This is a genomic window from Rheinheimera soli, from assembly GCF_031457405.1.
In the GTDB taxonomy this organism is placed as follows: Bacteria; Pseudomonadota; Gammaproteobacteria; order Enterobacterales; family Alteromonadaceae; genus Pararheinheimera; species Pararheinheimera soli_A.
The window spans coordinates 57,672-115,342 of the sequence record NZ_JAVDWR010000011.1; the positions used below are offsets into that span (position 1 = coordinate 57,672).

Here is a 57,671-nt window from a genome sequence, read left to right on the forward strand (position 1 = left end):
TAGAGTTTGTTCCACCACTTCAGATAAACGGGTGACTGCAACTTTAAAGACTTCATTGCCTTTCATTGCGCCCCAGGAGCTGTGCACTGAAGCTTCTACACCACGGATTGGATTGTCGACATACAATAATTCGGAGTGTTTACCGTCAGCATGAATATGAGTGGATAAAATACCTGGCTCGGAAGATGCTTCTAAAACCACAGCGCCTGCAGCATCACCAAATAAAATCACCATGCTGCGATCTTCAGGGCTCATTAAACGCGATAAACAATCTGCCCCTATCACCAGTATTCGTTTTGCCATGCCACTTTTTACATACTGATCGGCAATACTTAAAGCATAACAAAAACCAGCACAGGCGGCGGCTACGTCAAAAGCCGGAATGCCCGGAATATCCAGCTCACGCTGCACTTCACAGGCTGCACTTGGCAGAGCACGGGAAGCGCTGGTGGTAGCCATGATGATCATATCGATGGAGTTTTTTTCAATGCCAGCCGCTTCAATAGCTTTGAGTGCAGCCTGAGCCCCCATAGTAGCGACAGTTTCGTTGTCAGCTATAATGCGGCGTTCTTTGATACCAGTACGTTCGATGATCCACTCGTCTGTGGTTTCAACCATGGTTTCGAGATCAGCATTGGTTCTGACCTGAGACGGAAAGTAACTTCCGGTTCCAATAATGCGTGAATACATTGAGCCCTACGCTTTGTCAATTAATACGTGTTCCAGCCTGTCTTTGATCTTCACCGGCACCTGGCGTTCAACCTCGCGCACGGCCTGACGGATGGCACTAAGAAATGCTTCTTTTGTCGCATTTCCATGACTTTTCACTACAATTCCGCGCAATCCTATCAGACTTGCCCCGTTATACTGGTCGGGGTTCACGCCTAAAGAGATACTTTTCAGGAAAGGTTTGATTAACCAGCCGAAAAGTTGAGCAGACATGGAGTTTTTCAGTGCAGTTTCTAAGCGTTTTAAGATAAGTTTCGCCACACCTTCACAGGTTTTCAGCGCTACATTGCCAACAAAACCATCACAAACAATGACGTCAGCTTTGCCGGAAAAAATGTCATTGCCTTCGATATAGCCAATGTAATTGATATCCGCACATTCAGATAAGAGTAAGGAGGTGCGTTTGATTTGGTCCGAGCCTTTGATTTCTTCTTCACCCATGTTCAGCAAAGCTACTTTGGGTTTGACTATGCCTTCCACCTCTTCAGCCATTACAGCGCCCATCACGGCAAACTGGAATAAGGTGTCTGAATCACAATTAACCGTTGCGCCTAAATCCAGCATAAAGACCGGACTGCCGACAGTAGAAGGTAAAGCACTGATGAGAGCAGGACGTTCAACGCCATTGAGCATCTTCAGCACAAAATGCGCCATAGCAATCAAAGCCCCGGTATTACCGGCACTGACACAAGCAGCCACTTTGTTTTGTTCGACTAAATCCAGAGCAATACGCATCGACGACTGGCGCTTATTGCGCAAAGCCACAGAAGGTTTGTCGGTCATCAGAACAGTTTGGGAAGCATGCTGAACAGAAAGCTGAGGATGATTTAAATATCCGGCCTGTTCTAAGTCATGGGTAAGAATGTCAGAATCGCCGCAGAGGACTAAATCTACATGGGGAAGTTCGCACAGCGCTTCTATAGCTGCAGGAATAGTTGATTGGGGGCCATGGTCGCCCCCCATCATGTCTAAAGCTATTTTAAGTCGTAGTGGTTGCAACGAGTGCATCCAACCTTACTTAATTACTTTACGACCTTTGTAGTAACCATCTTCAGTGATGTGGTGACGACGGTGCGTCTCACCTGAAGTTGCGTCTACAGACAGCGTTGGCCCAGTCAACGCATCATGAGAACGACGCATGTCACGTCTTGCACGAGATTTTTTGTTTTGCTGTACAGCCATTGCCTTTCTCCTAAAAAAACTATTTTTTCTTCAATTCTTGCAATATTGCAAATGGGTTCGGTTTTTCTGGTTCTGGTTCTATTACTCCCCAGCTCATCTGCACTTTGGTTGGATCACAAGATCCTTCGTCGTGCATCGGAAACAAGGGTAAAGCCAGAATTAATTCGTCCTCAACCAATTGCCTCAAGTTAACTTCGCCGTGTTCGTTTTTTTCGACCACTTCGTAGCGCTCTGGAATATCGTCATGAGCCGAATCTTTGTCACTCCTTATCGGAGTGTATGCAAAACTGGTGTTCAGTTCCAGGTTCATGTGTTCGCTACAGCGTTCACACTTCACTTGTACCTGACAACGAGCCTGAGCTTCAATGAAGACCAAACCCTGTTCATCAGTTCCGCAATTTACTACTACCTCTACATCACCCTCAGAACTTACTAACGAGTCAGTTAATCTGGTTAAAGTAACCAGAGGAACTATACCATCAAAGGTTGCACGTTTCTGCGCAGCTCGGGTTGGATCAAGGGTAATTGGAATTTTTACCTTTTGCATAAGGCGCGCATCATATAGATCGAGGCTAAAGCTGTCAAAGGATTCCTGCCTCTTTTTTGTTAATTATTCCCACCTAAACCGCTGTTCTGACGGCCGTTCTGGCTTAATCTACCCAAAGTAACTGATGTTGCAGCGCGACGACAAGCTTTTGAGACCCCATGAGCATAGATAAACTATGTGATTGGGGCGAAAAAGTGCAGTCAACAAAGTTGCAACTTCAGGTAGGAAGGGTATAGTGCGGCGCATTGTCCCAACGAGGTGCTTTTATGTCAACCAAAGCTTTATATTTAGCCTCTACATCTGTGTATCGTAAGGCTTTATTGGAAAAACTTACACCGAACTTTTCTACCGCAAAACCTGAAGTGGACGAAACCGCCCTGCCAGGCGAAACACCGAAGCAACTGGTCAGCCGCTTAGCTGTATTAAAAGCGCAAGCTGTGGCAAACAGCTTAACTGAAGGGTTAGTCATAGGCTCAGACCAGGTGGCAGTATTTAACGGTCAAATCCTCGGTAAACCTCATACCGCGGAAAATGCCTATAAACAATTAAAAAGCTTCAGCGGCCATTGTGTCACCTTTTTAACCGGCCTAGCTCTGGTCAATGCACAGACAAAACAGCATCAGCTTTGTGTTGAGCCTTTTAAAGTGCATTTTCGTCAACTGACGGATGCAGACATTCTTGCTTATATAGAGAGAGAGCAGCCACTGAACTGTGCCGGTAGTTTTAAAAGCGAAGGTCTGGGCATCAGTTTATTCGAAAAGCTCGAAGGCGATGACCCAAACAGCTTAATAGGCCTGCCGTTGATTCGTTTGCTTGAGATGCTTAGAAATGAAGGCAGGGATTTGCTGACCCAGCCCTGACTTGAACCTGTGACGGGCAGGGATAAACCCTGCCCCTCCATAAAACGTAAGATCAAAGCGCTTTTAACAGCTCTGGCAGCGAATCAATAATAGCCTTGGGCTGATAACGGCTTAGCTCTTCCCTGCCATGCACGCCATAAGTGACCCCAATACGTGGCATCTCTATGGCTTGCGCCATTGCCATGTCGTGAATAGTGTCCCCCACCATAATAGCGCGGTGAGCGGGTAACTTAAGTTCTGCCAGAATTTGCTTCAGCATATCAGGGCTGGGCTTAGACTCTGCTTCATCGGCGCAGCGGCTGGTGCTGAAGTAAGACTCTAAACCTGTTTCTTCAAACATACGCTTTAAGCCTTTACGGGCTTTGCCTGTCGCCACCGCCAACAAAACGCCTTGTTGCTGTAGCTCCCGCATCACCTGCTCTGCACCTGCAAATAAAGGGGTGGGCGGATGCTCATGCGATAAATACTGGTCACGGTAATGCTCAAATACGGTCTGGCGCTCTGTCGCATTGATACCCGGAAATAAAATATCAAACACAGGGTCCAGGCTCAGACCAATAATTTGTTTCACCTGATGTTCTGTTGGCACCACTAAACCAGACAATTCTGCAGCAGAACGCATTGAGGAGACAATACGGCCCACTGAGTCCATCACTGTGCCGTCCCAGTCAAATACTACTAAAGCGATGTCCGAACTCATTACTTTCTCTTCAGTTTTTCAAGCACGCTGCTTAATGCTTTATCCAAAGGCGCTTCACAAGTTAAGGTCTCGCCTGTGCCCGGATGGGTAAAAGACAAAGTTTTGGCATGTAAATACAAACGGTTTAAACCCAGTTTCTGCATTTGTGAGGTAAATTCGTTATCACCGTATTTATCATCACAAGCAATAGCATGACCTTTACAGGCGGTATGCACCCGAATTTGGTGAGTACGGCCTGTCACAGGGAAAGCTTCCACTAAGGTGCCTTCTTCATAACGCTGCAGAATTTTAAAGCGGGTTTCCGAAGGCTTACCTAAAGCTTCATCAACACGCACCACTCGTTCACCACTTTGTAAGGTGTTTTTGCGTAGCGGCTCTGTCACCTTTTTGATTTTGCTGTCCCACTGCCCTGCCACTAAAGCCCAGTATTTTTTCTCTACTGTTTTTAAGCGCAGCTGTTCATGCAGATTGGTCAGCACAGAACGTTTTTTTGCGATCAGTAAACAACCTGAGGTATCACGGTCTAAACGATGCACCAATTCCAGATGACGGGCTGTCGGACGTAAGGCCCTTAATGCTTCAATCACTCCAAAAGATAAACCGCTGCCACCATGCACTGCCATGCCTGTGGGTTTATTCAGAACTATTAAGTCGTTGTCTTCAAAAATAATATGGCTTTCGAGGTTTTTCACCATAGAAAGACCTGTCGACACAGGCTCTTTTTCCGGCTCGTCGTGAACAATAAGCGGAGGCACCCGCACCTGATCACCGGCTTGCAGTTTGTATTCAGGTTTTATTCTTTTTTTATTAACCCGCACTTCACCTTTGCGCAAAACCCTATAAATCACACTCTTTGGTACGGTCTTCAGCCGTGCCATTAAGAAGTTATCTATGCGTTGACCGGAATAATCTTCTTCTACATCAATATATTGCACCGGAGTTTTGATATTTTCAGTCATGCGTTTCAGTTACTCTGCTAAGCTTAAATTAAGTTGCTATTGTTCGCTAATTAGTGGGATAATTACCGGGCTAATTATGCCAAAAATGGCAATTAGGGCGCTCAAAGTGACGTAAGAGAAAATGTGAGGCACCGTTCGGGAGGCAGATCATACCGAATTCGTTGGGAAAACCAACGTATTTATACTCTGCGGGCGAGAATAACGCTATTTGTCTGAAGTAATGCTGCGTAATTTATTGCTGACAGAGACAAAACACAGCTTCCGGTCACTTAGGCAAAAAAAAATTGCGACAACGCAGCGCGGTATCGCGCGATCTCTGTGTCAGATCACAGCAAAAAACATTTAAGTGCGGCCCTGACAAAGCGGCACAAAATATACTGAAGCAGGTTTAAGTTAAATTAAGTCGACAAGCACGCAAACCAGGTTGGGCTCATAACCCACTAAACAGGCAGAGCAAAAGCAGTCAACTCCAGGTAACAGTAGCCCGCAAAAGTATAAAATGAGTTAGCTCAAGCATTCCCAGTCGAGAGACTGCAGCATTGATATGTTTGACCATCTGAAACGCGGACGCAGGATGTCGTTGCGTTGTGGCCTATGTAACAGAGTCACAAAACAATGAAAAGAATGTTAATTAACGCCACGCAGGAAGAAGAAATCCGCGTAGCACTTGTCGATGGACAGAAATTATACGACCTGGATATTGAAAGCCCGGGACACGAACAGAAAAAAGCAAATATCTACAAAGGAAAAATCACCCGGGTTGAGCCCAGTCTGGAAGCTGCTTTTGTTGATTATGGTGCTGAACGCCATGGCTTTTTACCTCTGAAAGAAATCTCCCGCGAATATTTCCCAGCCGGTTATACCTTTGACGGTCGCCCCAATATTAAAGAAGTAGTTAAAGAAGGTCAGGAAGTTATTATCCAGATCGATAAAGAAGAACGTGGCCAAAAAGGCGCAGCCTTAACCACATTTATCTCTTTAGCTGGTTCTTATTTAGTGCTGATGCCTAACAATCCTCGTGCCGGTGGTATTTCCCGTCGTATTGAAGGTGACGAGCGTCAGGATTTAAAAGACTCGCTAGACCAATTACAACTGCCAGACGGCATGGGTTTAATTGTTCGTACCGCTGGTGTGGGTAAATCGCACGAAGAGCTGGATTACGACTTAAAAGCCTTATTAAAACACTGGTCTGCTATTACTCACGAAGCCCAAAACCGCCCTGCTCCATTTCTGATCCATCAGGAAAGCAACGTGGTCTTCCGTGCTATCCGTGATTATCTGCGCCGTGATGTCGGCGAAATACTGATCGACAATCCACGCATTTTCGAAGAAGCCAAAGTTTATATTCAGCAGTTCCGTCCTGATTTTGCCCACCGTGTCAAAATGTATCAGGGCGAAGTGCCACTCTTTATGCACTTCCAGATTGAAACTCAGATTGAATCCGCTTTCCGTCGTGAAGTGCGTTTACCTTCTGGTGGATCAATTGTTATCGACAGTACTGAAGCTTTAACTGCCATTGACATCAACTCGTCAAAAGCAACTAAAGGCGGTGATATCGAAGAAACAGCCTTTAATACCAACTTAGAAGCAGCCGATGAAATTGCCCGTCAGTTACGTTTACGTGACTTAGGTGGTTTGATTGTGATCGACTTCATCGACATGACGCCGGTGCGTCATCAACGTGAAGTAGAAAACCGCTTAAAAGACGCCGTAAAACAAGACCGTGCCCGCGTGCAGATTGGCCGCATTTCACGTTTTGGTTTACTGGAAATGTCACGTCAGCGTTTACGTCCGTCACTGGGCGAATCTGCAACTCATGTTTGTCCACGTTGTCATGGCCGCGGTACTATTCGCAGCACTGAGTCTTCCGCTCTGTCGATTTTACGTTTAATCGAAGAAGAAGCTATTAAAGACAACACCAGTCAAATTCATGCTCAGGTGCCGGTCTCTGTTGCTACTTACCTGATGAATGAAAAACGTGATTCAGTGCGTCGTATTGAAAGCCGTCACGGTATCCGGATTTACATCATTCCTAACGAACATATGGAAACGCCAAACTATGAAGTGACGCGCATCCGTATCGACGAAGAAATTGAAGAGTCCAGCTACAACATGGTGAAAGCTCCTGCTATTGGCAGTGCTGTCTATCACCCTATCGGCGAAAACGTCAAAGAAAAGCCAGCCGTATCTGCTATTAATATGGCTGAAGCTTCGGCCTCAGCAGCTGCTGCACCAGCTGTAGCTACTGCTCGTAAAGTTGAAGTGGCTGAAGTAAAAGATGCAGGCCCAGGCCTGGTTGATTCTGTAGTGGGTTGGTTTAAATCTTTATTCGCTGCAGCACCTGCTCCGGAGAAAAAAGTAGAAGAAGCACCACGCCGCACGAATAACCGTGATAACAACAGACGTCGTAACAACAAAAATCGCCGCCGTCAGGAAGGGGATGAAAAAGTTGCAAAAGACGACAACGCTACTCCAGCGAAAGCTGAGCGCACTGCTGAACGTACTACGGAACAACGAGCGCCAAGACAGGATAAACCTCGTCAGGAACGTGGTGAACGCCCGGAACGTGGAGAGCGTACAGAACGAACTGAGCGACCAGAGCGCGCCGAAAGACCAGAACGTACTGAACGTCCGGAACAGAAAAAACCTGTATCAGAACGTCCAGCTCCGGTCAAAGCCGTAGAAAATGACGAAGAGCACAGCACTAAAATTGTTGAGCGCCGTCAACGCCGTCAGATGCGCAAGTCTGTGCGTCATGAAAAAGAAGGCGTTGCAGCAGGTGCAGTGGCCGTTGAAACCGCAGCAGTTGCAGCCACTCCTGTTGTTGAAACTGCGGTAGTTGCACCTGTAGCCATCGACACTGCGGTAGCGGAAATTGCAGTAGCAGCGCCAGTTAACGAAACTGTTGCAGTGACTGAAGTACCTGTTCAGGCAGATGCTGTTGAAGCTGAAACTGTTGATACTGATGCTGTTGAAAGCACTGATGCGGAAAAAGAAGCCGCTGAAGGTCGCAGCCGCAGCCGTCGTTCTCCTCGTCATTTACGTGCTGCTGGTCAGAAACGTAAAAAAGAGCAACAGGATCAGGAAGCTGAAGAAGCTTTAGCTGCCCGTTACCCTGAAGATCAGGACGCTACCCTAAGCACTGAACAGCAATTGGACCTGCCTATTACTGAAACAGTCACTGAAACTGCTGCTGTTGAACCTACTCCTGTAGTTGAAGCAACACCAGTTGCTGCTGAACCAGCTGTTGTAGTAGAAGCTACACCAGTCACTGCTGAACCTGCAGCTGTCGCTGAAGCAACACCAGTTGCTGCTGAACCAGCTCCTGTCGTTGAAGCAACTCCAGTTGCTGCTGAACCAGCTGTTGTAGTTGAAGCAACTCCAGTTGCTGTTGAACCTGCGGCTATCGTTGAAGCAACACCTGTTGCTGTTGAACCTGCGGCTGTCGTTGAAGCAACACCTGTTGCTGTTGAACCTGCGGCTGTCGTTGAAGCAACACCTGTTGCTGTTGAACCTGCGGCTGTCGTTGAAGCAACACCAGTTGCTGCTGAACCTGCGCCAGTCGTTGAAGAAGCACCAAAAGCCCGTACACGCAAAGCGCCTGTGAAAAAGGTAGTTGCTGAAGTGAAAGCTCCGGTTGTTGCTGGTAACAGATACGCCAAAATGGTGACTGCTGATATGACCAAACCAGTAGCCAAAACTGAAACTGTGGCAACTGTAGAAACTACAGCTCAAACCGCAGCTATGGATAACAGTGAACGACCACTGGTCATCAGCTCAGAACGTCCAGGCGGCTCAGCCTCTGCCCGTCAGATGAGTGTTGCTCCTATGACAAAACCTGGTTCAGCTGAATAAGCTGATAGAAAGCCAAAAGAGAGGCCACCGCAAGGTGGCCTTTTTGTTTGCTTTATGCTGGCTCTATATCAGCCGCCAAGCGTTTTATTCTGATGCAAAGTGCGTCAGTACTTTATCAAGCACTTGCTTACGAATGTCATCCTGTTCAAACAGCAACTCATGTTTAGCGCCTTTGATCAGCTGCAAACCACCGACACAACCTGAATTTGGGTTCTCTGCTAATACAGTGCAAAACTCTTGCTGTGCAGCTGCTGAGACTATAGTGTCCAGCTCTGCCTGCATAACCAGCAAAGGAATGTTGATCTTATCCGCCTGCTGTTGCATTTGGGGTAACACAGCACAAGCTTGCTCCAGCCAACCCCAGGTGGCTCCACCTAACTGGATCTGTGGATAATCCTGATACAACCTTTGCATCCACTGATAACGCTCTTTTGAACCTGTTAACTCATTGCCTTCAAAAGGTGCTGCGGCATAAGCTTTATCAGCAAAGCCTGCATAACCTTCTGTCGAAAACAGCGTGACTGTGGAAGCCAGACGACAGGCATCCCACTCGTCATAAGCCAGCTTGCCATTGATACCGTGCATAGGCGCTGACAAAGCTGCTTTTTGAAATAGTTCAGGGTACTGCTGCAAATACAAAGTGCTGATAGCTCCCCCCATGGAGTGGCCTAACAAATACAGAGGCAATTGCTGTTCAGTCTGAGCAACCTGACTGATAAGCTGGTGCATATCATCAATATACTGCTGAAAATCTTCGATATGACCCTTGTGTGGGTTGTCGGTTAAACGAGCCGATAAACCCTGTCCTCTGTGATCAAACATCAATACCTGATAACCTTGCTCTGTCAACTGATAAGCCAGTTCCTGATACTTCAGATAAGACTCAGTGCGGCCATTCACCACCACTACTGTAGCTTTCACCTGTTCCGGTCTAATCAATACGTAATGTAAGCCAGTGCCATCAGACAACTTCAGCTGTTGTGGCGTCACAGTCTGCCAAAAGGGTTGGACTTGCTGCTGATACAGAACTGCAAAATTATCCGCAGCTTTGACCTCTGTGGTACTGAAGCCTGATAGCAGTGCTGCGGCTATTAATGAGTAATAAAATTTCATGCCTTGTCCTTATTTACTCTGGCTCAGGATCTGAATGACTGAGCCTCTTAACTTGTCATGATAATAAGCAGCTCTGGCTAAATCTGCTGAGTTCAGCGCTTGATTTTCCAGCACCACTAAGCTCAGTTGATGTTGAGGAAAATAATTAAATACCGAGACAAAACCCGGAATATAACCGCCATGGCTCCATTCAACACCTGCCACAGTTTGTGTGATTTGCACTCCATAACCGTAATGCACTTCTCCCCACCTGTGCTGGCGTACTACCCGCGGGGTGGTCATTTGCTGCAGACTGGTTTTGTTCAGCTGTTGCTGCATACACAAAGGCAATACGGCAATATCAGCGGCGGATGCAATCAGGCCACCACTGGGCTCTGCTTCAACCGGCATAAAAGCTGTGATGGCTTTTAACTGCCCCTGCTCTTCATACCAGCCCTGACTGACCCTGTCTGCCTTGTCCGCAAAACCCGAGCTGTGCATCTGGCATTGTTGCAACAATTGCGCTGCTAATTCAGCATAAGGACGCTTTGTGACAGCCGTCAGAATTTGTCCCAGCAGTTGAAAATTTAAATTGTTATATCGAAAGGAGCCATAGTTTTGTTGAGTGTCGCTATCAACCAAACCCGAAGTATGACTGAGTAAATCAGCAACCCGCACTGACGCAGCCCATGGTTGTTTCAGTTCAGGCAAATAGCGTTTTACCGGTGCCTGCAAATCGATAGCACCAGATTGTACTTGTTGCATCACTAACATGGCGGCCAGAGTTTTACTGATGGAGCCAACAAAAAATGTGCTCTGTTGATCAAAAGACGGGCCTTGTGACAGCTCTTGTGTATTCTTTTGTGTAAAGCGCCCCTGCTGATACTGCCACAGTACTTCGTTGCCACGCATTAACAAAGCAGCCCCCTGAAAAGCAGGTCGGCCTGCAACTTTCTGCTGGATTTGAGCGGTTAAAATACCAAAATCTCTGTCAGATAATGCCGATGCAGTGGCCGCTGTACAGCCTGAAAAAACTAAAAAAGGCAAATAGCAAAGCTTAAACATAAGTGACTGAACCTATCACCAGTCTTAAAATAAGGCCCAAGTCTAACCTCTGCTGCTACCTTTGTAACCAGCAGCAGCTTTATTTATTTTGACTGCGACAAGCAAACAAAGATCTGAGCCATTCTTTTGATTTAAAGTGGGTTTCACCGTAGAAAGTGATAGCAAATACAACAGCGAAAGCTATTTTTATGATAAAAAGCTTAGCCTTGGCCAAAGCTTCTTTCCGGACTTTTTCTGATATGCCTGAACAACACACCCAACAGCGATTTTTGATTGGTCAACTGACCTTTGATCCCAACAGCCGTGAGCTAAGCTCGGCGACAGAAACTTTGTACCTGGAGCCTCAGGCCTATCAGCTATTGTCGCTTTTTATTGCAGCAGACCAAGGCCAACTGAGCCGCGATCAAATGATTGAACAGCTATGGGCTGGTCGTGTGGTCAGCGAAAGCGCTATTAACAAGTCAGTGTCTTTATTACGAAAAGCCTTTGCTCAACTTGACCCGGCAAGCCCTTATATTGAAACCCTGCCTAAAGTTGGCTATCGGCTTTGTCAGACTCTGACCGCAGAAACGCCACAACAGCAGAAGGTTGATCCGGTAACGGAACCAGCCATCACAACTCAAACACCAGCACCTGCAGTAGCAGCAGTGAAAAGCTCCGGCTTTAAAACCAAATTGGGATTAGGCTTACTTTGGGCATGCCCTTTGCTATTTTTTGTCTGGTGGTTTTTTATTACTTTAGCGCCTGCGCCAGAGCAACTGACTACACCTTATATGACAGCGCCAGTACCCGTCAGCCATGCTCAGGGGGTTGAGTATGATCTCAGCCTCAGTGCGGATGGCTCTGTGCTGCTTTACTTCTCTTCACAGGCAGAAGAAAAACAGCTGCTGTTACAGCAGGGTAAAGACCAACTACAGCTGTTATCCGAAGACAATGACATTAGCACCGCAGCATTAAGCCCTGATGCTTTGCAAATTTTATGGGTAAAACAAAATCCGCAAGGCTGTGTTGTCGAATGGTTTTTACTAGCCAAGCCAGAGCAGAAAAAAACAGTAGCCCTGTGCAATACAGATGCAGTGGTAAAACTTAGTTGGCAAAACAACAGCAAGGGTTTTTATCTGCGTGACAGAGCAGACAAAACCCAACCTTATGCCTTGAGCCATTATCGTTTGGATACTACAGCCAAACAGCAGATCACCAATCCGCTCAGTTCAGAAAGCCCAACCGGCGAGTTAGCTTTTGCTGAGTCCGATGATGGCAAAAAGCTGGCGGTTTTACGTTATCTGGAAAATCAGCAGACTTTGCTGTTGATCCTCGACAGCAGCAGCTTTGTGGTGTTACAGCAAAAAATTCTGCCGCTGCAAGCCACGCAGATAGACTGGTTAGGCAATCAGTTGTTACTGAGCAAAGGCGCTGAATTACTGCAATACAGTTTCGACACAGACCAGCTGGAGTTTTTATTTTATACGGGCCGCACTGTGCAGTCTCTGGCGGTAGTTCAACAGCAGATCTACTACGCTGACTACGAGCTGGACGCTGATATCTGGCAACATGATTTGAGCACCAATAAAGCCAGGATCCGTATAGGCAGCAGTAAAATTGACCGTATGCCGAGGGTGAATCACAAAGGCGATTTAGCATTTTTAAGCCAGCGTCATGGTAAAGATCAGATCTGGTTGCAGCCTGTTGACCAAAACGAATACCTGTTGGCGGATTTACCTGGCGTCCCCGCTTTTGTGCGCCTGCAGTGGTCACCGGATGGCGAGTCGTTAATTTTCAGCAAAGATGGCGCCTTATGGCAACTTACTGTAGCTTCTGGCCAGCAGCGGGTATTGATAGCGCCTGAACATCAGGTGGAAGTGGCCAACTGGATAGCGGATGGTTCAGGCATTATCTACAGCAGTCAACAAAGTGGTGACTGGCAATTATGGCAACTGGATTTAAACACCGCTGCCACCACTCAACTGACGACTCAGGGTGGCTACAGCGGTTATCTGCTGCAGGGGCAGCTGTATTTCAGCAAGTTTCATCAGGACGGTTTATTTCAGCTGGATTTAACCACTGGAGAAGAACAGGTACTGATCGCCGACTTTAACAAAATCAACTGGCTAAACTGGAGCTTGTCGCAAGGGCAGATTTATTATTACCAGCCGGATCAGGGCATACGGCAGTACCAGCTGCAAAGCACGGAAAACAGCCTGCTGCTGGCAACACCAGAACGTTTTGTCCATCATTACGCTATTGAAAACCAGCAGCTGTTTTATGTCAAAGCAGGCTTGCCCAAAGGCGATATTTATAAGCTGGTGCCTGCTGGCGGTAAAAAGTAAAAACTCTAAGGCAGGCTTATCTTAACCCTGCCTTTCTTCTAACCGCCTTGTTAACTCAAGGTATCTATAGTCATTTTTTAACTCTGGCGCTTTACTCTCGATTAAATCAAGAATTCGCGCTAGATCGTAAGTTGCATAATAACTATCAAATGACAGTACTTTGTAAAGCAGAGACAACAACTTCTCCGGTATAGAAAATATAACTTCCCCACCTTTTAACTCATATAAGCGGATATGTGCCACTTTTGCTTTAACTACATGAGGCAAGACCAAACTAAGCAGTTCGCCAATATTTTCGTCTTTACTTTTAAACACTAACGAGCAAAGCTCCGCTGTGACGGCAGGAGATTTCACAATTTTATGCCGTGGCCAGACATTTTCTATCATATAAGAAAACAGACAAGTCCAATTACTGTTTAGTGCACTTAAATTTCGAAAACGCCTTAATACTTGAACTCGGAAAGTGTCATCGGATAAAACAATACAGGCTCGAAACTTCTCATCTGAGAGCATCTTCCGTTTTGTGAATACGGAACTAGCCCAACTGATAACCAAAAGCCTTGATAATACCTCCTGATGTTGTTTTAAAAGATAACGTTTCGACTGAATAGCTTTCACCAGCCAAGGTTTTAGTAGTTTAAGCAGTCTAACTGGAGGGTTTGTGCCTTTACATTGCTCCAGAAAACCATGCCAAAACAGATCAACATGAAAAAGCTCTGCCGAGTTCAAACATTGGAATACGTGGGATATTAACCATTTAGAATCAGACAAAAATAACTTGTTAGCCTTGCTGCTAAGTATGCACCTGACAAAATCGGCCTGAACGCCCGGCAACTGCAGTAACGACTCCGAATATTCTAGGAAATGTGAGGAAAGGCTCCGGCGTTCTGCTTTATCCTCCATATCCAATAAAATCAAGGTCAATTGACCGCCTCGCGATTTATATGCATCTGCAAAAGTATGTGTTGGTTCTGATACTTGAGAATCCTCCGTGGAATACTCAGACACCAATTCGATCAACCTAGCCATAAGCTTATGAAATTTATCAGGATAATATTTTAGAAGCTGGTTGCTGACTTTTCTTAACCAATACAAAATCGGGTCTAGGAATCCAATCAGAATCTCATTTGAATATCTGACTAAAACCTCAGCAATAAACCCGACAAGCCTATATCTATCTCTTTCTCTGGCTTCGCTGCCTAAATAAGTATTCCAAGCTTCCAATGGGTAAGTATTTCGTTTTGCAGCATTTCTTAACGCCGAAAAAGCTCTTGCTGGACGTTCATTAGACAAGCCAACAAAAGGCCTCATTATTTTCGAAAAATCTTCAGACCAGGCGGTATGCTCTAGTGCAGTTTTAATAATCTCAGAAATAGGAATATTCATTAAAACGTTAGGGCTAAGGTCAGTTTCAACACTACGAATTCCTGATTGTTGAGGGACTGCAATTTTTAAAGCATATTCCTCGCGCCAATGAACTGCCTTATGTTTAAGAACCTGCAGCGTATTTTCAGTATCAGGTAACAGTGCGCAACCACGGTTGTTCAGCCAATGCAAGCGATCCAAAATATCCTCTGTGGATGTTTGAAAAAAATGATCATCGGCCTCGCCATCTCTTTGATTAGGTCCTTTTAGAATACGCCCTTCAATATAAGCCCGCACTTCCGCTGAAAAATGCGGCCATCGGTTCTCTAAACTAAGCATCAAATCAGAGCGTAAATACCTTTCAAACAAAACTTCCTGACTTATACCTTCTAATAACCGAATAACGTCATGATCTTCAACCAATTCGGTAAATCGTAATGCCCAGACTTTTAATAAATAGAAGACACGATTATCAGGCCACTGCGACATTTCGTATTTGGCGTTCTGGGAATCCACGTCGCAAAGCCTTTGAAAATACTCAGTATAATTCAGGACAAAACCTTTGAAATCAAATCCATATCTATCACTGGGCGAATGCTCCCCGATAGATGGAGGCAAGCTATAGGTATTAAACGGGCAATCGACTTCGATTTCTAATTTAAATGAAAATTCGATCAACAAACGAAGTTCAGCTAAAAACGCCGATAATAGCTCTGGCGGTACCACAGGCCAATCCATAGTCTCAGTGGGGTAATCGACCTCAACTGTCACAACGTCATTGAACTCAGTATCTGGATTCTTGTGCAATTTGTTTAATGTAGATGCAGTTGTTGATACTTGTATTTGGGGTTTTAAAAGATCAAAAAACTTACGTAAAGTCCTTTGGTTTAATTGATTTTTCTTCAACTCTTCGCTAAAGCTAAAACGCTCATGCTCGGTTCTAAGAACATTGTTATTCCAAGATTCAATTAGATAATGCCAGTGATCCCTTACTAAAACCTTAACATCATGTTTTATCTGGAGTCTTTGTTTTATTAAACCAACAATATAGGGGTGCAGACACTTTTGTTCCGCAGCCCACCAAAACGCCATTGGTTGCTCAGAAACCTTAGCAAACCATTTGGCTATATACCTAAATCGCTCTAACAATTCAAAACGAGTATCGGCTTGATCTCTAAAATATAGCGACACTTCCCGATCAGCTAGATAGGCTTCTTCAGGTGTTGCTTTGAACAGATCCCATACCGCATTTGGCACATGACTAACAGCAAAAGGCAAAGGATTACATGGTCTTATTGGTGCAGTTTCTGAGTCCAGACCATAAAAATCAAAATAGTCAAAAGACTCAAGGTCTCCTCTAAAAGGATTAAAATAAACATCTTTAAATCTTACTGCAGGATCAAAAACATATAACCAACTTGCTGGTAACGGCGGTATTAGCTCTGACAGTAATTTAGCCCCTTGAACAGAAGAAGCTATATGAGCAACCTGTCCTCTCTGGAAAGGCCTTAAATCTGCTGGGCCTTGCTTGGCTTGCTCTAAAACAGCTTTACACCACAAGTCATAATTTTCTGTCCTCTCGGCCCAGGCAGCTAAAGTGTCCCAGAGCCGTGAGTGGTTCTCTTCACTAGAATAGTGAATTGCATTTACATTTTGATGCTGCCATTTTTCTCGAGCGTCATCTTCGGTCCCCGCATGAAAAGCATACAACCCTTTTGACCTATTATCGCTGCGACTCAGTGCCTCCAATAAATATTTAATAGGAGGGTCATCCGCCGAATAGCCAATAAAAACAACAACATAATGTTCAATGATTTTCTGAACAAAACGAGTAGCCCAAGCTTCAGCCAGATAGGCTAAACCGAACTCCGCACTGGACAACACGAAAGTATTGTTAAACGACGTTGTGTAATTAACATCAACTTTGCCATGCAAATAGACCAAACCATCAAGGTCGTCTGGTTCAGGTAATTCAGGCCCAACGTAGCATTTTAAAGTTGGCTTAGCGTCTTCAAACAATAAATCGAAGTTTGTTGTAACTAATCGGGTTTTGCCCAAAGGACAGGTAGCTAATTTGAGAATGATCTGATGCGCAGACAAATCTAAAGGTGAAATGATAGGCTTTAGTTTTTTACTCACGGAATGCCGGATATCTTCAGTAAGGAATTCTCTTTCCAGCAAAGAAAAAAGACGATCTACAGAAATTAGTCCTGATAGTTCACTCGAATACTTTTTACTACTGGTATGCAATCTCTTTGCACTATTCTTAATTTCAAGCAATAAGCTTTGAACAGCGCTATCTGGCAAAACCCCTAAATCTGTTTTAACTTCTTTGGCTAAGCCCAAAAAATCCGGCAATCTAGCCTTGGCAATCGAAACTCCTGAACCGCAGAAGAAAATTACCTTTCCTTCATCTCTGGCACGAAGAAGCTCATCAGGTAGATTAGGACCATTTTCGATAAATCTCACAAACTTAACCTCAAGAAAAAGTTCCGATTACCATAACTTAAGATCAGTCAAAACAATAGTCTCTCCCCAAACTGAAACAGGGCCTTGACGATAAGGCCCTGTTTCACCTGATAACTGCATAAGAGTTCAACCTGCCCGCGACCTTCGGGGAAATTGCGCTGAATAAGTTCGTGGTCTATCACCCAGTCTCCCATCACTATTCGGCTTAGCAGTTTTGCATGTAAATCAGCTTCAGCAAAACGCTGGCTGATACGCTGCTGCATTTCGTCGTGGCCACGCGCCAACACTGTGCCGTGAAAATCCAGCTGCACTGCATCCGGGTGATAACAAGCCAGCCAGGCGGAGATATTTTTGTGGTTATAAGCCTCCAGTTGCTGCTGTATCAGGTGCTCTGCAGTGGTCTGTATTGTGGTGTTTGTCATCTGAGCTTTACCTTGCAATAAAACTCAGATAATGGCCAAAAGCGCGCTAAAACACCAGTACAGCTGAAAAAGCTTTGAGTTGCTGTACCAGCGCTATTTAAAGTCCGGACCGCCTTAGTCGACTGACAATACGAGCCACCCTTTGCCCCAGATAAAAAGCAGTTTCCAGATCTGGCGCTTCTATAGCACTATCCACAGCTCTGGCAATCAAACCTGCCTGAGCACCAAGCCGATTGGGTGCCTTTACATCACCAGCACCAGCCAAATCCAGTCCTGTCCACAACATGCCGTGCTGCGCCGCCAGAATTTGCAAATAATGCAGGCAATGTAATGTATCGCCACAGTAGCCGGTACCCACAGTAAAACCAGCTGCGATTTTGTCAGCCCAAAGCTGCTCAACCCAATGATCGCCAGCCGTGGCATCAGCAAAAGCTTTAAACTGCGCCGAGACAGAACCCATAAAAGTGGGAGAACCAAAAATAACAGCATCAGAGTGATCAATAACTTCAAGCACGGCAGAATTCTTGTATCGGCCTTGCTGTATATCCACTCCTTCAATGCGAATAAGTTGAGGCTCTGCAGCTGCGACTGAACGACAACCTGCGGCCACTGTTTCAGCCAACTGCGCTGTGGTACCAGTGATTGAATGATAAACAATAACTATCTTCATTGGCTTGCCTCCGCTTTCACTGGTATTACCGGAGCTGCCATTTTATGCTGACCAAGCCAGACACCGGTCAACACGAACAGCATGCCCAGACTTTGCAGCAGCGTCAGATGCTGATCCAGCACTACAATACCAAGCACAGTCGCACTTAAGGGGCTGAGTAAACTAAAACCTGTGACAGCACTGGCTGACATTCGCATCACGCCCCGTAACCAGAAAATATAAGTCAGACCAGTACCTATCAGGCCCAGCCAGAGATAACCCAAAATATGAGTCAGGCTGATGCTTTCTGGCAGGGTTTCGACACTTAAAGCAAGCGGCAATAAAAACAAGCCGCCAACACTTAGCTGCCAACTGGTGAGTACCATAGCACTGACCGGAGGCTGCCATTTTTTCGTTAATAAGGTGCCACAGGCCATTGCCAAAGCACCAGCTGCAGCTGCTATTACACCAATGCCATCCAACTGAGCTGCAGGCCCTAACACCAACAGGGCCACCCCCAACAAACCCAATAAGGCAGCAATCCAGCTTAACCATGAGGTGCGGCCACCCAGTACTGCCCAGCTTAATATCACCACCACCAAAGGCTGAATAGCGCCGACTGTCGCAGCTACACCACCAGGCAAGCGATAAGCAGCAACAAAAAGCAGCGCCTGGAATACACCAATATTTAAAAAACCTAACAGCAGAATTTTGCCCCACCAGCCGGACTCTGGTAACTGACGTAACCACAACAACATCAAAAGGCCGACCGGCAAGGTACGTAAAGCGGCAGACAATAAGGGCACATCGGCAGGTAAAAACTCTGTAGTGACTAAATAGGTGCTGCCCCATATCAGTGGGGCTAAAGCGGTTAACCAGGGATCATACCAACGGGATACAACAGAACTCATAACCAGACTCTCCTTTTACAGTGCGATGTGCACAGACTTAAAATCTGCCGCCACTGTAAAAGCTCAAGCTAACTTGAGGTCAAGAAGAATTTAAATGATTTTTTAATAGCTTAGAGTTTCAGCCACATCAAATAACCAGCAACAGCTTTGCCCTGCACTATGGCCACCTGGGGAATGGTTTCCATTTGTTGAAAACCAGATTTTTTCAGCACCTGCATAGAGGCCTGATTTTCCGTCGCAACACAGGCAAATAAGACCATTAATCCCATTTGCTTTGCATGCTGTATTAATTGACGCAAAGCAAAGCTGGCTACACCTTTACCAGACCAGTTTTCAGCGATGCGGTAGCCAACATAAGCAGATTTTGTCACCGGATCTATGTCTTTGATGTTAGCTCTGCCGATAAGCTCATTTTCTGCATTAAAAATTAGTGTCGGCAAAGCAAACGCCTGCTGTTTTAACAACAAAAACTCAGCTATATGCTGCTGTACTGCTGAGGGCTGATAAAACTCGTCCGGTCTTGCTTCAATACTTTGTTCGAAAAAGCTTTTGTGGGCCAATTCAAACTGAAACAAAACTTCAACATCCTCTGGCTGTAAAGCTCGGATAGAATAATCTGGCATTTAAACAGGTCCACTCGCGGGTAACACTGCTGTGCCCTGATGAAACACCATTTGCCAGCCTAAGCTATTGAGTTGCCATAAAGAGCTGCGTAACGACAACTTGCTTTGCATCTCCCCTGCTTTACGTAATTTGGCTTTATACAATACCTGAGCTAAATCGGCGGATAACAACCTGATCTCAAAATCAAAAGCTTCCACCGAAGGGGCTTGTTCTTCCGGCAGTCGCTGCAACACATGAGCTTTGTTAAAACGCACTCCAGAGGCTGCAATTTCTTCAAAACCATTGGCCAGCAACAGATTTAACTGAGTTTGACTTCGCCTTGTTTCCGGCTGATGCAGCTGTAATTCCAGTGCAATCAACTGCTTTGTTAAGGCTTTATGTTGTTCTGATGTCACGATCACCTGCTTTGTTAGGCTTTGAAGCTAATAGCGTCGTTTTACCTTAGTTACCTGAACTCACGCAAGTTTTTCTGTACACAGCAAGGAACAAGTACGTTAACGCACAGACGGCAAGCCTGCGAAAGGCCAGTATTGATATAACCCAGCCCCCATGCATGGCCCAACGGAGACTTTATTATGAACTTAACTACTGGTTTTACCTTATCTGTATTATTGCTTTCAGCAGTTACGCTGACTGCTTGTGATAAATCCACACCAACCTACCCTGGCGCTGTTAAAACGACGGACGATCAAAGTTCAGTAGTGCCTGTTGCAGGCAGTGCAGTGCCGGTGGCAATTTCAGACGCCAACATCAATAATGATGTAAAAACAGCTTTATTGCGTGATGATGATTTAAAAAACTTTGACATCAATGTTGTGTCCACCAAAGGCGATGTTCGTCTGACGGGTGAGCTGGATAGCCAAAACCAAATTAATCAGGCGATTTTGATTGCCGAAGGTGTTGTTGGCGTTAAAACTGTATACGATGAATTGACGGTAAAACGTTAATGCAACCACCGCCTCTTTGATTGGAGGCGGTGATATCTTGAAAGTGACAAACTACTGATTTCTCAAATGCGATTGACGCCTTGCTCCCCTCTTCACACTCCTCATTCAGAAGTTAAACAACATCACCCCTATGCCCAGACTGTTTTGACGGAAATTGTAGTCCAGCAAGGTTTCGCCGTAGCCGGAAAATACCTGCAAGTGCCAGCGTAAGCCGTCCAGTTTGCTGCTGTCGACCGGATAGGTCAGATCCAACTGCCAGGAGCCACGGCTTATATAGGAAAAATCATTCCGCCAGGTCAACTGAGCTGTTGCATCACCAGGTAACCAGTTGGCGCTGATTTCATGACTGCCTATATAGTCAATTAAATCCGGGTTATCGTCATCATCACCACTTTCAGAAATGCGCTGGTTGTAACGCCAGTTCAGACCAAACTCACCTTTATCCACAGCAAAACCTGCATACACTTTATTCCAGCTGCGTGACAATGGATCGGCTTGTCCGTTTGACTGGTGGGCTATACCAAATTGCAACATGCGTATTTGCCATTCGCCAGGTAAGTTTCCCCACGCATCAGCCACAGGCACTATGTACATCAACTCCGGCTGATAGTCGGTATTACGAAAGGGAGCAGAATCCTGATCATTCCACAATTGCCACATCGATCTCTGGCTAAAAGCGAACCACAAATCAGCACCGGGCAACAGTAACTCAGTCATCAGTTTGGCGCGTAACGACACCTGGATTTTGCTTTCCATTTGTTTGTAGTTTTCGTTGGCTTCGGCTTGCCCACGGGTTGGACTTTGTGGCGCTTTGTTAATGTTGGACGTGATATGAGCAGGTAAAAAGAAGTTAGGCTGGTAAGTGCGAAATACAAAACGATCACGTTTTTCTTCAGGCGTCAGCTCCCAGTATTTTTGCATCACAGTGGCAATTGGGATTTGGGTCGCGCTGACTCCAGGTGCCTGAGCTGTAGTATGTTCTTTTACTTCTACATCCGTTTCTGCCACAGCTGCAGTTTCAGCATCACTGGTGCCAAAAATACGGTCATAACAGGCCAGACGTCGGTCTTTATTTGTGGTTTCACGACAATTTTTCACATCCTGAGCACAAACCCCGGCACTGACTGAACTTATCAGCACAATACCTGTTAGTGTTGATACTTTCTGTAGTTTTTTCACGCTCACTCCCGTAGCCTAAATACTGTCCTGCATGACAAGGGTGAATTACCCTCTGATGGTTAGCTTCCAACATCCACCATTATAAGCCGCCAATCTAAACAAGGACTTAACCACAATAAAAATAGCACTGAAGAGAGGCCGCTTTTGTTTAGTGCAAAGCCTTAGTTAAAGCTTTAAATTGCGCTAAATGCAGCAAAAACTTCAGCTCCTGTCAGTTCAGTGGTTTGGTTGGCCAAACAGTACCATTCTGGTTTTTGCTCTATGAATATCTGATGATCGAGCACCAGATCAGTCAACTGGTCCAATAAACCCACAGGAATAAAATACTGACCATTTTGTTTCAGCCGGTAAAACAAATGCGTACCGCAATTATTGCAAAAGCCCCGCTCTGCCCAGTCAGAAGATTTAAAAGTGGAGACAAAACAAGCCCCATCCAGTTTTACCTCTGTGCCGGCATCCAGAGTAAAAAGCGGTCCACCGCCCCACTTTTGGCAATACTGACAATGGCAAACTCCGGCCTGCAATACCACTGCGCCAGCCTGAATTTTTACTTTGCCACATAAACACTGACCATGAGCTTTTTGCAATGAAGGCTGAACTGTTGAAGGGGAAGCTGACATACACCATTACCCGCTGGAGACCAAACAGAGGTCCAGCCTACTGGATTTTGTTTTAGCTGTTAAGCAGTTGTTGCAACAAGTCGGGTCAGATGCGGTAAATTCACAGCCTGAGTCTGTAAAAGTAGCTGTTGAGTGTTGATGGCGACAGAAAAACTGGCGTCTGTCAGCGATAACTGGCGCACTTTAAATTCTGTACGACCAGTTTTTTTAAACCAATAAGGCGCCAGTGAACATTGAGCAGAGCCTGTAGCTATATCTTCGTTGATGCCAATGCGGGGGGCAAAATAACGTAATACATAAGTGTCTGGTGAGCTAAAGGCGGTAACAATCAATGCATGTTGTTTTAATTGTTGTATCAAAGCGAAGTCGGGTTGAAATTGCTGCACAGCCTGCTCGTCGGCAAGCACCAGCACTAAATCGCGGGTCTGAAAATAATCAATGCTCTGACAAGCCAGCAAAGCCGGGGGTAATTCAGTTTGTGTTTCAGGGCAAGCAAACCACTGCGGCAAAATCATCTGCAAAGCAGCAAAGCTGGCTGTTACTTCTAATTCGCCATGCTGGCTTAAAAACTGATAACAGCCCTCACCTTTAAGCTGACGCACCAAAGCGGCCGCAGCCAAAGTGCCATGACCACATAAGTTGATTTCCTGCACACAGGAAAACCAGCGGATCTGGTATTGAGAAGGAGCATCCGCAATGGGCACTATAAAAGCTGTCACCACCTGCTTGGCTTCAGATGCAATAGCCTGTAACACATCAGGAGCAGGCCAATAACTTAATAAAGCGCAGGCCGCCGGATTACCGCTTTTTGGCTTGTCGGTAAAGACGTTAAAAAAATACAGCTGCGCTTCCATGCGTTCGCCCCTGTTAGCTCTAGCTCTTAGTCTTCAGAGCTTTCGCGGTATTTGATCTGCACAGCTTTTATAAAGTTACGCAGAATTTGATCCTGACACTGACGGAAATGATGATGATCAGCCCGACGGAAAAACGCACTAAGCTCGGGTTTACTGATGCGAAAACCAATATCCGTCATCATTTGCACTATGTCGTCGTCTTTTAAGTCCAGCGCAATTTTTAACTTACGGAAAATAATATTGTTATTTAAACGGCTTTCCGGCACTGGTTGTTCGCCATCTTTACGACCCCGTTTTTCAATGATCAGGCCATTTAAAAAATTGGCTAAAGTGACATCATCACAGGCCTGAAAGGCTTCATCTTCATCTTTTTTCAGCCAGTCACTCACCTGCGCCCGGCTCACCGTTAAGCCAGCATGGGTAAATAAATTCATCATTTGTTGATCGCCAAAGTCAAAGGCGTAACGTAAACGGCGTAAAACATCGTTGTTATTCATAAAAAATTCGCAAAGCGCTCCTGTCAAGTTGCTGACATTTTAACAGACACAAAGCCATGCTTGCTGATTTTCTTTCGCGGTTTCAAACAGATGCCATGTTATAGTCCAGCTAATCTTGTTTTGGGTTCTGCTTGTTATGACTAAAATTGCCGTTTTTGTTGATGTACAAAACATCTACTACACCACTAAGCAGGCTTATGGCCGCTCTTTTAACTACCGCAAATTCTGGCAGCAATTGCAGCTTAGGGGTGACATCAGTTATGCCTATGCCTATGCCATTGATAAAAAAGACGATCAGCAAATTAAATTTCAGGACGCTTTGCGGCATATTGGCTTTGAAGTAAAACTAAAACCTTTTATCCAGCGTGCCGACGGCTCAGCCAAAGGAGACTGGGATGTTGGTATTACCATTGATGTTTTAACCTTAGCCGCAGAAGTGGACACTGTTGTCTTGTTATCTGGTGATGGTGATTTTGATTTGCTATTACAGGCAGTCTACAAACAACATGGTGTTGATACAGTGGTATACAGCGTGCCGGGTTTAACGGCTCAGTCACTGCAACAAAGCTGCGCTTTGTGGCGCCCTATTGAATCGGACTTATTACTGTAAAGCCCTGTAAAAAGTAAGGCCTTTCGGCTACACTACGCGCCCTTTTAAAGCTGTACCGGATGAAATCAGGACCCGTCATGAGCCAATTCCCTGCCTGCCCACAATGTAATTCTGCCTATACCTACGAAGACAACAATCTGTTTATTTGCCCTGAATGTGGCCATGAATGGTCGGCAACGGCCACTGCTGATGCAGCAGAAGGCGAAAAAGTCATTCGGGATTCAGCGGGTAATGTGTTGCAGGATGGTGACACAGTCACAGTGATCAAAGACTTAAAAGTAAAAGGCTCCTCTTTGGTGGTCAAAATTGGCACTAAGGTAAAGGGTATACGTTTAGTGGAAGGCGATCACGATATCGACTGCAAAATTGATGGTTTTGGCGCTATGAAGCTAAAGTCTGAGTTTGTTAAAAAAGCCTGATACCCGTCGTACTAGAAGCTGCCGCTTTGTTGACTGCGCCTCTCGCCCCAGTCACATAGGACAACTATGCTCCTGGGGTCTCGCTTACTTGTCGTCGCGCTGCAACTCCAATTACTTAGGGTATCCACTCTTCGTCGTCATTGACGCTGTAGCTTTGTTGGCTGCTTGCTCTCGCCAGCGCGCGCATTAAAACACGAAACAGGCGGGTCGTAAGGGCCGTGGTGTGTCCCGGCCCTTCCATTGACATCGCGGTATCACAAGACGGACGGGTACAAGACCCTATAGGTTCCGAATTGGATGTTGGACGGGCGGGGATAAACCCGCGCCCCTACTGGCTTTGCTTACCGTCGTATTTATGGATCTCTAACGCATCCAAATCGATCTCCTCTAAACAGCGTACATTGAGAGCTGCGACTTCATGGCCTTCAGGATCCACACCCAGGCCAAAAGGTGCACAACCACAAACGGGGCAAAACTGATGTTTGATTTTATGAGTGTTAAAGGTGTAACTACTTAAGGGCACATCAGTTTTGAACATGGTCAGACTAGCGCCAGGTACAAAAGCCAACAAATAGCCTTTTCTGCTGCAAATTGAACAGTTACAACTTAAAGCAGAGCTGATATCAGCTTCCACCTGATAAGCCACTGCGCCGCAATGACAACTCCCCTGATACATCATACTAACCCCTTGTTTTTGCTTTAATCCCTGTACACTATGACGTAAATCATCTATTTTTCAACCTGCACTGCACCAGGAACTCAAGCCGTATTTGTGCTCAATACAGAGCAGTGCTACCCAGCCTTTATCAACCTCAGGGAAGACCTATGTCAAGCCAACACCAGTTACCCAGATCCATGATGCTCCTGCTTGCTTTACTGCAGGGATTGTCGCTTTATCTGTTACATCAGTCGATCAGCTTTGATTTTTGGCCCTCGAACCAGCCAGAGTGGCTGTTTTTCCTTTACAGCCTGGTTTTTGTTGCACCTTTAACCTTGTTGCTGTCTCTGGAAAAAGGTCAGGAACTGAAGTTAGCGCTGCGCTTAGTGCCTTTTGCTGTGCTTGTTGCCGTTCTTGGTTTTTATGCGGGTTTACAGGTCACGCCACTTGAACACATCAGTTATCAGCCTCTGCTGTTTGGCTTTATTTTTTCCATGCTGATCGCCAGTTTTAAAGCTTTGCTGTATATCCAACAGCAGGCGTCTGGCAGGCCATTAAGTTACAACCTGTTGTTTCTTTACTCCTGGCGCAATTTTTTAACCTTGGGATTGTCTTTGCTTTTTACTTTGGCTGTCTGTGCCGTGTTGATGTTGTGGGCTGCGCTCTTTACTGTGATCCAAATCGACTTTTTCGCCGACTTGTTTGCAAAACCATGGTTTTATTACCCCACTCTGAATCTGGCTTTTGGCGTTGGCGTTATTATTTTTCGTAATCAGGCCAGTGTGATTGACACTATTACCCGCATTCAGCAGGCGCTGATGAAGTTTTTGTTGGTGATTCTGACACTGGTGTCTGTACTTTTTATGCTGGCCTTGCCCTTTACCGGCTTAGAACCCTTATGGAAAACAGGACACGGCAGTGTATTGATTTTATGGCTGCAGGCCTTGATGTTGTTTTTCGTCAATGCAGTGTATCAGGCCGAAGCAGACAGCCGCCCTTACCCTCTCTGGTTACATCGCGCCATTTACTTTGCGATAGCTTTGTTACCTGTCTACAGCCTGATCGCCTGTTATGGTCTGATGCTGAGGATTGAACAATATGGCTGGAGCGTCAGCCGCTGCTGGGGTTTTGTGTTGTGGGCCTTATTGGCTTTATTTTCTGTGGGTTATTTGTTGGGCATACTGAAAAAACGGGATCTGTGGTTACAGCAATTAAGCTGGGTCAATCTGCGGATGGGCCTGGTGGTACTGGCCGTAATGCTGATTGCAAACTCCCCACTGCTGGATTTTCGTAAGATCACGGTAGAAAGCCAGCTGGCCCGGTTACAGGATGGACGTACAAGTTTGGCAGATCTTGATCTTCGTTACTTCCGCTACAACCTGGCAAAACCTGGTTATAACGCTTTGCAGCAGCTAAAGGCTGCGAACACTGATCCTGCCCTGGTGCTGCGTATTGATGCTTTGTATAACCCTCCTCTGCATTCCGGATTGCCTGAAGAAAGCAGCGCAGAGCAGCGGCAACAGTTTTTGGCGGCCTTAAGTCTGCCTCAAGGAGTACAACTGCCTGAAGCATTAACATTAGCTTTGCACCAGTGGCAGCAGGAGAATCGCTGGCAGCTGCAATATATCAGCCAGTACCATCTGCGGCCTTTGGATTTGAATAATGACGGGCAGCAGGACTATGTGCTGTTGACCTACTCTCATCACTCTGTCTCTGCAGTGTTATTTAGTTTAAAAGAAGGGGAATGGCAAAGCACTGCCATGACGTCCAGCACTAAAGCAGAGCCTGAGAAAACACCGCCAGAGCCAGAACTTGAAGCTTTAGAATTAAAAACAATCCCGCCACAATGGCCATTATTGCAAGTGGGCGACAGGACATTCCAGGTAATACAGAATTAATCTGCCTGAACAATGCAGAGGTTATTGCGTTGCCAGCAGTTCAGAGACTGTGACCATACGATAACCTTTTGCTTTTAAGCCTTTGATGATCAATGGCAAAGCTGCGCGGGACGCCTCGCGGCTTTTGTACATAAGATGCAGTAAAACAATGGAACCAGGCTGAACATTCTCCAGTACATAACTGGCAATGGCTTGTGGATCGTCAGCTATATCGCCATAGCTTTCAGGCTCCAGATCCCACATCACAGTGGTTCTGTTGGTCTGTGCCAGATACCAGGGCAGCATCAGCAGTTTTTTGCCATAAGGTGGACGGAACAAAATTTCGCCTTGAAAACCAGCCTCGCGAATTTGATGATCCGTACCTTCAATTTCACGGCTGATGTCATCCAACGACATAAACAGCATGCGGTTATGAAACCAGCTGTGATTGCCAAGCTGATGACCAGCAGCCACTATTTGTTTGGCCTGCGTCATATAACGCTGAGTTTGTGCACCTGTGACAAAAAAGGTCGCTTTCACTTGATACAACTCTAACAGCTGCAAAATACCGGCAGTGTAATGGGGTGTTGGGCCGTCATCAAAAGTTAAAGCCACCAGTTTTTGTTCTGTGTCCGCCTTATGAACAAGCTCACCAAACAGCTGAAACTGCCTGCTGGATGAGAGTTGCCAGAGGCTGATAAAGCTAACCAAAAGCAGCAGAAGCAGTTTCAGCCATAGCTTAGTCTTTAGCATGCTGTTGCTCAGTTGTTGTATCTGTGGTTGGTGCCGGGGCATCCGACAGCCTGATTTCAGCAAAAGCTTCTGGTGGGCCAAATAAAAGTTTGAATTTATTACGCCAGCCATGCAGCCGTGGCCATAACAAGGTGATTTTGCGCCATTCATAAAAGGTAATAGTAATGGGGTTATTCGACTGAAAATCGTCGGTAATGCCATAACGACAGGCTTCTTCTTCAGGCACAAAAGTACCAAAGAGCCTGTCCCAAATCACTAAAACGCCGGCATAATTTCGGTCTATATACTGCGGATTACAAGCGTGATGCACCCTATGCCAGGCAGGAGTATTCAGCACCAGGCCCAAAATGCCCCAGTGTTTACCGGATTGAGTATGCACAAAAAACTGAAACGCCAGGTTAATAGCCACTACGGCAAGCACCAGTTGCACTTCAAAACCAAGCAGCACTAGCGGTAACCAGAATAACCACATACCGGAAATGGGATAAGTTAAAGACTGACGAAAAGCCGTACTGAAATTCATTAAACGTGAGCTGTGATGCGCCACATGAGAGGCCCATAACCAGCGTACTCTGTGCGAGCAGCGGTGAAACCAGTAGTACAAAAAATCCTGCGCGATAAAAACTAAAAACAAGTTCAGCACTGAAAACTCGATAGAAAACAAAGCAAACTGTGACAACCATAACATCAGTGGCAGCAGCACCAGCAAGGCAATAAAGTCGCCAGCCTGATGCAAAGCAGCTAAGCCAAAATTAGCTGCTGTATCACGCCACTGGTACAAGGCTTTGCCGCGTTTTTCGCTGTAAAGCCATTCAAAGGCAATAAAGATAAAAAACACCGGGCTGAGCAGCAACAAAATAAATTCAACTGGGATCACGTCATTACTCCCTGATTCACCGTTTTAAGCCAATTTTTTGTAGATTAAATCTGCGAAGAATGTATCACCTATCTGATAACCATTATGCTGACGTTCAACCAGGCGAAAACCACATTTTTCCAGCACACGGCCAGAAGCTATATTGCCTTCCGTCACCACAGCCTGCCACTGTTTTATGCCAAGGGTAGTTCCATACTCCAAAGTCGCTTTTAAAGCCACAGTCGCATACCCCTTACCAAAAAACTCTGGCAGAAACAGATAACCAACTTCAGCGATTACCCCTGTATCTGGCGTCAAATCCAATCCATGAAAACCACAAACACCAACTGCAGTGCCACTTTGCTTTGCCACAACAACTAAACAAAACCAATGCAAATCACCGGCTTGCCAGGGTTGTAATCGTTCTTCAAAACGCTGGCGGATTTGTTCATCAGCTAAAGGGTCTGCCACATACTGCAGCACCTGATCATGGCGGTGCAGTTCAAGAAATAACGGCCAGTCTGCTTCAGTCAGCAAACGTAGCATTAAACAGTCTGCATCCAGCGGTTTCATGGCTGCGCCTTTGCTTCAGGCAAAGTGCCTGGTGTTGGTTCATCATGCTGTTGATAATCCCATACGCCCTGCTCTTCCAGCACTACGTTGCCAGAGCTGCCTATCACTTGTAGCAAACCTGAGTCATGCACCAGATAACGAATACGGCCATTGTTGAACTGATAACCTAAAAAGCGACAAGGCGTCACACCATCAGCACAAAGGCTGTGCCAGGCAGAACCTTTTAACTCAATGCTGGCACCTGAAATTTTAGAGGTGCCTTTGTACAACACATTCTGACATTGCACTTCGCCTTCAGGGCAAAGCTCTTTAATTTCGACTTTGTAATTGGGAGTATCCAGTTGCTGGGCAGAGGTAAAAACAGAGGCAAGAAGCAGCAAAGGCAGGAGAATAAGTTTCATCGGTGAGATCCTGTAACCAGATTTTATAGAGGCAGAGTTTATCACTCCGCCTCTATAAAGTTACATACTAATACCGCCATCCACTTCTACGACACGTCCGGTAAAGAAGTCATTTTCAAAAATATACTTCGCTGTATGGGCAATTTCAGTGGCTTCGCCTAAACGACCCACAGGCTTCATCGCCACTAAACGATCACGGGCTTCTGGTTTCATTGCATCTGTCATAGCAGTGCGGATCACACCCGGCGCTATAGCACCCACACGAATACCGTAACGACCTAACTCACGCGCCCAGGTCACTGTCATAGCGACAACACCAGCTTTGGACGCTGCATAGTTGGTTTGCCCCATATTGCCTGAACGCGCCACGCTCGACATATTGATAATCACACCTTTACGGCCTGACTTCACCATCAAAGCCGCAGCTTCACGGCCACATAAAAATACGCCAGTTAAATTCACATCAATCACAGACTGAAACTGCTGATGCGACATTTTACTCACCAGTTCGCCGTCTTTAAATTTCAGCAATAAACCATCACGCAAAATACCAGCGTTGTTAATCAGGCCATCGATAGCACCAAAATCTGCTGCAATAGCAGCAAAGGTGTTTTCTACACTTTCTTCATTGGCGACGTTACAGACATAAGTACGCACAGTCACACCAGTGGCTGACAACTCATTTTGAGCAGCGGTCAGTTGCTCTGCATTCATATCCAGCAGGGCTAAATGCGCACCTTCAGCGGCTACCATACGAGCCATTTCTAAACCCAGCCCCTGAGCACCGCCTGTCACTACTATTGTTTTGTCTTTTAAATTCATTATCTTTTTACCTGCAAAAACCAGCTGATACCAAAAGTCTTAGTTCTTTTTGGCAAACATCTTAAAAATACCGGAGAAATCTTCTTTGCCGTGGCCCTGACGCTGATGCGCCACATAGAGGCTGCGGGCTAAGGTCCCCATAGGTGTACTGGACTGGCTGGATAAAGCTGTTTCTGTCGCCAGAGACAAATCTTTTGCCATTAGATCCACCATAAAGCCGCCCTGATAGCCATTGCTTGAAGGCACATTTGGCATCACATCAGGGCATGGATTATACAGCTCTAAAGTCCAGTTGCGGCCTGAGCTTTTCAGCATAATATCGGACAAAGTTTTTGGGTCCAGACCATTGTCTATGCCCATTTGCAGCGCCTCACTGGTGCCCACCATTAAAATAGACAACAGCATATTATTGCAAATTTTCGCTACCTGGCCAGCACCTACATCGCCAGCATGAAACAGGTTCTTCCCCATCACAGAGAGCACAGGTTCGGCCCGGTTAAAGTTTTGCTCTGAACCACCGACAATAAAGGTCAAAGTGCCCGCTTTAGCACCACCCACACCACCAGAAACAGGAGCGTCGATAAAGGCTATGCCCTGTTCTGCCAGTTCAGCGCCGACTTTGCGGGCTGTGGTGGCGTCAATAGTAGAACAATCAATGACTAAGGCGTCTTTGCCAATCACTGAAGCAATACCATTTTCGCCTGTGTACACCATAGCCACATGTTTACCAGCAGGAAGCATAGAGATCACAAAATCTGCCCCAGTGGCGGCTTCTGCAGCCGAAGTACAGGCCGTAGCGCCTTCTAAAGCTAATTGCTCTAAAGCAGCTTCGGACAAGTCAAAAGCCTGAACCTTAAAGCCTGCTTTTAATACGTTGCTGGCCATTGGGCCGCCCATATTGCCTAAACCAATAAATGCAACTGTACTCATATTAATGCTCCAATGAACCTAAATGTTGTAATGGATGTAAATCGGCAGCCCAGGGCGAATGAAACAGCTGATTAATCACATCAGCAGGCACGTCAGCTACTGTTTTGTACAGCCAGTCTGGCTTTTGATCTTTATCAATCAGCAGCGCCCGTACCCCTTCGCTAAACTCACCCAGTTTGCCACACTGCACACTTAAGCCCAGCTCGAGCCGGAACGAATCGGCCAGAATTTTGCTTTGGCCAAGCTCCAACAAGCGATACACAATATGAGCGGTAATAGGGCTACCGTACTGCAAAGAGGCTTTGGCTTTGGTCAGCCAGCTGTCTTCGTTTGGCATCGCCAGAATAAGCTCAACCGCCTGCTGCAATGAAGTAGCACGGCCTACAGCGCTGATAGAACTCTGGTGTAAACGTATTTGGCTTGGCGGCATCTGGCTGCGGCACATGTCTTCCATGCCTAATAATAAGTCGGTTAGCTTCTGATGATTCAGCGCTATGGTATTGCCCCATTTCACCTGGGTTAATTTATCCAGCAGCGCAGCTTTTTTATCATGAGTTAAAAAATGATCTGCTAAATCAATGAGTTTGGCGTCGGATGAATTGATGGATGCGCCCGTTAACCCCAAAAACAAGCCACAACCTTCCGGCATGCGGTTTAAAAACCAGCTGCCGCCTACATCAGGGTATAAACCTATCGCCATTTCCGGCATCGCAATACGGCTGCTGGCTGTGACTATACGGTGTGAAGCACCTGCCATCAGACCTAAACCGCCGCCCATGACGATGCCATTACCCCAGACCAGCACAGGCTTGTCGAAGGTATGGATTAAATAGTCCAGATTGTATTCTTTGGTAAAAAAATCTTCGACATAAGGCTGAAAAGTACCAGGCGCTGCTTTCATCGCCTGATATAAATCACGGATATCACCACCGGCGCAAAAGGCTTTATCACCAGCGCCCTGCAGTATCACCATCGCAATGTTGTTGTCGTTTTTCCATTGCTGCATTTGCGGCAACAAGAGTTCTACCATCGACAAACTCAGCGCATTTAAAGACTTCTCTGAGTTTAAAGTGGCTATGCCAATAATTTTACCGCCCACACTGACGATTTCTTCAAACAGCACCACATCCCGCTGTATAGCTTGATCAGTCACAGCTTGTTCTGTTTTTGTGTTTATTTCTGTCATAGTGCCTTATCCATTAATCCAGCTGGCTTTACGTTTTTGCAAAAACGCCTGCACCCCTTCCACCTGATCCTGAGTATCAAACAATTTCACAAACAGCTCACGCTCTAAAGGCAATGCTGTTTGCACTGGCGCACTGCGGCCCTTTTGGATCAGTTGTTTACAGGCAGCCACTGCGGGCGGGCTTTGCTCTGCCACTTTATCAGCCAGCAGTAACGCGGCTTCAAGCGCCATTCCTGTGCCGACCACTTCTTCGACTAAACCTATGTGTAAGGCTTTGTCTGCTGTTAACCGTTCACCACACAAAATCATACGTTTGGCCCAGCCTTCACCGACTAAGATCGCCAGATTCTGAGTGCCACCTGCGCAAGGTAATAAACCAACTTTAGCTTCTGGCAAGGCCATTTGCGCCTGAGTTTCAGCAATGCGGATATCACAAGCCAAAGCTACTTCCAGGCCTCCGCCCATGGCATAGCCATTAATAGCCGCGATGGACACACCACGAAAGGCCGTTAAGGTTTCAAAAGCTTCACCAAAAATAGCCGACATATCAGCAGCAACAGCTTTGTCACCTGAGGCAAACAAATTTAAGTCAGCACCGGCGGAGAAGAATTTTTCACCTTCGCCTGTAATCACTAAAGCATAAATATTTTTGTCCTGCTCCAGGGATTTCACAGCATCACGCAGTTGCGTCAAAGTGTCTTTGGTCCAGGTATTGGCAGGAGGATTTGCCATGGTAATTAAAGCGGTATGGCCGCGTTTTTCGAGTTTGAGTTGTGCCATAAAATCTCCTTTTTACCGGGCTTTTTATCAGCTTTTACCGGTTAGCTTTAATCTTTAAATAACACAAAGCAGGCCACACACCTGCTTTGCTCTGGGGCTGTACGTTTTACAAAATATCGCTGGCAGCTTCGTCCAGTAACCGACGACCTATAATCAGTCGCATAATCTCATTGGTGCCTTCCAAAATCTGGTGCACCCGCACATCACGGAAATGCCTTTCCAGCGGATATTCTTTGATATAGCCATAACCACCGTGGATTTGCAGCGCCTGATCACAAACCGCAAAACCCACATCTGTGGCAAAACGTTTGGCCATAGCGCAGTAGGCCGTTTTTTCCGGGTCGTCAGAGTCCAGTTTAAAAGCGGCTAAACGCACTAACTGACGGGCAGCTACCAGTTCTGTTGCCATATCTGCCAGTTTAAATTGCAAGGCCTGAAAAGCAGCCAGCGGTTTACCAAACTGCTGACGTTCCAGCATATAGTTACGGGCTGTGTTTAAGGCTTGTTGCGCTGTACCAATAGAGCAAGTGGCAATATTAATACGACCACCGTCTAAGCCTTTCATCGCAAAGCCAAAACCTTCACCTTCATTGCCGAGCAGGTAATGAGCCGGAATACGCACATTATCAAAAGTGATTAAACGGGTTGGCTGGGCATTCCAACCCATTTTTTCTTCCGCTTTGCCATAAATAACGCCTTGTGCGTCGGCAGGTACGATAAAAGCGGAGATGCCTTTAGGACCGGCTTCGCCGGTTCGGGCCATCACCACTAAAACTTCTGTTTCACCAGCGCCAGAGATAAACATCTTGGAGCCGTTCAGCACATAATGATCGCCGTCTTTTTTCGCGCTGGTACGCAAAGACGCTGCATCTGAGCCAGAACCTGGCTCAGTTAAACAATAAGAGGCCAGCTTTTCGCCTGTGACTAACTCCGGGCACCACTGTGCTTTGGCATCTTCAGTGCCCCAGGTTGCAATCATCCATGTCGCCATATTATGGATAGTCAACATGGCCGTTGTTGCGGTGCAGCCCATAGACAACTGTTCAAAAATAATGCTGGAGTCTAAACGGGATAAACCCATACCACCTTGATCTTCAGGCGTGTATAAAGAACAAAAACCCAGCTCACCGGCTTTTTGGATCACATCTTTTGGAAAATGGTGATCCCGATCCCAGGCTGCTGCATGTGGCGCCAGTTCCTGGTCAGCGAATTGTTTGGCGACCTCAACAAAGGCCTTTTGATCGTCTGTTAAATTAAAATTCATCACATCACCCTGCAATTAGCTACAGAACAGTGTCTATGCACTTTTTACGTTCCTGCTGATTTGTTGCTATACACGTTTTTACGCGTTTTTGTCTGGCTTGGTTGTTTGCCTAAAGGCTTTTTTACAGAAGCGTTCTGCTGTCACACAGAACGCTTTTACCCTGACGTTAATTAACGCAGGTTGATCGACATATTTGGGCCTGATACCGGAATCGAGTCATCAAACCAACGGGCTGTGATAGTTTTAGTTTCGGTATAAAAACGCACAGCTTGTTTACCGTAAGCATGTTGATCGCCATAGAACGAGCCTTTCCAGCCCGTGAAGGAGAAAAATGGCAGAGGCACAGGAATTGGAATATTAATACCGACCTGACCTACTTCAATTTCATGCTGATATTTACGAGCAGCTGCGCCGCTGGCGGTAAAAATAGAAGTACCGTTGCCGTATGGGCTGTTGTTCACAAGAGCTATAGCTTCTTCCAAAGAGGCAGCATTTACCGTTGCTAACACAGGGCCAAAGATCTCTTCTTTGTAAATCGTCATATCTGCAGTGACATCACTGAATACAGTAGGACCAACCCAGTTGCCGTTTGGATAACCTGCTACTTTGACATCTGAGCCATCCACTAAACAGGTTGCGCCTTCTACTTTGCCTTGCTCTATTAAAGACAAAATACGGGCCTTGGCCTGAGGGCTGATTTGTGGGCCGTAGGCCGCTTCCGGATCTGTGTACACACCTGGACGCACTTTGGCGATAGCAGCTGCTACTTCAGGGATCCACTGCTGCGACTCACCAACAAAAACAGCCACAGAGATGGCCATACAACGCTGACCTGCAGCACCTACTGAAGCACCAACTAAGGCATTGATCACCTGCTGTTTATTTGCATCCGGCATTACGACCATATGGTTTTTGGCACCGGCAAAAGCCTGCACACGTTTTAAATGATCAGTGCCTGTTTTGTAGATGTATTGGCCCACGTTTACCGAGCCGACAAAAGAGATCGCTTTGATGTCCGGGTGACGTAATAACACATCGACTTGTTCTTTATTGCCATGCACAACCTGTAGTACACCTTTAGGTGCACCAGCTAAAGCAAAGAGCTCAGCGATTTTATTCACTGTCATTGGATCTTGTTCAGACGGTTTTAAAATAAAGGTATTGCCACAGGCAATAGCCATTGGGAACATCCACAGCGGGATCATAGCCGGGAAGTTAAATGGCGTAATACCAGCACAGACGCCTAAAGGCTGAATGTAGCTGTAGGTGTCAATGCTGCGCGCTACGTTTTCAACAGTTTCGCCCATCATTAAGGATGGAATATTGGCGGCTTGTTCTACCACTTCAATACCACGCCAGACGTCGCCTTTGGCATCTTCCACTGTTTTGCCTAATTCACGGCAAATAATGTCAGCGATTTCCGCCTGGTGTTCTTTTAATAAATGTGCAAAACGCATCATTAAACGGGCACGTTCTGATACAGGCACTTCTTTCCAGCTTTTAAATGCTTCTTTGGCTGATGCTATAGCAAAAGCCATTTCTTCTGCGGTAGTGCAAGGCACCTGAGCTATCACGTCCTGAGTAGCTGGATCCGTCACCGGAATAAAGCGATCGGACTTGGACGGGACAAATTCACCGTTGATAAATAACTGAACCTGGTGGGCCATTAATGCGTCTCCCCTATTGCTGGTCATGTCTGTTTTAAACACAACCTTTGATTAAACCTGTTGATTTGAATATATTTTTTATTAAATTCTTTTAAGCAAAAGGCGCAGTTTCTACCGCGCCTTCTTATTTGTTACGGCAGCTCTACCGCTAAAGCCACTGCTTCACCACCGCCTATACATAAAGTCGCGATACCACGTTTTAAGCCACGCGCTTTTAAGGCGTGAATTAAAGTCACCAGAATACGGGCACCTGAAGCACCTATAGGATGACCTAAAGCACAAGCGCCACCGTTGACGTTTACTTTGTTCACATCCAGCTTCAGCTCTTTAATCGCCAGCATAGTCACCATGGCAAAAGCTTCGTTAATCTCCCACAAATCCACATCGGCAGTTGTCCAGCCTAAGCTGGCTAACAGCTTAGTCACAGCACCTACTGGTGCTACAGTGAACAGCTCTGGTTCTTGCGAATGCGTGGCGTGACCCACTACATGAGCCAATACGGTTTTGTTTTGCGCTTTGGCTTCGTCAGCACGCATCAGCACTAAAGCGGCAGCGCCATCAGAAATAGAACTGGAGTTGGCCGCAGTGATAGTGCCGTCTTTGGCAAAGGCAGGTCTTAAGGTAGGAATTTTGTCGACTTTGGCATTGCCTGGCTGTTCGTCTGTCGCAAAAGTCACATCGCCTTTACGAGTCTGGAAAATCACAGGGGTGATTTCTTCAACAAAGGCGCCGGAATGAATGGCGTGTTGAGCACGTGTGAGTGACAACACAGCAAATTCATCCATCTGAGTACGGCTAAAATCGTGCTCGTCGGCAGTTTTCTGAGCAAAACAGCCCATGGCTTTGCCATCGTAGGCGTTTTCCAGGCCATCCAGCATCATATGGTCTTTCACTTCGCCATGGCCCATACGCATACCGGCACGGGCTTTTGGCAGAATATAAGGCGCGTTAGACATAGATTCCATGCCACCTGCAACCACTACATCAGCAGAACCGGCACGCAACAGATCAGCAGCTAACATCACAGATTTTAAACCTGAACCACAGACTTTATTGATAGTGGTAGCACCGGCGGATAAAGGTAAACCCGCTTTTAACGTCGCCTGACGAGCTGGAGCCTGACCTAAACCCGCAGGTAACACACAACCCATAATCACTTCACTGACTCTGGCACCATCAATAGCAGCTTGTTCTAAGGCCGCTTTAATAGCTTGAGCGCCTAAATCTGTGCTGCTGACGTCAGCTAAGCCGCCTAAAAATCCACCCATTGCCGTTCTTTTGGCTGCCACTATGGCAATTTTTTCGTGCTGCGCCATGTTCATTTCTCCGTCGTTCAGAAGCATGATGAAAAAGTTGGGCCTGAGACTACACCAAATTTACGTTTACGCCAACGTCAACTAGCTAACACTATGGTCCTATACCGGACTAAAGGTTCAGAAAAATGCACGCTCTATAGCCCTTCTTTGGCACTTTAACTTTACAAAGGAGTAGAGCAATCAGCCTCCAGCCCTTATTGGACGCGAACACAGCTTTACCTTTACGTAAACTTCACTTATAGTTGTCGCCACTTTAGCACAAGGCCCAAATGACGACCCAAATGACTGCCAAAAAGACTGAAACAGACGATAAAACCTACAGCATCAGCGAGCTGGCAAAAGAGTTTGATATCACCACCCGTAGTATTCGTTTCTACGAAGATCAGGGCTTACTGACGCCTTTACGGCAGGGACAAACCCGTATTTACAGCCGCAGAGACAGGGTACGACTGAAATTAATTTTACGTGGTAAACGACTGGGTTTTAGTTTGTCAGAAACAGGCCAGTTATTTGAGCTGTACGATGCAGATAAAAGCAGCGTCACTCAACTGAGCACCATGCTGAAACTGATAGAACATAAAAAAGCTGAGCTGCACCAGCAGATGGATGACATCAAAGTGGTGCTGATGGAATTAGTGACAGTGGAAAAACGCTGCCGCGAAACCCTGGATCAGGCCAAGCACGTTAAAGAACCGAATTAACTAAAAACTAAATTAAACAAAATCAAATCAAACAGAACAAATAATCTGCAAACAGGGATCACTAGTCATGATAAGCACATACAAAACATTAAATTACGATCTGGGCGAAACAGTCGACATGATCCGTGAACAGGTGAACAGCTTTGCCCGTGACGAAATTGCACCACGAGCAGCCCAAATAGACCATGACAACGAATTCCCCAATGACTTATGGCGTAAGTTTGGCGACCTGGGTTTATTAGGTATTACTGTCGATGAACAATACGGTGGCTCAGGGTTGGGTTACCTGGAACACATAGTGGCTATGGAAGAAATCAGCCGCGCTTCTGCCTCAGTGGCTTTATCTTACGGTGCGCATTCGAACTTATGTGTCAATCAGATTGCCCGTAACGGCAACGAAGCACAAAAACAAAAGTACCTGCCCAAATTATGCTCTGGTGAACATATTGGCGCTCTGGCGATGTCGGAGCCTAATGCAGGTTCAGATGTCGTCTCGATGAAATTACGCGCCGATAAACAAGGTGACCGTTATATTTTAAACGGCAACAAAATGTGGATCACCAACGGCCCTGACGCTCACACTTACGTCATTTACGCTAAAACCGACATCAATGCCGGTTCTAAAGGCATGACAGCTTTTATTGTTGAACGTGGTTTTAAAGGTTTTAGTCAGGCGCAAAAACTCGACAAACTGGGTATGCGTGGATCGAACACCTGTGAGCTGGTGTTTGAAGACTGTGAAGTACCGGAAGAAAACGTATTAGGCACTATAGGCACTGGCGCCCGCGTGCTGATGTCTGGTCTGGATTATGAGCGTGTGGTGTTATCCGGTGGTCCGCTTGGCATTATGCAAGCTTGTATGGACGTAGTAGTGCCTTATATCCACGACCGTAAGCAGTTTGGTCAGTCTATTGGTGAATTCCAGCTGGTACAGGGCAAAGTAGCGGATATGTACACCAAAATGAATGCAGCCCGCGCTTATGTCTACACTGTAGCCAAAGCCTGCGACCGCGGTGAAACCACCCGTAAAGATGCAGCCGGCGCTATTTTATACAGCGCAGAGCTGGCCACTCAAATGGCGTTAGATGCCATCCAGCTGTTAGGTGGTAATGGGTATATCAATGAATACCCTACAGGGCGTTTATTACGTGATGCCAAGCTGTACGAAATAGGTGCTGGCACTTCAGAGATTCGCCGCATGTTAATAGGCCGCGAGTTATTTAACGAATCGAACTAAGCGTTACCTATACAGACTCATAACCAATAAAGTAAGCCGGACTCCTGTCCGGCTTTTCCTAGACCCTGTAGCCAAAGGTGGTGAACGTGGCCAGACTGAATAGCAAAATTAATCCACGCAGTGACGAATTTATCCAGAACGCTCAGGCGATGCAGCTGCTGGTGGATGATTTAGAGCAAAAAGTACAACAGATCAAATTAGGCGGCGGTGAAGCTTTAATTGCCCGTCATACTTCGCGCGGCAAGCTGTTTGTCCGTGATCGTATTCAAAAACTGCTGGACCCTGGTTCACCCTTTTTGGAAGTAGGCCAATTTGCTGGCTGGCAGTGTTATGAAGACTATGTACCAGCAGCTGGTGTGGTCGCTGGTATTGGCCGGGTTAACGGTGTCGAGTGCATGATTGTAGCGAACGATGCGACAGTCAAAGGCGGCACTTATTACCCGCTGACCGTCAAAAAACACTTACGTGCTCAGGAAATTGCCGAAACCTGCATGTTGCCTTGTATTTATCTGGTTGACTCAGGCGGCGCTAACCTGCCCCGTCAGGACGATGTATTCCCCGACAAACTGCACTTTGGCCGTATCTTTTTTAATCAGGCACGTATGTCCGCCAAAGGTATTCCACAAATTGCGGTGGTGATGGGACTTTGTACTGCAGGTGGTGCTTATGTGCCGGCTATGGCCGATGAAAGTATTATTGTCAAAGATCAGGGCACTATCTTTTTAGCTGGCCCGCCACTGGTGAAAGCTGCTACAGGCGAAGAAGTAACAGCAGAAGAGTTAGGCGGCGCTGATGTGCACTGCAAAATCTCTGGCGTGGCCGACCATTACGCATTAAATGATGAACATGCACTGCAACTGGCGCGTAATGCCGTCAGTCGCCTGAATCATCAAAAACCAGTACAAGGTGATGTGCGCCCTGCCGAAGCACCACTTTATGATGCCAGCGAGCTGTACGGCATAGTCGGCACTGATCTGAAAAAGCCTTTTGATGTACGTGAAGTGATAGCCCGTATTGTTGATGCCTCTGACTTTGATGAATTTAAACAGTTTTATGGCGCGACTTTAGTTTGTGGTTTTGCCCGTATTTTTGGTCAGCCTATTGGCATAGTGGCCAACAACGGCATTCTGTTTTCTGAGTCGGCGCAAAAAGGCGCTCACTTTATTGAACTCTGTGCCCAGCGCAAAATTCCACTTTTATTCCTGCAAAACATCACCGGCTTTATGGTCGGGAAAAAATACGAAGCTGAAGGTATTGCCAAACACGGCGCCAAAATGGTGATGGCAGTGTCTTGTGCCAATGTGCCTAAATTTACTGTGTTAATAGGTGGCTCTTATGGCGCTGGTAACTACGGTATGTGTGGCCGTGCTTACGACCCCACCATGATGTGGATGTGGCCCAATGCCCGTATTTCTGTCATGGGTGGTGAGCAAGCCGCTGGTGTGATGGCAACTGTGACTAAAGATGCGTTGGCCCGTAAAGGCGAAAGCTTAACAGCCGAAGCTGAACAAGCTATACGTCAGCCTATTGTCGCCCAGTACGAACAACAAGGTCACCCGTATTACGCCAGTGCGCGTTTATGGGATGACGGCATTATTGACCCGGCACAAACCCGTATGGTGGTTGGCCTGGCACTGACTGCCGCACTGAATGCGCCTGTCGCCGAATCCAAATTTGGCGTGTTCCGCATGTAATGCAAGGAGTAAAGAATGCAAAACTATAAAACTATTACTACCTCATTAAACGCAGCCGGTGTTGCGGAACTCGTGCTGAACCGCGCCGAAGTGCATAACGCTTTTGACGACAGCATGATTGGCGAGCTGATTCATGCCTTAAAAAACCTGGCCGCTAACCCAGCTGTACGGGTGTTGTTGCTGAAATCCACTGGTAAAAACTTCAGTGCAGGTGCCGATCTGAACTGGATGCGCTCTATGGCTGAGAAAAACTACCAGCAGAATTTAGAAGATGCCGGCCAGTTAGCAGAGTTGATGCGCCAGTTGGATTGCTTCCCTGCCCCAACCATAGCTTTAGTACAAGGTGCAGCTTTTGGTGGTGCTTTGGGTTTAGTCTCCTGCTGCGACATAGCCCTTGCCGAACAAGGTGCCAGCTTTTGTTTAAGCGAAGTGAAAATTGGTTTAATACCAGCCGTGATCAGCCCCTACGTGATGCGCGCTATTGGCGAACGTGCCAGCCGCCGTTACTTCTTAACGGCTGAACGTTTTGATGCTGATACAGCCTTGAATTTAGGCTTAGTGCATCAGTTGGTAGAAGCTGGTGGCCTTGCAGATGCGGCAGAACATTTTGTTGGCATTTTGCTGAACAACAGCCCAGCAGCTTTGCGCTGCGCTAAAGAATTGATGGCCGCTGTGAATCATCAGCCTATTAATCAGCAGCTTATAGACAGCACTTCAGCCCGTATTGCCGCTATTCGGGTCTCAGCTGAAGGTCAGGAAGGCTTAACTTCCTTTTTACAAAAACGTACTCCGGCCTGGATCCGGTCAGAATAAGGAAAAACAGACTGATGTTTCGCAAAATTTTGATCGCCAACCGGGGCGAAATCGCCTGCCGTGTGATAGAAACAGCCCATAAACTGGGTATTCGTTGTGTGGCTGTGTATTCAGAAGCCGACGCCAATGCCCGTCATGTGCATATGGCCGATGAAGCTTTTTTATTAGGTCCGGCGCCAAGTAAAGAGTCCTATTTACGGGCTGATAAAATTCTGGAAATCGCCAAATTAAGTGGCGCCGAAGCTGTGCACCCTGGTTATGGCTTTTTATCAGAAAATGAAGGTTTTGCAGAGGCTTGTGCCAAAGCCGGTGTGGTTTTTATTGGCCCTCCTGTATCCGCCATAGCTGCTATGGGCAGCAAAAGTGCCGCCAAAGAGATTATGACCAAAGCCGGTGTGCCTTTAGTACCGGGTTACCATGGTGACAATCAGGACCCCGCCTTTTTACAGCAACAAGCTGATTTAGTGGGCTACCCGCTGCTACTAAAAGCCGCTTATGGCGGTGGTGGCAAAGGTATGCGTGTGGTCTGGAATAGCAGCGAATTTGCTGAAGCCCTGGCAGGTGCCAAACGTGAAGCCTTAAACGGCTTTGGCAATGACAAAGTGCTGATGGAACGCTACCTGACTAAACCCCGTCATGTTGAAATTCAGGTCTTTGCCGACAGTTTTGGTAATGCGGTGTATTTAGCGGAGCGCGACTGCTCTATTCAGCGCCGTCACCAAAAAGTGATTGAAGAAGCACCAGCACCAAATTTCAGCGCAGAGCAGCGCAAAGCTATGGGTGAAGCTGCAGTCAAAGCCGCTCAGGCTATTGCCTATCAGGGTGCTGGTACTGTTGAATTTTTATTTGATGAAGACGGCTCATTCTACTTTATGGAAATGAATACCCGTCTGCAGGTCGAACACCCGGTGACAGAAATGATCACAGGTCAGGATCTGGTGAAGTGGCAGTTATTAGTTGCCAGTGGCCAGCCTTTGCCTTTGACTCAGGACCAAATCACTATTGATGGCCATGCTATTGAAGTACGGGTTTATGCGGAAGATCCGGATCATGACTTCCTGCCTGCCACAGGTAAACTGACCTATTTACGCCAGCCAGAGCAAAGCCGTTATGTGCGGGTGGATACAGGTGTGGTGGAAAACGATGAGGTCTCGCCTTTTTACGATCCTATGATTGCCAAGCTGATTGTCTGGGATGAAAACCGCGATCGCGCCATAGCCCGTATGTTGCGTGCTTTGGATGATTACCGTATTGCTGGTGTGAAAAACAACCTGAATTTTTTAACCCGTTTAGTCGAACAACCTGCTTTTGCCAAAGCAGAGCTGGATACGCATTTTATTGAACGGCATAAAGAGTCCTTGTTTGCGCCAGGTCAGTCTGAAACCGAACAAGCCACTTTATTAGCTGCACTTTATTTGCTGCTGAAAGAACGTTCAGACACAACCAACGATCAAAGCCCATGGGCCTTGTGTTCAGGCTGGCGCTTAAATGAAGTCTCCACTGTGTCTTTCCCGCTGATTTACCAGGATGAAGCCCGTCTGGTCAGCATCAGCTCTGAAGGAAAAGCGCTCAGCTTAACCCAACAAGGAGTGATCACCCCTGCCACTGCCAGCTTACATGCCGATGAACTGCAGGCTAATTTAAATGGCCACAGAGTCAAAGTACGGGTTAGCCAGTATAAGGATACGGTGTCGGTTTTTATAAAACATCATCGATATGACTTTATTTACCAGACTCAAGTGCAGACCCAGGTCGACGACAGCGCAGCAGCTGGCAGCCTGACGGCACCAATGAACGGTACTATAGTCGCAGTGATGGTAGAAAAAGGTGCGGTCGTCAGTGCTGGCCAGACGCTTTTAGTGATGGAAGCGATGAAAATGGAATACAGCATCAAGGCGCCTAAAGATGGTGTGGTCAATCAGCTGTTTTATGCCGCTGGTGATTTAGTCAAAGACGGTGCTCAGTTGGTGGACTTTACGGCTGCGGAATAACGCAGCCCCTTTTAAGGAAAGATGCATGTCACTGATACTAAACCCAGAACATACAGCAGCTTTGCCAAAAGCCGTGCGACTTGTCGAAGTAGGTCCACGCGATGGTCTGCAAAATGAAAAAGCTGTATCGCTGGAGGCCAAAGTTGAGCTGGTGAACCGCCTTGCAGAAACTGGCTTGCGCACTATTGAAACCGGCGCTTTTGTCTCCCCTAAGTGGGTGCCGCAAATGGCCGATTCAGCCGCTGTGTTCGCACACATCAAACGTAAGACCGATGTCAGTTATGCGGCTCTTACGCCCAATCTGCAAGGTTATGAAGCAGCCAAAGCAGCAGGAGCTACTGAAGTGGCCGTATTTGGTGCTGCTTCAGAGGCTTTTACCCAAAAAAACATCAACTGCAGCATAGCTGAAAGCCTGGAGCGTTTTGTCCCTGTGATGGCGCGCGCTAAGCTGGATGGCATCAAGGTTCGGGGTTATGTCTCTTGTGTGGTCGGCTGCCCTTATCAGGGTGAGGTAACTCCTGCTGAAGTAGCCCGGGTTGCTAAAGCACTGCTGGAGATGGGCTGCTACGAAATATCATTAGGTGACACCATAGGCGTTGGCACTCCATCTAAAGTGAATGCCATGCTCGATGCTGTGCTGGCTGTAGTGCCGGTACAACAACTGGCTGTGCATTTTCACGACACTTATGGTCAGGCGTTAAGTAATATTTACGCGGCGCTGCAACGCGGAATTGCTGTAGTAGACAGTTCAGTCGCAGGTTTAGGCGGCTGTCCTTATGCTGCCGGAGCGTCAGGCAATGTTGCCACTGAAGAAGTGGTGTATTTACTGAACGGCCTTGGCATCCATAGCGGTGTTGATTTACAACAGCTGGCTTCAATTGGCTGGTTTATCAGCGAGCAGTTGGGCAAAGCGCCTAGTTCTAAAGTAGGATTGGCGCTGAAGGCCAAATGCCAGCAGAATTAATGATTGATAGCATCTTTTAAGGATACAAAATGGCAGGGTTTAATAAAGTTGTGACCAGCTACGAAGAAGCGCTGGCAGGCCTGACTGACGGTATGACAGTGATAGCCGGTGGTTTTGGTTTATGTGGTATTCCGGAAGGCCTGATTGCTCAGATCAAAAAAATGGGCACCCGTGATTTAACAGTGGTTTCCAACAACTGTGGGGTCGATGGTTTTGGTTTGGGTGTGCTGTTAGAAGAGCGCCAAATCAAAAAGATGGTCGCCTCTTATGTTGGCGAAAATGCCTTGTTTGAAAAGCAGCTGCTGTCTGGTGAACTCGAAGTTGTGTTAACACCTCAAGGCACGCTGGCTGAAAAAATCCGTGCTGGTGGCGCTGGTATTCCGGCCTTTTACACCGCAACAGGCTACGGCACTCCTGTAGCTGATGGCAAAGAAACCCGTGAAATTAATGGCCGCAACTATGTACTGGAAGAGTCCATCACAGGTGATTTTGCCATAGTTCGCGCCTGGAAAGCTGACCGTTATGGCAATCTGGTATTCCGCCATACCTCAATGAACTTCAACCCTATGGCTGCGACTGCAGGCAAAATTACTGTGGCTGAAGTGGAAGAAATTGTTGAGCCGGGTGAACTGGAGCCAAGCCAAATTCACACACCAGGTATTTATGTGCAACGTGTGATCAAAGCCAGCTTTGAAAAACGCATTGAACGTCGTATGGTCCGTCAGGCTTAAGGAGCACAGCAAATGGCATTATCACGTGAACAGGTCGCTATGCGGGTGGCTCAGGAATTACAGGACGGTTATTACGTCAATTTAGGTATTGGTATCCCTACATTAGTGGCGAACTATGTACCTGCCGGTATTGAAGTGATGCTGCAGTCGGAAAACGGTTTATTAGGTATGGGCCCCTACCCAACCGAAGCTGAATTAGATGCAGATATGATCAATGCCGGCAAAGAAACGGTGACAGCTATTAAAGGCGCGGCTATTTTCAGCTCAGCCGAAAGCTTTGCCATGATCCGTGGCGGCCATGTGGATTTAACAGTTCTGGGCGCTTTTGAAGTGGATCAAAACGGCAATATCGCCAGTTGGATGATCCCAGGCAAATTGGTCAAAGGCATGGGTGGTGCTATGGATTTGGTTGCAGGCGCACAAAACATTATTGTCACTATGACTCACGCTGACAAATACGGCAGCTCCAAGCTACTGGATAACTGTACTTTGCCTTTGACTGGCGTGAACTGTGTGAAAAAGATTGTAACGGATTTAGCTGTGCTGGAAATAAGAGACGGCGCCTTCCATTTACTGGAACGCGCGCCAGGCATCAGCGTAGAGGAAATTCAGCAAAAAACTGCGGGTAAGTTAGTTGTTTCGGGTGATATTCCGGAAATGCAGTTCTGATTTAAAACTAATGGTAGAGTCGGAGCCTAAGCTCCGGCTCTAACGAAATGCCTTGGCCTGTAAGCCTGCACCAGCATTATCCCTGTTAATATCGCCACTAATTAAGGCGATCGCATTTTTAGTGCTGACCACTGTCACTTTGTCGATATGACCAATCAACATTACAAAAGCTGTCTGCTGATTAGCTAACCTGTACCAACCTACTTTGTAATTAGGAAGGTTGATGGCGTTTACTGCAACTTCAGGTTTAAACTCACCCAGTTCTTCACAAACTACTACTGAAACTTTACTTTGTGCAGAGTGGATATCATCAATCTTCGTTTTATATAAACCCGCTTTCAGCTCCAGAGCGTTGTCAGTCATTAACAAAGTGTTATCACTGAACTTCAGACTCAGTAGTAAAAAACACAAAGTACAACAGCTGAAAACCCATAAGGATTGTCTTAACAAAAGGGGTTTAAAATACACCAGAGCTGATAAAACCAAAGCCGGAAGCAGCACACAAACAATAAAAAGCAGCGCATAAAGATGCCAGCCGATCTCAGATAAATACATTTAATTTACTTTCATCAATGAATTGGCCACATGATAATAGCACAAATCAAACTTTACCCGACTTATTTGTTAAACATTGTTAAATATTTAGTAGCTTTACTAGTCAGGCTGCCGATCCTTGCTGTTCTGCCGACACAGGACAACAGTGGATCTGAGGTTCAAACATAAATTTTTGCCGATATGCCTTAGGTGTCAGGCTGGTGTAATGCACAAATAACTTACGAAAAGATGAGATATCTTCGTAGCCTACCTGTTGCATAATTTCTTCTGCGGTCCACAAGGTATTTTCCAGCAAGGACTTTGCCCTCTCAATACGTAAACGCTGCAGATAAGCCATAGGCGTTTCGTCCAGATGTTGCTTAAACCGCCGGATCAAAGTACGGGGTGTCATGGCAAAAGTTTCAGCTAGTTGCTCCAGGCTAAGAGGTTCTGCAAGATGAGCCTGCAAGTACTGCTGAATTTCAGCCAACTTAGCGTCTTTATGTTGTGGTGCCAATTGCAGTGACAAATAGGGTAACTGTGAAGTCCGGTTAGGATCCGTCAACATAATCTTTGCCATTTGCTGAGCAAAAGCAGTGTCCATACAAAGTTCGACAAAACGCAGGCACAAGTTCAGGTAAGAGGTGGTAGCGCCGCCAGTTAAGATGCTTTGCTGCTGCACCACCAGTTGTTGCAGATCCAGTTTGACTTGCGGAAACATCTGGCGGAAATAGTCTTTAAAAAACCAGACAGAAGTGGATTGCAAACCGTCTAGCAAACCAGTGCCGGCCAAAGCAAAAGTACCATTGCAAAAAGCTCCCAGCCATTTGCCTTGCTGCAACATCAATTGCAATTTTGCTTTGTAAGGATGCAATTCCTGACTGACACGCAGCAGATCCTTTGAGTTGTACGCATAGAAACCCGGGATCAACAAAATATCAATTTGACTGAAATCTGCAGTTTCAACCTTAATGGTAAAAGGTCCATGCTGTAATTCTGCTTGTGGACCCATTAACACAGTGTCAAATAGCAGTTGATCACTGTGTTGTATCAGTTGCCAGTATTTATTACAAAAGGTAAAAAAATCAATCACCCCTGTCACACTGCTCATCACTACGTCTTGATTCACCCAAATGCCAATGCGTTTCATATTGTCACTTACCACCTCAATTACGTCATTAGTGACACTTTAGACCTGTTTAACCCCAGAGTAAAGTAGCAGCATCAATAACAGGAGGTGGTTATGTTTCAACTATCAAAACGCACAACAGTGTTGGCTTTATTGGCTCTGGTCTGGGCTATGGTGGTGGGGTTGGCATGGCAAATACAGCCGGATCCTTTGCTGCATCTGGTGCAAATTCCGATATTACTGGTGCTTACCTTAGGTTTGGCCAGCACCAGCCTGGATGATTAGCTTTTTGATGAGGCTTTGCGTTGCAATACAGTCAGCAAACTGGAGGTATCCCAACGACCGCCGCCCATCGCCTGAACCACAGAGTAAAACTGGTCGACTAAAGATGTCAGAGGCAAAGTAGCACCGTTGAGACGGGCTTCATTTAAGGTGATGGCTAAATCTTTACGCATCCAGTCAACGGCAAAACCAAAGTCGTATTTGCCTTGCAGCATAGTGGAACCACGGTTTTCCATTTGCCAGGACTGAGCTGCCCCTTTGCTGATGGTGTCCAAAACAGCCTGACCATCTAATCCGGCTTGCTGGGCAAAATGCATAGCCTCAGCCAGGCCTTGTACTACGCCGGCAATACAAATTTGATTGACCATTTTGGCCAGTTGACCGGAGCCTGCAGGCCCTAATAAACGGGCACTACGGGCGTATTTCATCAGCGTGGTTTCAGCTTTTGCAAACTCAGCGGCTTCCCCGCCCAGCATAATAGTCAGTAAGCCATTCTGAGCACCAGCCTGACCACCTGATACAGGTGCATCTAAAAAACCTATGCCTTTTGCTTTGCAGGCCAGAGCCAGTTCACGGGCTAAATCGGCTGAGGCTGTGGTGTGATCAATCAATAAAGAACCAGGCACCATAGAGGCTAAAACCCCCTGCTCACCATAGACGACAGAGCGCACATCATCATCGTTACCTACACATAACATCACCAGATCAGCACCTGTGGCCGCTTCTGCCGGAGTGGATGCACAAGTACCTCCATACTGCTGCACCCAATCCAGCGCCTTCTGCTTTGTTCTGTTATAGACACAAAGCTGCTCGCCTTTTTGCTGTAAATGCCCGGCCATAGGAAAGCCCATAACACCCAAACCAATAAAGGCTACTTTTTGTTGTGATAAATTTGACATAATTTTGACTTATTTCTGTGACAGACTTGAATGCCAAGAAGCTTACTAGAATCAGGGCCTCTGACGCAAAAGCATCAGACGAGTTGCAGAAAAGGACAGTTATGCCAAAGGTTCACCATTTTAAAGTGAAGGACAGTCAGGGCGAGGATGTTGATTTAGCCCAATACAGGGATAAAGTGGTGCTGATTGTCAACACGGCCAGTCAGTGTGGTTTTACCCCGCAGTATCAGGAGCTGGAAGCCTTATATCAGCAGTACAAGGATCGTGGCTTTGTTGTATTAGCCTTTCCCTGTAATCAATTTGGTGCCCAGGAGCCGGGGTCCAACGCAGAAATACAGCAATTTTGTCAGCTGAATTATGGTGTTAGTTTTCCGGTTTTTGGCAAAGTACAGGTCAATGGTCTGGATTCAGACCCTTTGTTTGAATATCTGAAAGATCAGGCCCGTGGTTTAATGAAAACCCGCGCTATTAAATGGAACTTCACTAAGTTTTTAGTCAATCGCGAGGGAGATGTTGTCAAACGTTATGCCCCACGCACTAAGCCTTCCAGCCTGCATCAGTCGGTTGAAGAAGTACTGAACAGCTGATGCTTTGATTAAAAACAATATAGACAGCGACTTTTTGCGTTACTCTGAGTTTCGGATCAATATGCAAGGAGCCTCAAAATGAAAGTCGCCGTCTTTAGCGCGAAAAAATACGATCAGACAAGTTTTGCTGATTGGGCAGACCCAAGCCTTGAGTTCAGCTTTTTTGATGGTCCACTGGATCCACAAAGCGCTAAATTAACCCAGGGTTATGCTGCCGTCTGTGTTTTTGTAAATGACGATCTGTCTGCACCAGTGCTTACTGAATTGAAAGCTGCGGGAGTGGGCATGATAGCCTTACGCTGCGCTGGTTTTAATAATGTCGATGTGGCTGCGGCCAAAGAGCTTGACCTGCGGGTTGCCCGCGTTCCCGCTTACTCACCTGAAGCTGTCGCAGAACACACAGTGGCGATGATCCTGTGTTTAAACCGTAAACTACATAAAGCTTACAACAGAGTGCGGGATGATAACTTTGCGCTTGATGGCTTATTGGGTTTTAATCTGCATGGTAAAACTGCAGGGCTGGTCGGTACAGGCCGTATAGGAGCGGCCACGGCTAAAATTCTGCTTGGATTTGGTATGGAGCTGCTCTGTTACGATATTCAGGTAAATGATGAACTGGTCAAAGCCGGTGTACGTTATGTGCCTTTGGAAGAGCTTTGGACAAAATCAGATCTGATCAGCCTGCATTGTCCGTTAAATCCTCAAACTCAGCATATGATCAACGCTGATAGCCTGGCACTGATGAAAGACGGTGTCATGTTGATCAACACCAGCAGAGGTGGCTTAATAGATACCAAAGCCGTGATTAAAGCGCTGAAGAGCCGCAAGATTGGTCATTTAGGTCTGGATGTCTATGAGCAGGAAGCCGATCTGTTTTTTCAGGATTTATCCGGACAACTGATAGAGGATGAAGTATTTAAACGTCTACTGACTTTCCCCAATGTATTGATCACCGGACACCAGGCGTTTTTCACGCAGGAAGCTTTACAGCAAATTTGTCAGGTTACCAGTGATAATCTGCTGGCTTTTAAGGCCAACAGATTAAGTGGCAACGAATTGTGATCAAGGGCGGGTTTGATGCCCGCCCCCAAATTATTGTTTTAATTGACGTTCAAAAAACGCAGTAATGGTTTTATGTAAATGGGTTTGCACCGGCTGACCAAACATAGAGTGCTTGCTGCCCGGGTAATCCATACTTTCAAATAATTTACCCTGTTGCTGTAATTCAGAGTACAACTTGGTACTGTGGGTAAAAAGCACGTTATCGTCTGCCATACCATGGTAAATCAGCAGGTTGCCCTGATAATCTTTCACATAAGGAAAAACTGAGCTTTGCTCGTAACCGTCTTTATTGCTTGCCGGATGACCTAAGTAACGTTCAGTGTAATGGGTGTCATACAAAGCCCAATCGGTCACAGGGGCACCTGCTACACCAGCTTTAAAATAATCCCCGGCTTTAAACATCGCCATAATAGCCATATAACCACCATAGCTATGGCCATAAATGCCAATACGCGTTGCATCGACATAAGGTAAAGTCCGCAGATACTCAACACCGGTCATTTGATCAACAAGCTCAATATCGGCCAGTTTTTTATAAATCGGGTCCTCAAAAGCTTTACCACGATTTTCTGAGCCTCTGTTATCCAACTGAAATACCACATAACCATTTTGTGCCAGATACTGGAAATACAGATCCCTGGCACTCCAGCTATTGGTTACACGCTGTGCACCTGGCCCAGCATAGACCCCTACTACAACAGGGTATTTTTTGCCCTTTTTAAGCTGTTTTGGTTCAAATATACGGTAATGTAAGGTCTGGCCATCTTTTGCTGTTAAGGTACCAAAACGCGGTTTAACCAAAGCATCTTTAAATGGAGCTAATGGATGAGAACCGCTGACATCATTGCTTTCCAGTACAGTCAGCACTTTGCCGTCCACAGTCTTAAGTTCAACTTTGGTTGGCTGTAGTACGCTGGAATAGCTGTCAATAAAACTTTGACCTGTTTCAGCCATAACCACTGCATGCGAAAAATCGGCCTGAGTTAAACGCTTAGCCTCGCCCCCTTTGACCGGTACTGAATACAGATGACTTTCGAGCGGTGTATCTTTGCGGCCAGAAAAATAAATCATGCCTTGCGTTTCGTTGATCGCTTCTATTTTATTAACAACCCAGTCACCCCGGGTCAACTGACGCACCAAAGTGCCATCCAGTTTATACAAATACAAATGTTTATAACCATCCCGCTCCGACGCCCAGACAAAATGTTGCTTATCTTTTAAGAAATGCAAATCGTCATTTAAGTTAAGCCAGGTTGAACTTTGTTCTTTTAACAGTACTTTGGTGTGGCCGGATGGCAATTCAACAGAACGCAATTCCAGTTGCTGTTGATCACGGCTTTGCCATTGATAGGTTAACAAAGAGGCTGTTTTACTCCAGTTCACCCGAGCCAGGTAAATATCCTGCTCTTTGCCTAAATCCAGCCACTGCACTTGAGGCTGTTCAATCGCCACAACGCCCAGCTTTACCTTCACATTGGCTGTGCCGGTAAAAGGATAGCGCTGATTAAAAAGCTTGATTTCGTCGGCATAAATTTCATTGCGCACGGCTTCAGCTACAGGCGATTCATCAATCTGGCTAAAGGCAATTTTACTGTCATCAGGTGCCCACCAATAACCTGTCATTCGCCCCATTTCTTCCTGAGCAACAAATTCAGCCATACCATTTTTTATCAGACCTTTGCCATCTGTGGTTAATTGGCTTTCTTTGCCTGATTTGAGGTCCAGTACAAAAATATTTTGCTCACGGATAAAAGATACATAGCGGCCTTTGGGCGATATTTGTGCATCGGTTTCAAAGGCTTCAGTGTTTGTTAACTTGCGGGCTTTTTGGCTGGCTAAATCGTAATAATACAAGTCGCCATTCAGCGGAAACAGCAAGGCGTTACCATCTTTGGACCAGCTATAGCTGATAATACCGCTGGCAAATAAGCGTAAACGCTCACGCCTGGCTTTTTCTTCATCTGACAGCAACTCAGGACCACTAAACAATTGATTTGAATCAACTAAAAGGCTGTGCTTACCTGTTTTTATCTGATATTGCCACAAATCCAGCCTGTTAGCGTCTGTTTCTTTGCCTTTGAGGTAAGTCACACGACTGCCATCAGGCGAAAAGCTTAAAGAACGAGGAGCAGTGCCGCTTAATGCGGGTTCAGCGAACAAACGTTCCAAAGGTAAGGTGGCATTTGCATAAGCTGTCGCTGAAAGTAGCAGTGTTGCTAAAGCAGCCGGAGTAAGAAGTTTTTTCACCAGTGAAGATCCTTGATTTAAATAACCACCCTATCTGAATCGACTTTGAGAAAAACAGCAAGTCGGATCCGACATTTTTCATTTATTTAGGTTCAAATTTTTCGTTAATTTTGCGAAAAAAAGCGATAAAAACCAGTGAAAGCACCAGCTTGGTGCGGCGACTTACCAAAATGGAGCGCTCAATTAACATGAAATCACGATAGACAAACAAAAGTTTTTCAAATATGGTCTGTACAGAGCTCGTAGAAAAAAAATGAGCCAACACAAAAATCCAGATGAGAAGGCAACATCCATGAAGAAAGAAATAACCCACTACCATCCAGTTGCTGCCGCTATAAAAATCGCTTTGTGCGGCAGTTTATTGTTCAGTACCTCATTAATAGCTCAGGAAACTTCTGAACCCGCTGCTGAGGCAAAAGCAGAAAATGCAGCAGTTGAAAAAATTGCGGTTATCGGTGCTCGTGGTGCGCCACGTTCTGTAGGTGATTCTGCTGTTCCTGTTGATGTTATAGGCGGCGAAGAATTTTCAAAAACCGGCACCAGCGATATGGTCAGTCTGATGACAGCAGCAGTGCCGTCTTTTAACGTCAGTGCTCAACCTATTAACGATGCCTCAACTCTGATCCGCCCTGCCAACTTACGCGGCTTACCACCAGACAGCACTTTAGTATTAGTTAATGGTAAAAGACGCCACCGTGCTGCTGTAATCACCTTTTTAGGCAGCGGTATTTCTGACGGCTCACAAGGCCCGGATATTTCTGTTATCCCTTCTATTGCTTTAAAACAAGTTGAAATTTTACGGGATGGCGCAGCAGCTCAATATGGTTCAGATGCTATTGCTGGTGTGATTAACTTCCGTTTAAAAGATGCCAATGAAGGCGGTTCTTTTGAAGTAAAAACCGGCCAGTTTTATGAAGGTGACGGCGACTTACGCCAGATTTCAGGCAATATTGGCCTGCCTTTTACCGATAATGGTTTTGCCAATATCAGTGGGGAATTTAAACAGGCTGATCCTACCAGCCGTTCGGTACAACGTGGTGATGCGGCCGCCTCAACAGCTGGAGGTAACCCCTTTATTGCAGATCCAGCTCAGGTATGGGGTTCACCTGAATTTAAAAGGGATGCGAAGTTATTTGCCAATATAGGCCTGGAAGTAGCCAAAGACCGTGAGTTTTATTTATTTACCAACTGGGCAGAACGTGATGTAGAAGGTGGATTTTATTATCGCCACCCTACTACCCGTACTGGAGTTTTCGGTGATGGCGACGGCAACATGTTGATTGGTAATCTGGATCAAACCCAAGGGGATTGCCCAACTATTGCAGCGTCTGACAATTATGCCGCGCTGAGCGCTCAGATAGGTGCTTTACCTGCTCATTGCTTCAGTTTTTTCTCAATGTTGCCGGGTGGTTTTACACCTAAATTTGGTGGTGTTATTACAGACACAGCTATAGCCTCAGGTGTAAAAGGTGAACTGGATTCAGGTTGGGCTTTTGATGCCAGTATGTCCATTGGCCGCAGCGAAGTAGAGTTTTATATCAAAAACACCCTGAATGCATCTTTAGGCGCTAATACTCCACGTGAATTTAGCCCTGGTAAGTATGTGCAGCTGGAAAAAGCAGCCAACTTAGATTTTAACAAACCTTTTGATGTAGATGCCTTACCTTACCCGTTAAACGTGGCAGGTGGTGTCGAATACCGTGATGAAACCTTTGAAATTTATGCCGGTGATGCCGCATCTTTTGAAGTAGGCCCCCTGGCTTCACAAGGTTTTGGTATAGGCTCAAATGGCTTCCCTGGTTTTAAACCAGAAGATGCCGGGTCATTCAATCGTTATAGCTATGCGGCTTATACCGAGTTAGGTGCTGAATTCAGTGATAATTTCCGCATGGACTTTGCGCTGCGCTTTGAAGACTTCGAAGATTTTGGTAATACCACTAATGGCAAAATCACAGCCCGTTATCAGGCCACTGATGAAATTGCTTTCCGTAGTGCTGTCAGCACGGGGTTCCGGGCTCCTACTGTAGGTCAGAGTAACGTACGTAACGTAACGACCAACTTTAGCCCTGCTGGCTTAGTGGATACAGCTACTTTACCTCCAACCCACCCTATATCCATTCAAAAAGGTGGTAAGCCATTAACTCCGGAGAAGTCGGAAAACTTCTCTGTAGGTACTGTGGTTGAAGTTGATGGCTGGTATGTCACTTTGGATTATTTCCTTATCAAAGTAGAAGACAGGATCAGTCAGACTTCGGCTTTGGAGTTAACCGCTGCAGATAAAGCAGCCCTGCTGGCTTTAGGTGTGAATGATGCCAGCAGCTTCACTGATGTAAAATATTTCACCAACGATTTTGATACTACAACACAAGGTCTGGACTTAGTTGCTAACTACAGTTTTGACCTGTGGAATGGTCGTACTGGTTTGGCTTTCGCTTACAACTGGACAGACACGACTGTAGATAGCCACTCTGCCAACATCAGTGATGCCAAAGTGGAGCAGCTGGAACGCGGTTTACCGCGGGTTCGTGGCAGCTTTACGGTTAACCAAAACTATGGTGATTGGAAAGGTTATGTGCGCCTGAATCATTTTGGTGCTTTCTATGAAGACCATTTGGACAGCGGTGTTTTAACCGAACCAGATGGTTTACCTATTGAAGTAGGTTCAGCTATTACGTTCGATGCGGAAGTCAGCTACAGTATCAACGACAGTTATGAAATCAGCGTTGGCGCTCAGAATTTGTTTGACGCTTACCCTGATGAGCATAAATGGCAAGGTGTAGCGGGTTCTAAATACCCAACTACTGCAGTGATGGGCATTAACGGTGGATTCTACTACGTCCGTCTGAACTATAGCTTCTGACAGAAGTGAATAAGCTAAAAAGCCCGGTTTGATACCGGGCTTTTTTATGTCCAAGGACGGACGGTATGTCGCAACTATCGGGGTGATAACGGTCTTTCGAAATGCCAACAATTTGGCATTTCGCCGTTATCACGCTTTCGCCTCTGGCGCAGGCCGGATGCTTGTTGCGACGATGTCCACCCATGATATTCAACATCCCCCCCTCCGATTTAGTCATTGCAGATCTGGTATGACCATGGCAAAGTGCATTCAGGTTTAGATACAAAAGACAAAAGATGGACTTAATTCCCTGGAGCTACGCTACACAACACGGTTTTACCTTAAGAGGATTTTACACTTGTCCCAGTGGCAAACCTGTGTTGCATATTTTGCATGGCAACGGTTACTGCAGCCGGATGTACCAACCCTTTTTAGCTCAGCTAGTTCCCTATTTTGATTTATTTTTATCCGACGCTCAGGGTCATGGCGATAGCGACCATGGCGGCGCTTTTATTGGCTGGAATCAAAGTGCAGATCTGGCTCTTGATGCCTGGCTGGCGCACAAAGACTTATTTGCTGATGCCCCCTGTTATGCTGTTGGACATAGTTTTGGGGGTGTATTAACAGCACTGATTAACAGTAAAACAACCAGTCCATTTGATGCAGTAGTTTTACTTGATCCGGTGTTGTTTACACCTGGGATGCTGACACTGATGCAAACTCTGGATTGGCTGGGCTTATACAAAAAAAATCCAATGGCTAAAAAGGCGCTTAACCGCCGCCAGCATTGGCCTGATAAAGATTCTGCTTATACCTACTTACACCAAAGAGGTATGTTTAAAAACTGGCAGGATGATGCGCTGGCAAGTTACATCGATCATGCCTTGTATCATAGTAATGACGGGCTGGAATTAAAATGCAAAGCTGAGCGTGAAGCCGAAATATTTGGCTCTTACCCAAAACAGCTCTGGTTTCAGTTAAAGCAGCCCTGTAGCCCTACTCTTCTGATTTATGGCAACAAAACCTACCCATTTGTCAGCAAGTCGGCAGAAAAATGGCGTAAATTAAATCATTCTGTTCAGCTGCATAAGCTAACTGGTGGTCATTGTTTTATGCAGGAAAATCCAAAAGAAAGCTCGGGGTTGATCCGGGACTTTCTGTTACCACAGCAAAAGAACGAAATATGACAATTTTTAATCAGTAATACCATTCGACTGTCTGCACAGTTGCTTTATAATGGCGCCAATTTTCTCCGGATCCAGATAAATATGAAACATAGTTTTATTGTAAGTGCTGTATTGCTGGCTTTGGCTGGTTGTAGCCAATT

55 protein-coding genes (2 of these 55 cut by a window edge) are annotated in these 57,671 nt (G+C 46.2%); 21 read left to right on the forward strand and 34 right to left on the reverse strand.

The genetic code is table 11. The features are described 5' to 3' along the window. The 4 genes in view from J2W69_RS14690 to yceD are tightly spaced (at most 19 nt apart) and all read right to left on the reverse strand, a layout consistent with a single transcriptional unit that may run on beyond the window. On the reverse strand, positions 1–690 hold the 5' portion of the coding sequence (locus J2W69_RS14690) for a beta-ketoacyl-ACP synthase III (RefSeq protein WP_310279844.1). 270 nt of this gene lie to the left of the window's left edge; the window shows 690 of its 960 coding nt (coding positions 1–690); the start codon lies at positions 688–690; its stop codon lies off the left edge, out of view. 6 nt (positions 691–696) lie between these two features. Further along, the gene (gene plsX, locus J2W69_RS14695) at positions 697–1,737 is read right to left on the reverse strand and encodes a phosphate acyltransferase PlsX (RefSeq protein WP_310279846.1); all 1,041 of its coding nucleotides are present in this window, start codon (positions 1,735–1,737) and stop codon (positions 697–699) included. Between the two features lie 6 nt (positions 1,738–1,743). Continuing rightward, positions 1,744–1,911, reverse strand: a complete 168-nt coding sequence (rpmF, locus tag J2W69_RS14700) for a 50S ribosomal protein L32 (protein ID WP_008898943.1) — start codon at positions 1,909–1,911, stop codon at positions 1,744–1,746. Between the two features lie 19 nt (positions 1,912–1,930). Beyond that, the gene (yceD, locus tag J2W69_RS14705; protein WP_310279850.1) at positions 1,931–2,458 is read right to left on the reverse strand and encodes a 23S rRNA accumulation protein YceD; all 528 of its coding nucleotides are present in this window, start codon (positions 2,456–2,458) and stop codon (positions 1,931–1,933) included. Positions 2,459–2,724: 266 nt separating this feature from the next. Between yceD and J2W69_RS14710 the strand changes: the two genes are divergently transcribed. Next, positions 2,725–3,318 (forward strand): Maf family protein, encoded by a 594-nt coding sequence (locus J2W69_RS14710; protein ID WP_310279852.1) that lies wholly within the window; start codon positions 2,725–2,727, stop codon positions 3,316–3,318. Between the two features lie 52 nt (positions 3,319–3,370). Here J2W69_RS14710 and J2W69_RS14715 read toward each other — a convergent pair whose 3' ends face one another. Together J2W69_RS14715 and rluC are read right to left on the reverse strand one after the other, a co-directional pair. Beyond that, positions 3,371–4,018, reverse strand: a complete 648-nt coding sequence (locus J2W69_RS14715; RefSeq protein ID WP_310279854.1) for an HAD family hydrolase — start codon at positions 4,016–4,018, stop codon at positions 3,371–3,373. Beyond that, the gene (gene rluC / locus J2W69_RS14720) at positions 4,018–4,977 is read right to left on the reverse strand and encodes a 23S rRNA pseudouridine(955/2504/2580) synthase RluC (protein WP_008898939.1); all 960 of its coding nucleotides are present in this window, start codon (positions 4,975–4,977) and stop codon (positions 4,018–4,020) included. Before rluC ends, J2W69_RS14715 begins: the two co-directional genes overlap by 1 nt. A gap of 615 nt (positions 4,978–5,592) precedes the next feature. Between rluC and rne the strand changes: the two genes are divergently transcribed. Continuing rightward, on the forward strand, positions 5,593–8,832 hold the full coding sequence (gene rne, locus J2W69_RS14725; RefSeq protein WP_310279857.1) for a ribonuclease E: 3,240 nt from the start codon (positions 5,593–5,595) through the stop codon (positions 8,830–8,832). 84 nt (positions 8,833–8,916) lie between these two features. Here the strand turns inward: rne and J2W69_RS14730 are convergent, their stop codons facing one another. Both J2W69_RS14730 and J2W69_RS14735 read right to left on the reverse strand, forming a co-directional pair. Beyond that, positions 8,917–9,945, reverse strand: a complete 1,029-nt coding sequence (locus tag J2W69_RS14730) for an alpha/beta fold hydrolase (RefSeq protein ID WP_310279859.1) — start codon at positions 9,943–9,945, stop codon at positions 8,917–8,919. A 9-nt stretch (positions 9,946–9,954) separates the two neighbouring features. Then, a complete protein-coding gene (locus J2W69_RS14735; RefSeq protein WP_310279861.1) occupies positions 9,955–10,989 on the reverse strand; it encodes a serine hydrolase domain-containing protein in 1,035 nt (344 codons plus the stop codon). A gap of 188 nt (positions 10,990–11,177) precedes the next feature. Here J2W69_RS14735 and J2W69_RS14740 point away from each other — a divergent pair, with 188 nt between their 5' ends. Continuing rightward, the gene (locus tag J2W69_RS14740; RefSeq protein ID WP_310279863.1) at positions 11,178–13,316 is read left to right on the forward strand and encodes a winged helix-turn-helix domain-containing protein; all 2,139 of its coding nucleotides are present in this window, start codon (positions 11,178–11,180) and stop codon (positions 13,314–13,316) included. Between the two features lie 21 nt (positions 13,317–13,337). Here J2W69_RS14740 and J2W69_RS14745 read toward each other — a convergent pair whose 3' ends face one another. The 6 genes from J2W69_RS14745 to J2W69_RS14770 form a co-directional block, all read right to left on the reverse strand. Then, entirely contained in the window at positions 13,338–17,150 is a 3,813-nt protein-coding gene (locus tag J2W69_RS14745) for an SIR2 family protein (protein ID WP_310279864.1), read from the reverse strand. Between the two features lie 47 nt (positions 17,151–17,197). After that, positions 17,198–17,572: a nuclear transport factor 2 family protein gene (locus tag J2W69_RS14750; RefSeq protein WP_310279866.1), complete on the reverse strand. Its 375-nt coding sequence runs from the start codon at positions 17,570–17,572 to the stop codon at positions 17,198–17,200. A 97-nt stretch (positions 17,573–17,669) separates the two neighbouring features. Continuing rightward, on the reverse strand, positions 17,670–18,242 hold the full coding sequence (locus J2W69_RS14755) for a flavodoxin family protein (protein ID WP_310279868.1): 573 nt from the start codon (positions 18,240–18,242) through the stop codon (positions 17,670–17,672). Beyond that, entirely contained in the window at positions 18,239–19,132 is an 894-nt protein-coding gene (locus tag J2W69_RS14760) for an EamA family transporter (RefSeq protein WP_310279870.1), read from the reverse strand. The genes J2W69_RS14755 and J2W69_RS14760 overlap by 4 nt, the downstream gene beginning before the upstream one ends. A 110-nt stretch (positions 19,133–19,242) precedes the next feature. After that, positions 19,243–19,755 (reverse strand): GNAT family N-acetyltransferase, encoded by a 513-nt coding sequence (locus tag J2W69_RS14765; protein ID WP_310279872.1) that lies wholly within the window; start codon positions 19,753–19,755, stop codon positions 19,243–19,245. Beyond that, positions 19,756–20,151, reverse strand: a complete 396-nt coding sequence (locus J2W69_RS14770) for a nuclear transport factor 2 family protein (protein WP_310279874.1) — start codon at positions 20,149–20,151, stop codon at positions 19,756–19,758. A gap of 180 nt (positions 20,152–20,331) precedes the next feature. Between J2W69_RS14770 and J2W69_RS14775 the strand changes: the two genes are divergently transcribed. Next, a complete protein-coding gene (locus tag J2W69_RS14775) occupies positions 20,332–20,703 on the forward strand; it encodes a BON domain-containing protein (protein ID WP_310279876.1) in 372 nt (123 codons plus the stop codon). A gap of 105 nt (positions 20,704–20,808) precedes the next feature. Here the strand turns inward: J2W69_RS14775 and J2W69_RS14780 are convergent, their stop codons facing one another. The 4 genes from J2W69_RS14780 to J2W69_RS14795 form a co-directional block, all read right to left on the reverse strand. Further along, positions 20,809–21,882 (reverse strand): phospholipase A, encoded by a 1,074-nt coding sequence (locus J2W69_RS14780; RefSeq protein WP_310279878.1) that lies wholly within the window; start codon positions 21,880–21,882, stop codon positions 20,809–20,811. A gap of 173 nt (positions 21,883–22,055) precedes the next feature. Continuing rightward, positions 22,056–22,502 (reverse strand): GFA family protein, encoded by a 447-nt coding sequence (locus J2W69_RS14785; protein ID WP_310279880.1) that lies wholly within the window; start codon positions 22,500–22,502, stop codon positions 22,056–22,058. Positions 22,503–22,561: 59 nt separating this feature from the next. Further along, positions 22,562–23,356: a PhzF family phenazine biosynthesis protein gene (locus tag J2W69_RS14790; RefSeq protein ID WP_310279882.1), complete on the reverse strand. Its 795-nt coding sequence runs from the start codon at positions 23,354–23,356 to the stop codon at positions 22,562–22,564. Between the two features lie 26 nt (positions 23,357–23,382). Further along, on the reverse strand, positions 23,383–23,853 hold the full coding sequence (locus J2W69_RS14795; protein WP_008898925.1) for a YehS family protein: 471 nt from the start codon (positions 23,851–23,853) through the stop codon (positions 23,383–23,385). Between the two features lie 136 nt (positions 23,854–23,989). On the opposite strand from J2W69_RS14795, the gene J2W69_RS14800 reads away from it, so the two are divergent. Further along, positions 23,990–24,463, forward strand: a complete 474-nt coding sequence (locus J2W69_RS14800; protein ID WP_310279884.1) for a LabA-like NYN domain-containing protein — start codon at positions 23,990–23,992, stop codon at positions 24,461–24,463. A 77-nt stretch (positions 24,464–24,540) separates the two neighbouring features. Further along, a complete protein-coding gene (locus J2W69_RS14805) occupies positions 24,541–24,882 on the forward strand; it encodes a zinc ribbon domain-containing protein YjdM (protein WP_310279886.1) in 342 nt (113 codons plus the stop codon). 328 nt (positions 24,883–25,210) lie between these two features. On the opposite strand, the gene J2W69_RS14810 is transcribed toward J2W69_RS14805, so the two are convergent. Beyond that, complete coding sequence (locus J2W69_RS14810; protein WP_310279887.1) at positions 25,211–25,561, reverse strand: GFA family protein; 351 nt, start codon at positions 25,559–25,561, stop codon at positions 25,211–25,213. A 146-nt stretch (positions 25,562–25,707) separates the two neighbouring features. On the opposite strand from J2W69_RS14810, the gene J2W69_RS14815 reads away from it, so the two are divergent. Further along, entirely contained in the window at positions 25,708–27,438 is a 1,731-nt protein-coding gene (locus J2W69_RS14815; RefSeq protein ID WP_310279889.1) for a DUF4153 domain-containing protein, read from the forward strand. 21 nt (positions 27,439–27,459) lie between these two features. On the opposite strand, the gene J2W69_RS14820 is transcribed toward J2W69_RS14815, so the two are convergent. The 11 genes from J2W69_RS14820 to J2W69_RS14870 form a co-directional block, all read right to left on the reverse strand. Continuing rightward, positions 27,460–28,170: a polysaccharide deacetylase family protein gene (locus J2W69_RS14820; RefSeq protein WP_310279892.1), complete on the reverse strand. Its 711-nt coding sequence runs from the start codon at positions 28,168–28,170 to the stop codon at positions 27,460–27,462. Next, positions 28,157–29,047: a sterol desaturase family protein gene (locus tag J2W69_RS14825; protein WP_310279895.1), complete on the reverse strand. Its 891-nt coding sequence runs from the start codon at positions 29,045–29,047 to the stop codon at positions 28,157–28,159. Before J2W69_RS14825 ends, J2W69_RS14820 begins: the two co-directional genes overlap by 14 nt. 24 nt (positions 29,048–29,071) lie before the next feature. Next, entirely contained in the window at positions 29,072–29,599 is a 528-nt protein-coding gene (locus J2W69_RS14830; protein WP_310279897.1) for a GNAT family N-acetyltransferase, read from the reverse strand. Beyond that, complete coding sequence (locus tag J2W69_RS14835) at positions 29,596–30,000, reverse strand: hypothetical protein (RefSeq protein ID WP_310279899.1); 405 nt, start codon at positions 29,998–30,000, stop codon at positions 29,596–29,598. The genes J2W69_RS14830 and J2W69_RS14835 overlap by 4 nt, the downstream gene beginning before the upstream one ends. A gap of 60 nt (positions 30,001–30,060) precedes the next feature. Beyond that, on the reverse strand, positions 30,061–30,822 hold the full coding sequence (locus tag J2W69_RS14840; protein WP_310279901.1) for an SDR family oxidoreductase: 762 nt from the start codon (positions 30,820–30,822) through the stop codon (positions 30,061–30,063). 39 nt (positions 30,823–30,861) lie between these two features. After that, entirely contained in the window at positions 30,862–31,752 is an 891-nt protein-coding gene (gene mmsB / locus J2W69_RS14845) for a 3-hydroxyisobutyrate dehydrogenase (protein WP_310279903.1), read from the reverse strand. 1 nt (position 31,753) lies between these two features. Then, positions 31,754–32,938 (reverse strand): enoyl-CoA hydratase/isomerase family protein, encoded by a 1,185-nt coding sequence (locus J2W69_RS14850; RefSeq protein ID WP_310279905.1) that lies wholly within the window; start codon positions 32,936–32,938, stop codon positions 31,754–31,756. A 6-nt stretch (positions 32,939–32,944) separates the two neighbouring features. Then, positions 32,945–33,718: an enoyl-CoA hydratase gene (locus J2W69_RS14855; RefSeq protein ID WP_310279906.1), complete on the reverse strand. Its 774-nt coding sequence runs from the start codon at positions 33,716–33,718 to the stop codon at positions 32,945–32,947. A gap of 106 nt (positions 33,719–33,824) precedes the next feature. Then, positions 33,825–34,982 carry an acyl-CoA dehydrogenase family protein gene (locus J2W69_RS14860; RefSeq protein WP_310279908.1) on the reverse strand — a complete coding sequence of 386 codons (1,158 nt, stop codon included), beginning with the start codon at positions 34,980–34,982 and terminating at the stop codon, positions 33,825–33,827. A 170-nt stretch (positions 34,983–35,152) separates the two neighbouring features. Further along, positions 35,153–36,649 carry a CoA-acylating methylmalonate-semialdehyde dehydrogenase gene (locus J2W69_RS14865; RefSeq protein ID WP_310279910.1) on the reverse strand — a complete coding sequence of 499 codons (1,497 nt, stop codon included), beginning with the start codon at positions 36,647–36,649 and terminating at the stop codon, positions 35,153–35,155. 131 nt (positions 36,650–36,780) lie between these two features. Beyond that, a complete protein-coding gene (locus J2W69_RS14870; protein WP_310279912.1) occupies positions 36,781–37,965 on the reverse strand; it encodes a thiolase family protein in 1,185 nt (394 codons plus the stop codon). 281 nt (positions 37,966–38,246) lie between these two features. Here J2W69_RS14870 and J2W69_RS14875 point away from each other — a divergent pair, with 281 nt between their 5' ends. The 8 genes from J2W69_RS14875 to J2W69_RS14910 all read left to right on the forward strand — a co-directional run bounded on the left by J2W69_RS14875 (position 38,247) and on the right by J2W69_RS14910 (position 46,765). Continuing rightward, positions 38,247–38,666: a MerR family transcriptional regulator gene (locus J2W69_RS14875; RefSeq protein WP_310279914.1), complete on the forward strand. Its 420-nt coding sequence runs from the start codon at positions 38,247–38,249 to the stop codon at positions 38,664–38,666. A gap of 67 nt (positions 38,667–38,733) precedes the next feature. Continuing rightward, positions 38,734–39,903: an isovaleryl-CoA dehydrogenase gene (locus tag J2W69_RS14880; protein WP_310279916.1), complete on the forward strand. Its 1,170-nt coding sequence runs from the start codon at positions 38,734–38,736 to the stop codon at positions 39,901–39,903. Between the two features lie 86 nt (positions 39,904–39,989). After that, positions 39,990–41,597 carry a carboxyl transferase domain-containing protein gene (locus J2W69_RS14885; RefSeq protein ID WP_310279918.1) on the forward strand — a complete coding sequence of 536 codons (1,608 nt, stop codon included), beginning with the start codon at positions 39,990–39,992 and terminating at the stop codon, positions 41,595–41,597. Between the two features lie 15 nt (positions 41,598–41,612). Beyond that, positions 41,613–42,410: an enoyl-CoA hydratase-related protein gene (locus J2W69_RS14890; protein WP_310279920.1), complete on the forward strand. Its 798-nt coding sequence runs from the start codon at positions 41,613–41,615 to the stop codon at positions 42,408–42,410. Between the two features lie 14 nt (positions 42,411–42,424). Continuing rightward, entirely contained in the window at positions 42,425–44,401 is a 1,977-nt protein-coding gene (locus J2W69_RS14895; RefSeq protein ID WP_310279922.1) for an acetyl-CoA carboxylase biotin carboxylase subunit, read from the forward strand. A gap of 25 nt (positions 44,402–44,426) precedes the next feature. Beyond that, entirely contained in the window at positions 44,427–45,365 is a 939-nt protein-coding gene (locus J2W69_RS14900; protein WP_310279924.1) for a hydroxymethylglutaryl-CoA lyase, read from the forward strand. 29 nt (positions 45,366–45,394) lie between these two features. After that, positions 45,395–46,096, forward strand: a complete 702-nt coding sequence (locus J2W69_RS14905) for a CoA transferase subunit A (protein WP_310279926.1) — start codon at positions 45,395–45,397, stop codon at positions 46,094–46,096. A gap of 12 nt (positions 46,097–46,108) precedes the next feature. Further along, positions 46,109–46,765, forward strand: a complete 657-nt coding sequence (locus tag J2W69_RS14910; RefSeq protein ID WP_310279928.1) for a CoA transferase subunit B — start codon at positions 46,109–46,111, stop codon at positions 46,763–46,765. A gap of 39 nt (positions 46,766–46,804) precedes the next feature. Here J2W69_RS14910 and J2W69_RS14915 read toward each other — a convergent pair whose 3' ends face one another. Beyond that, positions 46,805–47,320, reverse strand: a complete 516-nt coding sequence (locus J2W69_RS14915; protein ID WP_310279930.1) for a hypothetical protein — start codon at positions 47,318–47,320, stop codon at positions 46,805–46,807. Positions 47,321–47,423: 103 nt separating this feature from the next. Next, positions 47,424–48,449, reverse strand: coding sequence for a GlxA family transcriptional regulator (locus tag J2W69_RS14920; protein ID WP_310279932.1), 1,026 nt, complete (start codon positions 48,447–48,449; stop codon positions 47,424–47,426). 93 nt (positions 48,450–48,542) lie between these two features. On the opposite strand from J2W69_RS14920, the gene J2W69_RS14925 reads away from it, so the two are divergent. Beyond that, the gene (locus tag J2W69_RS14925) at positions 48,543–48,713 is read left to right on the forward strand and encodes a hypothetical protein (protein WP_008898899.1); all 171 of its coding nucleotides are present in this window, start codon (positions 48,543–48,545) and stop codon (positions 48,711–48,713) included. Here J2W69_RS14925 and J2W69_RS14930 read toward each other — a convergent pair. After that, positions 48,710–49,609, reverse strand: a complete 900-nt coding sequence (locus J2W69_RS14930) for an NAD(P)-dependent oxidoreductase (protein ID WP_310279935.1) — start codon at positions 49,607–49,609, stop codon at positions 48,710–48,712. The two genes, J2W69_RS14925 and J2W69_RS14930, sit on opposite strands and share 4 nt — an antisense overlap. 101 nt (positions 49,610–49,710) lie before the next feature. On the opposite strand from J2W69_RS14930, the gene J2W69_RS14935 reads away from it, so the two are divergent. Beyond that, positions 49,711–50,196, forward strand: a complete 486-nt coding sequence (locus J2W69_RS14935; protein WP_310279937.1) for a glutathione peroxidase — start codon at positions 49,711–49,713, stop codon at positions 50,194–50,196. 78 nt (positions 50,197–50,274) lie between these two features. Beyond that, positions 50,275–51,258 carry a 2-hydroxyacid dehydrogenase gene (locus J2W69_RS14940; protein WP_310279938.1) on the forward strand — a complete coding sequence of 328 codons (984 nt, stop codon included), beginning with the start codon at positions 50,275–50,277 and terminating at the stop codon, positions 51,256–51,258. A 30-nt stretch (positions 51,259–51,288) separates the two neighbouring features. Here J2W69_RS14940 and J2W69_RS14945 read toward each other — a convergent pair whose 3' ends face one another. Beyond that, positions 51,289–53,505: a S9 family peptidase gene (locus J2W69_RS14945; protein ID WP_310279940.1), complete on the reverse strand. Its 2,217-nt coding sequence runs from the start codon at positions 53,503–53,505 to the stop codon at positions 51,289–51,291. Between the two features lie 292 nt (positions 53,506–53,797). Between J2W69_RS14945 and J2W69_RS14950 the strand changes: the two genes are divergently transcribed. The 3 genes from J2W69_RS14950 to J2W69_RS14960 all read left to right on the forward strand — a co-directional run. Beyond that, positions 53,798–56,365 carry a TonB-dependent receptor plug domain-containing protein gene (locus J2W69_RS14950; RefSeq protein WP_310279943.1) on the forward strand — a complete coding sequence of 856 codons (2,568 nt, stop codon included), beginning with the start codon at positions 53,798–53,800 and terminating at the stop codon, positions 56,363–56,365. A 275-nt stretch (positions 56,366–56,640) separates the two neighbouring features. Next, complete coding sequence (locus tag J2W69_RS14955; RefSeq protein ID WP_310279946.1) at positions 56,641–57,531, forward strand: alpha/beta hydrolase; 891 nt, start codon at positions 56,641–56,643, stop codon at positions 57,529–57,531. Positions 57,532–57,612: 81 nt separating this feature from the next. Next, positions 57,613–57,671, forward strand: partial view of an META domain-containing protein gene (locus tag J2W69_RS14960; RefSeq protein WP_310279948.1) — the start only. The gene runs 1,048 nt beyond the window's last position; 59 of the gene's 1,107 nt are visible here — the first part of the coding sequence; its start codon is at positions 57,613–57,615; its stop codon lies beyond the right edge, outside the window.

Coding starts and splice junctions, on each gene's coding strand:
- plsX (WP_310279846.1), bottom strand. CDS start 1,737: ATGCACTCGTTGCAACCACTACGACTTAAAATAGCTTTAGACATGATG.
- rpmF (WP_008898943.1), bottom strand. CDS start 1,911: ATGGCTGTACAGCAAAACAAAAAATCTCGTGCAAGACGTGACATGCGT.
- yceD (WP_310279850.1), bottom strand. CDS start 2,458: ATGCAAAAGGTAAAAATTCCAATTACCCTTGATCCAACCCGAGCTGCG.
- J2W69_RS14710 (WP_310279852.1), top strand. CDS start 2,725: ATGTCAACCAAAGCTTTATATTTAGCCTCTACATCTGTGTATCGTAAG.
- J2W69_RS14715 (WP_310279854.1), bottom strand. CDS start 4,018: ATGAGTTCGGACATCGCTTTAGTAGTATTTGACTGGGACGGCACAGTG.
- rluC (WP_008898939.1), bottom strand. CDS start 4,977: ATGACTGAAAATATCAAAACTCCGGTGCAATATATTGATGTAGAAGAA.
- rne (WP_310279857.1), top strand. CDS start 5,593: ATGAAAAGAATGTTAATTAACGCCACGCAGGAAGAAGAAATCCGCGTA.
- J2W69_RS14730 (WP_310279859.1), bottom strand. CDS start 9,945: ATGAAATTTTATTACTCATTAATAGCCGCAGCACTGCTATCAGGCTTC.
- J2W69_RS14735 (WP_310279861.1), bottom strand. CDS start 10,989: ATGTTTAAGCTTTGCTATTTGCCTTTTTTAGTTTTTTCAGGCTGTACA.
- J2W69_RS14740 (WP_310279863.1), top strand. CDS start 11,178: ATGATAAAAAGCTTAGCCTTGGCCAAAGCTTCTTTCCGGACTTTTTCT.
- J2W69_RS14750 (WP_310279866.1), bottom strand. CDS start 17,572: ATGACAAACACCACAATACAGACCACTGCAGAGCACCTGATACAGCAG.
- J2W69_RS14755 (WP_310279868.1), bottom strand. CDS start 18,242: ATGAAGATAGTTATTGTTTATCATTCAATCACTGGTACCACAGCGCAG.
- J2W69_RS14760 (WP_310279870.1), bottom strand. CDS start 19,132: ATGAGTTCTGTTGTATCCCGTTGGTATGATCCCTGGTTAACCGCTTTA.
- J2W69_RS14765 (WP_310279872.1), bottom strand. CDS start 19,755: ATGCCAGATTATTCTATCCGAGCTTTACAGCCAGAGGATGTTGAAGTT.
- J2W69_RS14775 (WP_310279876.1), top strand. CDS start 20,332: ATGAACTTAACTACTGGTTTTACCTTATCTGTATTATTGCTTTCAGCA.
- J2W69_RS14785 (WP_310279880.1), bottom strand. CDS start 22,502: ATGTCAGCTTCCCCTTCAACAGTTCAGCCTTCATTGCAAAAAGCTCAT.
- J2W69_RS14790 (WP_310279882.1), bottom strand. CDS start 23,356: ATGGAAGCGCAGCTGTATTTTTTTAACGTCTTTACCGACAAGCCAAAA.
- J2W69_RS14795 (WP_008898925.1), bottom strand. CDS start 23,853: ATGAATAACAACGATGTTTTACGCCGTTTACGTTACGCCTTTGACTTT.
- J2W69_RS14800 (WP_310279884.1), top strand. CDS start 23,990: ATGACTAAAATTGCCGTTTTTGTTGATGTACAAAACATCTACTACACC.
- J2W69_RS14805 (WP_310279886.1), top strand. CDS start 24,541: ATGAGCCAATTCCCTGCCTGCCCACAATGTAATTCTGCCTATACCTAC.
- J2W69_RS14810 (WP_310279887.1), bottom strand. CDS start 25,561: ATGATGTATCAGGGGAGTTGTCATTGCGGCGCAGTGGCTTATCAGGTG.
- J2W69_RS14815 (WP_310279889.1), top strand. CDS start 25,708: ATGTCAAGCCAACACCAGTTACCCAGATCCATGATGCTCCTGCTTGCT.
- J2W69_RS14820 (WP_310279892.1), bottom strand. CDS start 28,170: ATGCTAAAGACTAAGCTATGGCTGAAACTGCTTCTGCTGCTTTTGGTT.
- J2W69_RS14830 (WP_310279897.1), bottom strand. CDS start 29,599: ATGAAACCGCTGGATGCAGACTGTTTAATGCTACGTTTGCTGACTGAA.
- J2W69_RS14835 (WP_310279899.1), bottom strand. CDS start 30,000: ATGAAACTTATTCTCCTGCCTTTGCTGCTTCTTGCCTCTGTTTTTACC.
- J2W69_RS14840 (WP_310279901.1), bottom strand. CDS start 30,822: ATGAATTTAAAAGACAAAACAATAGTAGTGACAGGCGGTGCTCAGGGG.
- mmsB (WP_310279903.1), bottom strand. CDS start 31,752: ATGAGTACAGTTGCATTTATTGGTTTAGGCAATATGGGCGGCCCAATG.
- J2W69_RS14850 (WP_310279905.1), bottom strand. CDS start 32,938: ATGACAGAAATAAACACAAAAACAGAACAAGCTGTGACTGATCAAGCT.
- J2W69_RS14855 (WP_310279906.1), bottom strand. CDS start 33,718: ATGGCACAACTCAAACTCGAAAAACGCGGCCATACCGCTTTAATTACC.
- J2W69_RS14860 (WP_310279908.1), bottom strand. CDS start 34,982: ATGAATTTTAATTTAACAGACGATCAAAAGGCCTTTGTTGAGGTCGCC.
- J2W69_RS14865 (WP_310279910.1), bottom strand. CDS start 36,649: ATGGCCCACCAGGTTCAGTTATTTATCAACGGTGAATTTGTCCCGTCC.
- J2W69_RS14870 (WP_310279912.1), bottom strand. CDS start 37,965: ATGGCGCAGCACGAAAAAATTGCCATAGTGGCAGCCAAAAGAACGGCA.
- J2W69_RS14875 (WP_310279914.1), top strand. CDS start 38,247: ATGACTGCCAAAAAGACTGAAACAGACGATAAAACCTACAGCATCAGC.
- J2W69_RS14880 (WP_310279916.1), top strand. CDS start 38,734: ATGATAAGCACATACAAAACATTAAATTACGATCTGGGCGAAACAGTC.
- J2W69_RS14890 (WP_310279920.1), top strand. CDS start 41,613: ATGCAAAACTATAAAACTATTACTACCTCATTAAACGCAGCCGGTGTT.
- J2W69_RS14895 (WP_310279922.1), top strand. CDS start 42,425: ATGTTTCGCAAAATTTTGATCGCCAACCGGGGCGAAATCGCCTGCCGT.
- J2W69_RS14900 (WP_310279924.1), top strand. CDS start 44,427: ATGTCACTGATACTAAACCCAGAACATACAGCAGCTTTGCCAAAAGCC.
- J2W69_RS14905 (WP_310279926.1), top strand. CDS start 45,395: ATGGCAGGGTTTAATAAAGTTGTGACCAGCTACGAAGAAGCGCTGGCA.
- J2W69_RS14910 (WP_310279928.1), top strand. CDS start 46,109: ATGGCATTATCACGTGAACAGGTCGCTATGCGGGTGGCTCAGGAATTA.
- J2W69_RS14915 (WP_310279930.1), bottom strand. CDS start 47,320: ATGTATTTATCTGAGATCGGCTGGCATCTTTATGCGCTGCTTTTTATT.
- J2W69_RS14920 (WP_310279932.1), bottom strand. CDS start 48,449: ATGAAACGCATTGGCATTTGGGTGAATCAAGACGTAGTGATGAGCAGT.
- J2W69_RS14925 (WP_008898899.1), top strand. CDS start 48,543: ATGTTTCAACTATCAAAACGCACAACAGTGTTGGCTTTATTGGCTCTG.
- J2W69_RS14930 (WP_310279935.1), bottom strand. CDS start 49,609: ATGTCAAATTTATCACAACAAAAAGTAGCCTTTATTGGTTTGGGTGTT.
- J2W69_RS14935 (WP_310279937.1), top strand. CDS start 49,711: ATGCCAAAGGTTCACCATTTTAAAGTGAAGGACAGTCAGGGCGAGGAT.
- J2W69_RS14940 (WP_310279938.1), top strand. CDS start 50,275: ATGAAAGTCGCCGTCTTTAGCGCGAAAAAATACGATCAGACAAGTTTT.
- J2W69_RS14950 (WP_310279943.1), top strand. CDS start 53,798: ATGAAGAAAGAAATAACCCACTACCATCCAGTTGCTGCCGCTATAAAA.
- J2W69_RS14955 (WP_310279946.1), top strand. CDS start 56,641: ATGGACTTAATTCCCTGGAGCTACGCTACACAACACGGTTTTACCTTA.